We start from the raw sequence: 53,927 nt of genomic DNA, 5'->3' as shown, positions 1-53,927 counted from the left end.
ATCGGGGCCATGGCACAGGAGAAGTACGACGTAGTGGTGGCCGGCGGCGGTCACAACGGCCTCACCGCCGCGGCCTATCTCAGCCGGGAGGGCCTCTCGGTCCTGGTGCTCGAGCGGCTCGACCACGTCGGCGGCGCGGCGATCTCGGCCCAGGCGTTCGACGGCTTCCCGACCCGGCTGTCGCGCTACTCCTACCTGGTCTCGCTGCTGCCCGAGCAGATCCGCACCGATCTCGGGCTCGACATCGAGCTCGCGTCGCGGCAGACCGCGTCGTACTCCCCCTACCTCGACGGCTCGCGGGCCACCGGCCTGCTCGTGGAGACGCCCGAGGGCGACGCCACCGCGGCGAGCTTCCGCGCGGTGACCGGGTCGGACGAGGAGTACGCTGCGTGGCAGTCGTTCTACTCCGAGGTCAGCGAGCTCGCGCAGGTCGTCGCGCCGACCCTCACCTCTCCGCTTCCCACCGGTTCCGCAATCCGCTCGGAGGTGGGTGCGCCGATCTGGCGCGACATCGTCGAGCGGCCGCTCGGGGAGACGATCGAACGCCGCTTCGTCAACGACCTGGTACGCGGCGTGGTCGCCACCGACGCCCTGATCGGCACCTTCGCCGGCCTGGGCGAGGCGAGCCTGGTCCAGAACCGCTGCTTCCTCTACCACCTGATCGGCAACGGGACCGGGGAGTGGCGGGTCCCGATCGGCGGCATGGGCGCGGTCACCGGGGCGATCGCCAAGGCGGCGTACGCAGGTGGGGCGCAGGTCCTCACCGGCGCGACCGTCACCTCGATCCGCGGCGGCTCCGTCGGCGAGGGGGCCGAGGTCACCTGGACCGACGCCTCCGGCTCCCACACCGTGGCGGCCGACTACGTACTCTCCGGTCTGGCTCCGTACGTCCTCGACGGCCTCCTCGGCCGCACCCCTGCCGCCGCGGACAAGCCGGTGGGTGCCCAGCTCAAGATCAACATGCTCCTCGAGCGCCTCCCCCGGCTGCGCTCCGGCGCGGACCCGAAGGTCGCCTTCGCCGGCACGCTCCACCTCGGCGAGTCCTACTCCGAGCTCGAGAAGGCGTACGCCGAGGCCGCCTCCGGCTCGGTGCCGACCGAGATGCCGGGCGAGGTCTACTGCCACTCGCTGACCGACCCCTCCATCCTCGGCGACGTACCGCCCGGCACCCAGACCCTCACCTACTTCGGCCTGCACGCTCCCGCGACCCTCTTCGAGGACCCGGCCACGCGCTCGGAGCGCAAGGAGCAGGCCGTCGAGCGCGCCATCGCCTCCCTCGACCGTCACCTGCTCGACCCGATCTCCTCCGTCGTCGCGCGGACCGCGGACGGCGAGCCGTGCATCGAGGCCAAGATCCCCCAGGAGATCGAGGCCGACCTGGCCATGCCCGGCGGCCACATCTTCCACGGCGACCTCGCCTGGCCCTGGGCCCCCGACGACGCCGACCTGACCACCCCCGCCGCCCGCTGGGGCGTCGCCACCGACATCGGCAGCATCCTGCTCTGCGGCTCCGGCGCCCGCCGCGGCGGCGCCGTCTCCGGCCTCGGCGGCCACAACGCCGCACAAGCGGTCCTGGAGCTCCGCTGACGACGTCCTCGATTTGGGGCGCATCCGAGCCCGCTGCTACTGTTCTTCTCGTCGCCGAGCGCGCCTGACGGGCTCCAAGACATGCGCCATTAGCTCAATTGGTAGAGCAGCTGACTCTTAATCAGCGGGTTGTAGGTTCAAGTCCTACATGGCGTACATCAGAACCGGCCCTCACCTGGTCTTTCGGGTGAGAGCCGGTTCTTTGCTGTCTAACCCGGGCACACAATTGGGCACACAAAGCCCCGGGTTGGCATGTCCTCGGACAACGCTAGGCATCGTGCATCAACACGCGTCTCAGCTGTGCGAACCTCGTACGACAGCACCCGCCGCCCAACGCGTGGATGTGGGCGGAGACCATGTTGGCCTTCACGTCGCGCCAGCTCACGAACAGGTGAGGTGGACCGGACGTCCGGGAACGGAACTGACGCGGCGCGTGACGTGATTCAGCGAACAGTCGCTTCTGTTCCCCGCCTCGACGCCGGCCGCTCTAGCACCGAGGAAGGCCGAGCCGGCGGTCTGCGCACTGCAGCAGTTCTCAGCAAGAGCCTGCGGTAAACCCACTCCTGGAGGCTTACTTTGAACTGCTCAGAACAATCAGGACAGGCCGCACAGTCACGATGGAGGCGTCGCAGCGTCCGCGGGTTCGATTCCTGTCTTAAAGCTACCCTTCTCCAGCGGTGACGTCTGGGTTCGCTGATAGAGGCCAAGCGTCGCGGTGAGCAAAGCGATCGCCGTCGCGGTCTGCTCCTGTGTCAGGTTGAGCCCGAACGCCACACCCAGGGCTAGACCCGCTTTGACAAGCGAGACAACGGCACTCAGAAGTGTGTCATGGGTGACGTACGCGGTGTAGACCCCGACGGCCATGGTGATCACGGCAGTGACAGCTCCGACCTGCTCTGGAGACCAATCCAAGATCGTGACTGCCACTAGAAACGGAACAAGCGCTTCAAGGAACGCACCTATTACTGCGGGTTCACGTCTAAAGACATTCATCTGGCCACGTCCGTTCTCGATGTTGGATCCCTGGCTGCCCAGCCCACTACTCAACCCGAGCGAAAATTGCGGGCAGTCCTCGCGGTGCTGACCAAGACCGGGTGCCTGGGAAATGTTCTCGACGTCACACATTCGGACCATCCCGCTAAGGGCACCCGACTGTCTTCGCCAAGATGAGTGAACTCAACATTCGGGGCAGCCACGCAGGAGCCCGGCGACTAGTTTGGATCGGTGTCATCACATAGCCCTAGCGCGACCCAGACGCGGTCGCTGCCAGCCGTTTGGGGCTGGGTCGTGGGGTCGGTCGGCGTGTTCGGCGGAGTGGCGCTGTACATCGGATGGCAGCGTGCCCGCATCCAAGCCGCAGCGTTCGGTCTGAGTCCCAGCGCCCTGGGAATCACTGATCGCGACCTCGCCGTCAGCGGTGTTCGATCTGCGACCGTGTTTCTGTTCATTCTCGGCGCCGCACTCTTGGGCGCGTGGGCCGGGCATAAGCTGACGCTCTTCCTTGCAATCGCGGGCCACCGGATCGCTGCCCTCGCGTTGATCGCCGCTGCCGCTCTGCTCGTCCTTCTCCAAGCCGTCGTTGCCACAACTTCTGCCGGCGCGGACTCGCCAGAGGGCGACCTGATGCAGGCCTATGGCGCCGCCTGTTGGCTGGCGTTCTGGTTCGGCTTGGCGTACCTATGTTGGGCCGCCCTACTCACGCACCCCAGGCGTCTACCCCCACCCGTTTTGTCCTTCCTCAAGTGGCGCCACTGGGGCATGGTCGGCGCAGTCGGGCTGCTGGCAGTGGTCTTCTCGCTGCTTGAGTCGTTCGCTACCTACACCGGACGCTTCTACATCGGCGCCATCGAGGCTGAAACCTCAGAACTGACGGAGGTTCGGCTATACGCTGCGTCGGACTTGGCCCTAACCGGCGCGACGATCAACAGGTCACGGCTCCCCCGAACTGAAAACTCGGCCTACATGTTCATATACAGAAACCTATTCCTGGTCGGCGAAAATGACTCCGCCGTAGTCCTGATCGCCGATGGCTGGCATGTCGACGATCCAGTATTCGTCGTCCCAAAGAGCCCCGCGATACGGATGGAGCTCGTTGGCGGATACCCAATCCGGTCTGAGTAATTGACATGAAGGAGACGCCCAGCATTCAGAAACGGCAGGAGCCTCTGACCTTGGCTTCTGCCATGGTCAGAGGCTCCTGCCGTCACCGTCCGTGACTCCGAACCACGTCCTCTCCGATTAGCTCACTTTCTGGTCAGTGTTGTCGTCCTCCCCACCCGCCTTTCGCCGCTTCGGGATCAACCTGTCCAGGTGGTCCACAGCGACGCTTGTGACCTTCCGTCCCATGTAGACGTCTTGGGTCATCGATGGCCGCGCGTGGCCGAGTTGGTCGGCGATCTGGCGGGCCGTCATGCCGCGCTCGTCCAGCACGGTTGCCACCGTCTTGCGTGCCGTGTGCGAGGTCAGCCAGCCGAAGACCTTCCCCCGCACCTTTCGGATATCGCGTCCAACGTTGCTCCGGTCGCGCCAGCCACCAACGGAGTTCGGGAACACGGGTGCCAAAGGGTCCTGCCCGACGTACCGTTCGGCCAGCATCGCCCGACACCACTCGGGCACTTGGAGGATGCGGTCGGAGGTCACCGACTTGGTTGTCTTGCGGACGAGGCCAGCACCCTTGACGTAAACGATCGTGCCGTCGAAGACGATTACACCGGTTGCAAGGTTGACGTCGCACCAGCGGAGCGCGAGCGCCTCACCGATTCGGACGCCGGTCGCGAACAGCAGCCGGAGGAGGTCGGGCAGATCCTTCCGCTTGGCGTAGTCGCTGTCGTCGAGCATGTCTAGGAAGGTGTGGACCTCCTCCTCACTCAGAGCGCGCGCGGCCTTCTTTCGGCCCTGCTCGATCCGGCCAACGTCGCGAACCGGGTTCACCCGGAGGACGTCTCGACGCATGAGCAGCCCGCAGGTGCCCGAGAGCACCGTTCGGCAGGTCTTCGCTGTCGAGTAGCCCTTGGTCCGGTGCACCTTGGTCAGGAACGCGTCAAGCCGTCCGGTCGTCAGCTCGGAGAGGCGCAGATCGCCGATGGCAGGAATGACGTGCCTGTCAGCGTGGGTCACGTAAGCGTCGTATGTCGTGGGCGACCGCGAACCACGCTCGACCAGGGCTCTGACTTCTTCGAGGTAATCAGTCACCGCGATCTCGAAACGAGTGCTCGGCTTGTACACCCCGCCACCGACGGCGAGCGCCTTATCGACGTTGGCCCGCGCGGCCTTCTTCGCGGCCGTTTCGGTCTTGCGGGTCGCCTTTCCTCGCCGGGGAGCGCCTGAGTGGTCCCGGTAGTACTGGATCGCCAGCCAGCGCCCGTCTGCCTGCTGAGTGGCCGAGACCTCGGCCCGCTCCCCCGGCTCGAGTCGTTCGTATCTACTCAAGACGCCACTCCGATCGGCAGGGCCTCCACCCACGCCCGGACCTCGGCCGGCACGTAGCGCACGTACTTTCCGACTCGCCGGCTCGCAGGGCCTCGTCCTGCCGAGCGCCAGGCGTAGAGCGTGGCGACAGGTACGCCGAGGTACTCGCTGACGTCGGTGATCGTCCAAAGCCTGTCGAGCTTCTCAACAGCCTTCTTGTCACTCATCGGGTTGAGCTCCTTCCGGGTCGAGCGAGTTGGGAGATTGGGGCCGGATTCAACGTTCTTCGCGATCCGAGACATCGGGATCAGTTCTCCTGCGGTTGGTGGTTGGACGGTGTTGGGGTGAATTGCTGGACCAATGGGGCGGGAAGTGATGCCGCAAACCCCGCAAATACCGCAAATGAGGTCTGACCTGCGGAAACAGGTGCGGTGTTTAGAATCTGCGGATTGTTCTAAACCCCGCAAACTCCGCAGATCTGCGGGGTTTGCGGAATTTGCGGGTCCTCGCCCGGATCTAAATGCCGCATGCTGTTTTCCCTGGTCAGGCCGCTGTTCTGCGGTGTTTGCGGTATTTGCGGGTTTGATTCGAGGTTCGGGAACAGCCCGACGTTGACTGGAGCCGTCACCCCTCTGGTCCAGCCGGTTTCGAGGCGGCGGGCTGGGTCTTCTCGGGGCGGCGTTCGACGTAGTAGGCGCGGGCCTTGGTATGGCTGTCGGTCTCGGCGCGCAGCACGACGGTGCCGCGCCAGCGGCCGATCTGTCCGGTGAGGATGCGGCCGAGACTCTTCGGTGAGAGCAGGCGACCGTTGGTAGTGGTGGGGAAGGTGCCTTCCCAGCGGTCGGGCATGCCGGGGTCGGGTTCAGCGCTGGAGCGCAGCTCGGCGGCGGTGAGGCGGCGGTTGCCGGTGAGGTGGTGCCAGCGCAGCAGGAAGGCGCGCCATTCGGCGTAGTCGTCGTCCAGGTCGCGGGACTCGGCGTGGTTGGCCAGGAACGCGGGCACTTGGTGATGTTCGAGGAGCCCCCCGAGGTAGCGCGCCCAGCGGGAGAACTGCCGCATCTGCGGCACGGTCTTCGACATCGGCGCCCCGGCGCGGGTCCAGTCCAAGATGAGCACCAGCAGGTGGCGCAGCACGACGGCTTGGTTGGTGGGGTCAAGGATCCAGGTGTCGAGGTTCGGGATCCCGAACCCGGTACGCTCCTCCGGGTGGGGACAGTCCGGGTCGAGCCGCACCCACACCGCTCGCGAGGCCATGTCACCGCCGGTTCGCAGGTTGTTGCCGGTGGCTAGCCAGAGCCGGTCGTTGGCGAACGAGGAGGCGGCGTTGGTGCCAAGGCGGCGGTCGGTCCAGGTCCGTTCGGTGACCAGCCGGGCCAGGACGGCGGAGTCAATGACGCAGCCCTCGATGAGGTTGTCGAACACGATCACGCCGGCCTGATCGGCCAGCACCGTGGTGATGGACTTGCGCAGCTCTTCCTCGGAGTCGGTCCAGGTCAGCACCCGCTGCCCGACCAGCAGCCCGACACAGCTGGTGAGGATGGTCTTGCCGGAGCCGGGCATGGTGGCGTCCACGACCCCGAATGGATTTATTGCCCGGGTGAAGGGGTGCAGGATCGGCGTGGCCAGCAGCGCCAGGTAGTTGGCCTTGTCGGCGGGCGTACGCCACGGGAAGTCCCGCAGGAACGTCCCGAGCAGGAATTCCCGGGCCTCGGCGACCTGGGCGGGTGTCGGGTTCTCGGGGATCGGGTCGGTGGTGATCCGGCCGGCGAGGTAGTAGCCGGTCGCCTCGTCATAGCCTGAGGTCTGGAGCAGGGTCCCATCGGGGCGCAGGACCGGCGTGGTGATGACCTTGTGGAGCACCGGCAGACCAGGCCAAGACGAGCGGGACAGCACCGACTCGAGGACGTGGCGGGGCGGGGTGATCTCCTCGTCGTAGGTCGCTCCCCCGTTGGAGCGTTGACGGGTGCGGTAGACCTCGGCCTGCTCAGCCAGCAGCCGCGCCAGCAGCGCCGGCCGAAGTTCGGTCGAGCGCAACGGCGGCGGGGCATCCTCGTCACCGGCGACCAGCTCGGCGGCTCCGGAGACCTCTTCGAGCACAACGGGTGATCCGTCGCGGACGTACGTGTCGGAGAGTAGCCGTTGGTCCAGTGCCTCAGACAGGGCCTTGATCGCGGCCGGGTCGGAGCCGACCTTGACGCGGGGGCGGCCGTCCTCGGAGAGCGACCGTAGGGCTGGGCGGCGCTCGTGGTGCTCGGGTGTGTGCTCAGTCATCGGGTGACCTTTCGATCTGTCGATCTCGCGTCGTGGTGGTGGTCGTGGTCAGGCGGCGATCTGGCCGGGTCGGCGGGTGGTGCCCCAGCCGAGGGCGTCACCGGCGCGGCGGCCGAGCCAGGCGGCGACGTTGACCGCGACGGCGTTGCCGGCCTGCATCTGCTGCTCGCCCTGGTTGCCGGTGATGACGTAGCGGCGGGGGAAGCGCTGAGCGTTGGCGGCCTCGCGGGGTTTGAGCATCCGGAAGTAGCAGTCCTCAACCTCGATCGCGGCCTGGAGCAGCGCATGCTGCTCACGGGTGGCCAGGGCGGAGAGCGCGTTCGCCGTGGCCGGATAGGGCTTGGCTCCCTTCCTGTAGGGGATCACCAAGCTCTTGTTGAGCTGGGCGGTCTGGGTCCGTAGCGGCTCGGTGACCGACTTGTTCATCGACGGATCTGCGGTGGCGTACCCGCCGTGGTGGGCCGAGACGAACGCACCAGGCGGGATCGTCAGGCCGTGGTGAAATCCACCGGCGCTGAACGTCGGGACGGGGCCGCTGGTGACGGGGTGGTTGCGGCCGTGGTTGCGCAGCATCGAGACGAACGGCTCGGTCATCACCAGGCCCTCGCCCCGCTTGATGGTGTTGGTCGGCATCGGCCGGGTCTCCGGGTCGAACCAGCGACCGCCGGAGCCGTCGACGGGACCGCCGTGGTTGAGGTTGAAGACGAACTTGCGCATCTCCTCGCTCATCGCGATCCCGTTCTGGATCGCGGTGACCTGCGCCGGGGTCGGGGACTCCAGCAGCGGCCAGGCCCGCAGGTAGGAGTTCTGCGCACCACTGGCGGCGTCCCAGGTGTTGCCGCCGGCACCGATGAGGACGGGATCGGCGATCGTCTGGAGGCCGAGGCGGATGCGGGCCATGGTCTTGGGGCCGAGGTCGCGCAGCCCGTGCTCGGCGCGGTCGCCGATGCGGACGCCGAGGTCGGTCCAGTCGATCACCGAGGCGGCAGGGGCGACGTAGGGCTCGACCTGGCCGTGGTCGCCTTCGGGGCACACGTAGATGTATTGCGGCCCGTACTTGCCCACCGGCATCCCGTTGATCCGCTTGGCGCGAGGTTTCCACCACTGCCGGGCCTCGACGTCGTGGCCGCACTTCTCACACCACGCCGCCGGGCGGGGTTCCAAGTCGAGCAGCGGCACGTCCTTGCGGGTGATCCCGAAGTAGATCCGGTCACGCCACTGCGCGGCCGGGTCGTTGTCCACGCCCCCGACGTGGGCCGCCGAGACGCACACGAGCTGGACGTCGTACCCGAGGCTGGTCCAACCGTGCAGCCAGGTTCCGATCAGGTGCCAGTCGGCGGCCTCGACCACGTTCTCGACCAAGACCACGGCGGGGTCGTGAACCTCGGCGTAGCGCAGCACCTCCCAGAACGTCACCCGCGTCCGCTCGAACGCCTCCGCGGGCACGTGGCCGTGCTCCTCCCACAGGCCGGGCTGGCCGGGGTCACGGGGCTTCCTGCGGCCGCCGGCCTGCGAGAGCTCGGTGCAGATCGGGGACGCCCACAGCAGGTCAGCCTTGGGCAGATAGCGGACGTCGACCTGCTGGATGTCAGCGCACAAGTGCTCGGTGCCGGGGTGATTCGCGGAGTGGGTCTCGATCGCGCGCACCCAGTGATTGGCGGCGACCTGGACCTCGAACCCGGCCTCGACCAGCCCCGAGGAGGAGCCGCCCATGCCACAGAAGTAGTCAACAGCGGTCAGGGTCATCAGGCTGCCTTCCTCGAGTTGCTCCGGGGGTTGTCGCGGGCGGGATTGGGGGTGCGGGGGTTGGCGGCTCCGGCGTGGAAGCCGGAGCGGATCGTGTTGTCGATCTCGCGGGGATTGCACTCACAGCCGGCACCCATCAGCGCCTGAGCGGCGCTGGCGAGGGCGTCGTAAGCGGTGTGCTCGTCGAGCACGCCACCGGCGATGAGCTGACCGAGCGATTTCGCCGAGACGAACAGGCGTGCGTTGTGCTGTTTGGCCGGGGCGCTGGCGACGTTGGCGGCTTCCTGGGTGACCGCGGTTTTGACGTAGGCGGGCAGCCGGTCGGTGGCGGCCGGGATCGGTCGTGGGCGGGGCGGCCCGGCCGGGGTGGGGCGGTGCTGGCGGCCGAGGAGGTCGAGCAGGAACAGCGGCAGCGGGGCCGGTGGCCGGTCCTCGACAACGGCGTAGCAGCTCGTGCCGGCGCTGGTCGAGAGGATCGTCGGCGGGGCGACGACGTAGCCTCCGTGGGCGCGGGTGTCGATCAGCCACCCGATCGTCCCGGCGGTGTTCCCGAACCGGACACCCTCAGGAGCGGTGTAGTAGAGGTGGGTGCCACCAGAGGGTGTACGCACCGTGAAGGTCGGTGTGATCGTGCCGCCGCGGGCTCCGGCGATGTGGTCGAGGACCTCGACCCCGGTGGTGATCCCGAACCGGTTCCACGGCTCGGGGATCTGGGTGTCGGGTTTGGCGGTGTCCAGGTCGACCACGACCAGGCCGGAGGGACCGCATGCGATCCCGAGTCCGTAGGTCGGGGCGTCGTCGGCCCAGGCACGCCGGATCCGGTCGGTGTCGACGGTGGCGCGGGCGTCCCAGCCGGTGTGCCCGTTCCGGCAGCGGGGGTCGGTGCCGGTGCAGCCGGCGGCGCGGTGGTCGGGGCGTGCGGGGCGCTTGGTGTTCGGCAGGAGCGGGAACACGTGCCAGCCACGGGCAGCGGCGGCCAGGGCGCCGGTGAGCATCGGGCGGGTCTGGGGTGCGGCGTACATCAGGCGGCCCTCCTCGGGCTCGTGCGGGTGCGACGGGCCGCGGAGGCGGCCTTGGTGGCACGGCGGGCCTTCTGCCGGCACAGGTCGCCGCAGTAAATGGCGTGCGGTGTCGGACGCGTGAACTCCTCCTCGCAGCCCGGGCAGACACGGCGGGCAGGCGCCGGGGTCCGGGCAGGGCGCTTGAGGTTCGTCCGTTCGCGCTCGGTCAGGCCGCCCCACACACCCATGACGGGGCCGAGGGACAGCGCCAGGGCGAGGCAGTCGGGTCGGACGTCACAGGCGGCGCAGACGTTCTTGGCGGCCGCGGGGCTGCCGCCGGGTTCAGGGAAGAAGACCTCGGGGTCGGTCTGCGGGCACAGTGCGCCCGGGAGGGCGCCGGGGTGCAGGTCAGGCGACCTCATCGCGGTTCGCCTCCTTGGTCCAGCGGTAGACGGTCCGCTCGGTGACACCGAGTAGCTCGGCGACCTCGGGAACGCTCATGACACGGCGCAGCTCGACGGCGGCACAGGCGGGGTGCACGTGGTTGCCGTCTTCCTCACCCAGGTCGGTGTCGCAGATGGCGCATCGCCCGGCGTCGGCGTCGTCCTCGACGTCGTGGGGGTCAGGGATGACGGTCAGGGCCGGTACGGCACTGACATCCGGGGTGACACCAGGGGCGACAGCGTCGATCGGGGCAGTGATCGCGTCGGGCTCGGTGTCAGGGTCGATGTCACCCTCGATGTCAGCCCGGTTGTCAGGGTCGGAGGCGGACTGGCGGCCGAGGAGCTCGCGGTAGGCCACCGCGCCGGCGGCGTGCTTCTCAGCGGAGGTGGTGAGGCGCTTGGCGGCCTTGTTCTCGGCGCGCTCGACAGTCACCTTGATCTCCGCGAGCGCGTGGGTGCGGGCGGCGAGGCGGGCGGACTCGCGGTAGCCGGTGATGGTCTCCATGTGGGCCTCGTGGCGGGCCTCGATCACCGCGAGGGCCCGCTGGTCGCGGATCTCTGCGGTTCGGGCCCGGATGACCGCGGCCGTCTCCGGAGAGACGGTCACCTGGTCACGGATCCCGTCAGCGACCAGGAGCAGCGCGGCGAGTGCCGGAATCGCGCTCCACGGGCCCATGTGACCGACAGCGGCCAGCAGGACCGTGGAGACGGCCACAGCGACGGCGGTGGCGGCTCCGAAGCCGTAGGCGGCGGCCCGCTGACCGGACTTGTAGGTGTGGATCGTGGTGTGTCCCAGGGCGGCCCACACGACGTCGGCGGCCAGGGCGACGGCCACACCCACAGCGGGCGCGGCGCCACCGGCGGCGGGGATCATCGCGGCGACCTGCGGGGCGATGGTCACGGCGACCTGGACGAATCCAACGGCGGTCATGCCGTAGCCGACAGCGGCGAGGCCAGACGGACGGCTAGAGGGGCGGTCAGAGGCGGTATTGCTGTGGCCGTGGGGGCGGCCCTCGGTGTAGGTGGTGTGCGCGTTCATGACGGTGAGTGCTCCTGTTTCAGGCATGGGTGAGGTAGGGACTTGGGCCAGCGATCGCGTTCCGGAGGCTTTCTCCGCTGCCTCGGTGAGGTGGGTAGCGGTAGCAGGGTGCGGGAGGGGGCGGATCGGCCCAGATCCAGGTTCGAACAGGCGTGCGAGCAGGGGTTCTACGGTGCTACGCCGCAGGTCAGGTAGCAGTTTCGGTAGTAGCAGGGGTGCTACGGGTAGCAGCCGCTACGGCTACCGAAACCGGGGTTCAGACCGGCTTCAGACGGGTGCCAGGACACCTCCGGTCGGGCCGTCGCCCGGGTCGTCCGAGTCGGTGTGGCCGAGGGTGTCGGTCAGGTCGCGCCGGACCAGGCCGCGCTTGTTGACCTGCTCGCCGTCGACCATCTTCTTGACCTGGACGGTGCGGATCCCGTGGGGCTTGACCGCGGCGGTGACCTGGGCACCGGTCCAACCGGCGTAGAGCGAGCCGTTGTGCTCGGCGAGCCGGTTGGCCAGCTCGTCGCACCAGACCTTCCCGGTCGACCACTCCGGGTCGTGCTCGGGCCACACCGCGAGGAGGTGGTCGAGGATGGAGCCGGTCTCGTCGTCGGGCAGCACGTCGCCGGCAGCCATCCCGGTCAGCCGACCAGCAGCGATACGTGCGGCCCGGGCACGGGCACAGATGACCTCGGCGGTGGGCGAGTCGACGTAGCTCGAGCGGACGATGAGCGGGTCATCACCCTCACCCACGAGGTAGGCGATACCGAGGTCTTTACGACCGAAGGTGGTGGCGCGGATGCCGGACTTGTACATCGACGTACCGAGCACCATGTCGTTCTCGACCTGCCCCATCACCTTCAGACACAGCCGCAGGACTGCGTTGGCGGAGATGCCGGTGGGGATGGACTTGGCATCAGGACGCTGGGTGGCGCACCAAACCATGATCCCGACCGCGGGGCCGCGCTTGACCAGGTCGGTGACGATCTCGGCGATCTCGGCACCGTAGGTGGGGTGCTCGAACATCACCTGGGTCTCATCGAAAGCCCAGAAGACCGGGTGCAGCTTGAACGACTTGTCCGAGGCGAGAGCGTCGGTGACCTTCGACTCGGGGCACACCTCACGCGGCAAGGTCTTGATGACCTTGTAGCGGCGGCGCATCTCGATCGCACCGGCGCGCAAGTCGCGGATCAGGTAGTCCATGTCCTCGGGGTCGTCACCAGCCCGGTTGGCGTGAGCCACGGCGTCGAGGGGTCCGAGGTCGGAGCCGCCCTTGAGGTTGTAGGTGTGCAGCTCGACCCGCGGATCGAGTGCGGCGGCGAGGCAGAGCAGCCGGAGGGTGAAGGTCTTACCCATTCGCGGGAGTGCGCCGATCAGGCCGGCGGCGAACATCAGCGTGACAGTGACGGGGCGGCCGCGCTGGTCGACGCCGATCGGGATCGGCTCGAAGACGTTGACCTTCCCGGTCTTGGCCAGCGGCCAGGGTGCGGGCTTGGACTGGGCCAGGGACTTGTCGGCGACGTAGAGCACCAGGCGGCCGACGTGGACCTCCGGGTCGGTCTCGGGCCACACCTTCCCCAGCGACCGCCGCAGACCACTCGCGAGGCGGTCACGCTGCTCGATGACCTCCGAGGCGGTCACGCCGGGCGGGAGGTCAAGCTCGGCGCGGAACCCGGCGCCGTCGCGCATGATCGGGGAGACGAACGCGATCGCCTTAGAGCCCTCCTTGGCGATCGCCTGGTTCAGTCGAGCCAGGCCGAGCGCACCGAGGGCGTTGAGGATCAGATCCGAGGTCAGGCGGGGCTCCTTCGCAGTGTCCACCGCGCGGCCGGTGATCGGCTTGTCCGGGTTGCGGCCGAGCACGCCGAGACCCGCCAGAGCGGCCAGGCCGAGGCCGAGCTGGACCATGATCGAGTTGATCCCGTAGACCACGAACGCGGCGATGCCGGCCAGTGTCAGCAGCGCGAGGAACGCCAGGAACAGACGCGCCTTGATCTGGCGGCGGTGGTCCTCCCGAAGCCGCAGATACGAGGCGGCGTCGGTGGTGTTGCCGCGTACGGCCAGCCGGTTGTCGCGGTCCGCGGTGTCGAAGATCCAGCCCCAGAACGCGGCCAGGACACGACCCAGGCCGAGCGGCGAGCGGGCGGCCAGCTTGGCGTAGTACGTCGGCAGGCGCACCCCGTGATAGGTCGTGGTGTGGCCGTAGTGCTTCACCGCCCACGCCGCGGCCGACTTCGCCGACTCCCGATCCTTCGCCCACGCCGGCAGGATCTCCCGACGCGGCGCGGCCGACTTGGAGCGCTCCTCACGAACGGCGAGCACCTGCCCGTCAACGATCTGCGGCGCGGCGTCCGTGTCGTCCTCGGTGTCGACGGTATCAACTGCGGCCGGGTCGGTCTCGTGAGCGTCCGGAGAACGCTCAGAGACGGCCTGAGCTGCGACACCAGCGGCATCGGCCGCGGCGGTGCTCTCAGCGGCCTCAGGAGCCGAGACGCGGGCGCGGCGGGCTGCGTCGAGGTCGTAGACCCCGATGTCCTGGGTCTCGTGATTCGGTGTGGTGCTCATGATCAGGCTCCCTTCTCGGCAAGGCGGGCGGCCTTGGTCAGGTTCTTGGCCAGGACCCGGGCGGCGGCCGGGGTGATGGCGTGGACGCCGACCTGGACGTACGGAGTCCTCGCGGACGGGTCGATGACGATGTCGGGGGTGTTGTGCCCCGACCGGATGACGGTGACCTTGGGGCGCTTGGCCATCACCCCCACCTCCCCACAGGGTTGGTGCGCTTGACCGGCTTCTTCTTCCGGTACGGATCCGACGCCTTGCCGACCCTGGCCTTCTTGCCCGAGTGCGGGGCCTTGGAGCCGGGCAGCTTCTTCGCGACCTTCGCGCCCTGGGTCCGGGCGACGTGTCGCGCGGTGTCCTTGACGGTGCCGTGGCCGAACAGGCCGGTGTACTCGACAGCCATGGCTCAGGCCACCGCCTCGGACCAGACCCGCTGGGTCGTGGTGATCTCGACCCACACATCGACCTCGGAGGAGGCGGAGACCTCCCAGCCCGCCCAGGTGTGGCGGACCAGCAGCCCGAGGCCGTCCTCGGTGTCGGCGGTCATGTGCTCGGTCAGGTGCAGGAACTCGGCGAGCTTGGCGGCGGCCTCGTAGCCGGCCGGGCGGATCGCTAGCCGCACCACCGGGCGCCGGCCCGAGCTGCCGATGACCTTGGCGACGGCCAGGTTCGGCTCGACGTCGACGGAGAACCCGTGGAGCTCGACGTTGGGGAGGCCCTCGAGCAGGGTCGCGACCCAGGTCAGGTCCCAGGACTGGGCGGCGCTCATCGGATACCACCAATGGCGTTGGTGAAGGTCACGATCGCCGAGTTCGAGGCGGACTCGATTCCGGACAGGATCGGGCCGCCGATCGCGGTGGTTGCGCCCAGCGCAAGACCGGTGAGCGCCCCGAGGACGATCGCGGCGGGAGACGTTCCCACCCACTTGATCGCAACAAAGACGGCGATCAGAAAGATGACGAGCAAAGGTGCAGCAACCATGACTGGTTTCCTTCCGAGAATCAGGCAGCCTCGGCCGGGTCGGCCGGGCTCGGGTTGAAGAGCATGTAGACAGGCGCGGCCTTGATTGCCGCGTCGTGGTTGGCCTGCTGAACCAGCAAGAGCAGGAGCGCGCTCAACGCCCGGCGGTGCGCCCGCTTGGCAAGCACGTCGCCAGGGTCGGTGAGCAGGCGGCACTCGGCATCGACCAGATCGACCTCGGCGGCGATCTGCGGCCACTCGGCCTCAATGGCAGCCAGGTCGGCTTGCGTCGGCTCCTCGACGGCAGATCGCGTGACCCGTGACCCGGTACTGCGGTTCATGTTGACCTCCTCGCGCCACCTATCTAGTTAGGTGGATAGGTGGACCGTAGCACGCTCGTTGCCAACCTGACTAGATATGTGTGAGAAAGTTTCAGAGTGGCCATTGATCAGTCAGACCCGAAGTCACCCGCGCAGCAGATCGCGGACCAACTGCGCGCAGTGATCCGTTCCGGCGACCTCGCTCCGGGAGACCGTGTGCCGTCTACGTCGCAGCTCATGGAGACGTACGGCGTCGCCTACCAGACCGCGAGGAACGCAATCGACGCCCTGAAAGGAGAGGGCCTCGTAGAGACCCGCAAGGGTGCTGGCGCGTTCGTGCGGCGGCTTCCGCCGATGATCCGTCTCGGGTCAGATCGCTACTCCCGCGCAGTCCGGGACGGCGGCAAGGCTCCGTTCCAGGCTGAGGCGGAAACGGCTGGCCTGACCTGGAGTCAGGAGATCCTCGCGCTCGAAACCGTGCCTGCGCCAGCCTGGGTCGCCGAGTGGTTCGACATCCCCGTCGGCACCGAAGTTTTCGCGCGGCGGCGTCGGACGTCACTGGAGGGGGTACCCACCCAGCTCGGGGACAGTTACTACCGCCTGGAGGTGGTAGAGGGCACCGCAATCATGCAGGAAGACACCGGCCCGGGAGGGGGATACGCGCGGCTAGAGGAGCGCGGCCACAAGCTGACGAAGTTCCGTGAGGAACTCGCCTCGCGGCAGCCGACGCCGGAGGAGGTAAGCGCGCTCCGCCTGTCGAGGGGCACAACAGTCGTGGAACTGCACCGCATTGCCTTCACCGAGGCCGGACCCGTCGAGGTCTTCCGGTCCGTCCTGGCGGGAGACCGTCACACCTTCGCTTACGAATTCGAGGCTCCAGAGTGACCAACACCGATACCAGCCCAGATGCGTTCGGACTCGACGCACGGTCGTACTCCGAGGCATCTCCAGACCATCCGGTCAACGAAGACTTCGTCCTGGTCGGCCAGAACTTCGCAGTGGTGCTTGACGGTGCGTCACCTGTGAGAGGCCTCGACACAGGATGCATCCACGACGTGCCGTGGCTGGTCCGCACTCTCGCCGGACAACTGCTCGCCCTGCTCACGAGGTCGAACGACAGCCTCGGCGACATCCTCGCGCACGCAATCGAGGGCGTGAACGGTGCCCACGCCGGCACCTGCGACCTGTCCAACCCGAACAGCCCGTCGAGCACCGTTGCAATCCTTCGCAGGCGGCGGCAGGAGATCGACTACCTGGTCTTGGCGGACTCGCCAATCGTGGTCCAGCGACACGACGGCACGATTACCGCGATTACCGACGACAGGATTGACCACCTCCCGGACTACTCCGTCGCCGGAATCAGCAAGCTGAGGAACTCCCCTGACGGATTCTGGGTCGCCAGCACGCGACCGGAGGCCGGAGGCATGGCCGTCACGGGCACGCTAAGCCTCAACGGCAGCGGCCCGGCCGAAGAGATCCGCGCCGCAGCTCTCCTCAGTGATGGTGCAGCCACGCTAGTAGAGCGTCACGGCGGCGAATGGGCCGAGACGATGCGCCTCCTCGAGCAAGGGCCTCGGGTCCTGATCGGGCACGTTCGTTCTGCCGACGAGGTGAGCACCGGGAAGTTTCGCGGAAAGCGCCACGATGACGCGACAGCCGTTCTCTGTACGTTCCCGACAAGCGCTAACCGCGCCATCGAGGCCGGCTAGGCACTTGGCGACCGCGGATCGCGGTCATACGCTGGGGCACCTAAGGGGTCGATCCACCGGTCTGGAGGCGACCCCTTTGCCATACCCACAGCAGCCACGGCGCCGAGAGCGCGAGTACCCGCCGACGCCGTACGCGCCGCACTCGGAAGCGACTCGGGCCTACCGCAGTTCCTACGATCTCGGCGTACGCCACTTCGGCACGATGAGCTGGGACATCGTCTCCCGCTACGAGGCTGGTCTGAAGCCTGGTTCACCAGACCAGCGCGGGTACCGCGACGGGGTCAACGCTGCCTGGCGTCGCGCACAGAAGGCAAAGGCGGTCGACCCCGAAATCATCCGTCGCGAACGCGCAGAGAGTGCCGAGCAGCGCCGCAGAGTGGCCGAGAACGACCGCCCATATTGACCCCGGCTGCCCCACTGGCCCAACTGGTTGCCCTAGAGCCGGTACTCCAAGTCCCTCCGTCTTCGGGTCCTACGCATCAGGTACTTGTTCGGCCCCGGAATTGGGGCTATGACTCGCCGCCCAGGTCTTCCGAAGGCTTACCTTCAGGTGCCCGGTCCACGACACCGAAGTGCGGTATTGGAGTCTGGATGGCTATATCCAAGTGACAGCCGACGGTACTTGCGACCAAGCGCCGTGCGGCCGCTGCGGCGGTGTCGTACAAGATGTTCGAGGCCCATGCGCCGAGAACCTTGGTTGCCTCGTTTAGTTCATCGTCCGACTCTGGGGCGTCGTCAGGATCTCGAAACGTCAGATAGCACACCGAAGTTGCGCCCACGAACCATCCATCAGCGTGGTGGATGAGGTCACCCATCATGCAGAGCCGCGGAGGAACAGCGCCAGGAACTGGCAGCGATGCAATGTGCCAATGGACGCGCTCCTCGTCGCCAGAGCGCGAGACGATGGTGGCGCGAGACAGATCGATCCCGGTGACGGCGATCGCAGGAGCACCCTCCGGCATCAGGTCCTTCTCCGTCCACGTCGCCGATGGACGATCCTTCTGCGGGGTGGCTTGTTCGCTCATGCCTGCATGGCTGCCGAGTCGGCAACTGACTCGATCGCGAAACCGGCCTCCGGCCACGCCCAGTCGGCATACAGGGAGACCTTCCGCGCCGTCGCGGCCGCTGTTTCATGGATCTCGATCTCGCGGTCGCTCACGTGGCTCAGGAAATGGGACTCTCCGTTGTCGACTGCATGTTCGCCGACGTGATGGCGGATCATGACGCCCACAGCGCGGGCGTACCGTCGCACGGTCGATAGGTGTGGGTCGTTGCCAAGGCGCTCGAACGCGCTAATGGTTGCCTGCGAGAGTCCGAGCCGCTCGGCGACTTGCTCCTGGGACAAGCCTGAGGCTCTTCTAGCTTCGATCAGCTTCGCAAGGAGTACCTGATCCTCGCGAGCGAGATCCAACGCGAGGCGCTCCTCGGGGGAAGCGAACTCTTCCGGCAGGAGTTCGTCAAGGTGTGCCATAGATTTGATTCTATGGACATCGATGCCGATCGCACCAGAGTATGGCGCAAGTCACAGTCCCCAAAATTGGGGTCGACCATCGTCCCAGCGCGTGCTAGCAACGAGGATCTCCTTGTCCTGCGCGGCCCGGATGTCTTCGGGCGACCCGCTGATGACTTTGCGGTGCGCATGCAGGGCCACAATGTGCGCTGGCAGTTCTGCGATCTCAGTCTCGTAGATCCGGAGGCACAGGCCATGCGTCCGGATGTCCAGCCTCATCTCCCAGATGCAGTGGTGTTGCGCGATGGGTTTCACGTCGTCAGGGTCAACGGCCCGGCACTGCTCGACGCGCTCTAGGAGCGCCGCGACGTCGGCCTTTGCCTCGGGCTGTGCGGCCAGCGGGACTGTCTCCTTGACGGCAGAGATCAAATCGCGCATCACGGCCTTTGAGTCGCCTCCGACCGGCGCCCAATGGATCGTCTGGGGTGCATTCTGGGAATAAAGGCACCGTGAGTCGCGGGGCCCGTACGTGACTACCACCGTGCGCGAACTGCTTCCCTCAGATCCACAGGGTGAAGTTACCAGCGGCGGCTGCCAGCGCGGGTGGAAACCGTGTATTCGCAGAGCGCACGATCGCGGCTTCAGGGTTGTCAGACGCTCAACGCAAGGACCTGATGTACGCCCTCGTTCAGGCAATGGCAACGGGGGGCGATGGGCGAAGCACGAGGGCCCCAGACGCCGGCCACAGACCCGGGCGAGGCCAACTGAGCTGTCGAGGCGGGCATGTTCAACCGGCGCATTCGCGCCAGGTCAGATCGCAGACGCGACTCAGGCAAGACGACGGTTTGCCTCGTAGAGGTAATAGAAATCGCTCGCCTTCGCGGACGCCTGGCCCTCCCGACGTGCACGAATCGCCTCCAACGCGACCGTTGCCGCACCTCCGCTAGCGGTCGCAATCAGCCCTGTCGTCAGGGCGTCGAGGGCAGTGGCACTCGCAACGGTGACGTAGGTGCCTGCGGTCCAGCTTCCGAAATCGCGTATCCGCTCCACACTCAATGTGCGCGCAAGTTCCCGCACCAGACCGTGGTCTGCCATCTCGTCCTCAAGACCCAGAAGAGCGGGCCTCACCGTCTCGATCCACAGCTGCTGAACCTCGAAGTCGAGGTTTTCCCCAACCACCTGCGGCATCTCCTTGGAGAAGCGAACAACTGCGCCGCGGTAACGGGCCAGCGGTAGCGCCAACTCCTTCCGCAGATCGAGCAGTTCATCCATCTTCGCCATAGGAAAGGACGGAAGTCGTTCTGTGAAGCCTGCCCCGATTGCTGCCTGGGCAGCGAGGCGCAGGCCTTGCGGATTGGATGGGATCATCCCATCTTCCAGCATCAGCTGGATGAGGTTTCCCGCTTGCTTGTCGAACAACAGACGCGTCTTCTTGTCAGTCAGGCGCATGACCAGTGCATCGATCCAGGTCCACAGCTGGGCATCGATGCCACCGCCATTCGGACCGAGCTCGACCGGTCTCAGCGTCGAAGAAGGCACAGCCCCGAGTTCCGCGACTTTGATCGCCCCGCTCTTGATGGCCGTCACCAGTTCAGCTGCGCCCTGCTCTTCAAGCAGGCCGGTCATGGCCTCTTGCATCTCGCGTCCATGCGCAGCGGCTGCCTCGCGCAGTTCCCGTAATTGATCGGCACCCTCGATACCCAAGGCCTCGACTGCTTCGGGCGATATGGACAGAGCAACTTCAAGCGTCTCACGCCAGTCCGGAGGCAGTGTGTTCGCGGAACCGCTGCGGGTCGCTAGGTAATTGATCGTGTCGTCGTCCATGGATGCGAGCAATCCAAATCCGGCCTGTTCTCCTGCATCAGTGACCTGCCTCAACTCGTCGAACATCGACACGCCCAGGCTCACCAACTCGACCTCGTCCGCGTAGAGAAGCGCCGCCTTCGTCAACTCAGTGTCTTGGTCCAGGGCGCGCCGACCTTCTGCGCCACTCTGCGGCGTTGTCGCAATTGCAACCTTGATCGGCGCCTCGCTGAGGGTCTCCTTCGTGCGCCTACTCTCTCTCCGCGGCTGGTGACGCTTGCGGCTCCCCTGACGCTTGCTGCTCCCCATGCGATCCAGTCTGACGGGGCGAAGGTCAGATACCGAGCTGACACACCACGGCATGCGGGCGCCTTCTAGGAGAAGGCGCCCGCATGTGTCGAAGCGACGCTCTATCGTTCAAGCCGCAGGCGGAGCGTCGGCAGCGGACCACCTGGGAAGTGCAGCAGCGGGCCGCCGATGGCGAGCGGGCCGAGGTTGATCGGTGCCCAACCTGCCTTCGCGGCAAGCGCTGCGACCGTGCGGTTGGCAATGTCGTCGTCGCCAGAGACGAAGACGACGCGGCGGCCCGCTGTGGTCGGGTCGGCGGCGAGATCGGCGGGCGTCAGTGTCCCGAGGGCCTTGACGACTCTTGCGCCGGGGACGAGCCTCTCGACGAGTTGGGTGCTCGATACCGCGCCGCCGAGATCGGCCGGTCGGAAGTCCGGCGCACTGAGCGGATTGGTCGGGTCGATAACGATCTTGTCGGACCAGTCGTCGATACCGCTGTTCGCGACCGCGGCCTCGAGCCGGTTCCACGGAACCGCGAGGACGACAATGTCGGCTTTGGCGGCCTCGGTTGCGTCGACTGCGGTCACGCGATCGTCTGGGACGCGGACCGTGTGAGCTCCGCGGCTGTTCGCGAGCAGGACCTCTGATCCGGTGGTGGCGAGTCGTCGAGCGATCGCTGAGCCGATTCCGCCGGCGCCAATGATGCCGATGCCAGTCATGTTGATCTCCTGATGGTGTGTTGGGTTCTGTGCTGATGGGTGGGTTGTGTTCAGACCGCGAAGCCGCCGTCGACGTCCCAGCTGGTGCCGGTGACGAATCGGGCCTCGGGGCGGACGAGGTATGCGACGGCGCTGGCGATGTCGCTGGGCTGTGCGTAGTGGCCCAGCGCCATCAAGGCCTTCATCGCCTCGGCGAACTCGCCTTCATCGGGGTTCATCTCGGTCGCGGTCGGACCGGGCTGCACGGTGTTGACGGTGATACCTCGGGGGCCCAGTTCGCGAGCGAGGCCTCGGGTCAGGCCGGCTACCGCGGCCTTGGTCAGCGAGTAGACCGCGATTCCGGGGACCGGAACACGGTCGGCGTTGATCGAGCCGATGGTCACGATCCGTCCGCCGCGAGGCAGGTGCGGCACCGCGGCCTGGATGGTGTTGAAGACGCCGCGTACGTTGACGGCGACCAAGCGGTCGAACTCCTCGACCGGGAACTCCTCGATCGGTGCCACGTGGGCGACACCCGCGTTGTTGACCAGGATGTCCAGGCGGCCGTGGACCGCGATCGACTCGGCGATCGTCTCCCGTACCGCGACGGCATCAACACTGTCGGTTTCAACCGCGCGGACCACTCCGCCGGCAGCGCTGGCGCGCTCGACGACGTCCTTGGCGCCGTCCCTATCGGCCACGTACGTGAAGGTCACTGCTGCGCCGTCCGCGGCCAGGCGCTCGACGATCGAGGCTCCGATACCGCGCGAGCCGCCGGTGACCAGTGCGGCTTTGCCTGCGAGGGGCTGGTGGGACATGTCTCACTCCTTTAATTAGTAACCGATCGGTTCGGTTACTATTGACTCGAACCCCACCCTGCGGTCCCGTATTCCGCTCTCGCTCTAGGAGTTGTCCGATGCCTGCTGGTCGCCCCCGGTCCTTCGATGCCGATGAGGCACTCGACGTCGCCATGCGTCTGTTCTGGCGCGATGGGTATGAGGGGGTGTCGATGAGCGATCTGACCGAGGCGATGGGGATCAACCGCCGCAGCCTGTACGCGGCCTACGGCAACAAGGAGTCCCTGTTCGGTCTCGCGACGCAGCGCTACCTCGAGGGGCCGGGGTCCTTCGTGGCCGATACGTTGGACGAGGCAACGGCGTACGGGGTTGCCGCCAGGTTCCTGCACGGCTGCGCGGACGCTTACACCTCCCCGGGGTCGCCGCGGGGATGTCTCTTGGTGCAGTCAGCTCTTGCATGCAGCCCCGAGGACGATGGTGTTCGCCGTCTGCTGGCCGGTCACCGCGAGGCCGGCGTTGCAGCTTTGGAGACGCGTTTGCTGCGCGCTCGCGAAGAGGGCGATCTGGGCGAGAACACAGATCCCCGTGCGCTCGCGAGGATGCTGACCGCCATTGGTCAGGGCATCTCGGTCCAGGCCACCAGCGGTGTCTCCCGCGCGGAGCTGCACGATCTGGCGGACCAGGCTCTCAGGACGTGGCCGTCCGCCTGAAGCGGCTACAGCCACCGAGTGTGGATGCCAGCGCGCCGGGTCGGCACGAAGTTTGACGGTCCGTTTTGACTGTGCGCGCACGGGGGTTCGCGTCGCACTGTCGGTCGTCCTCCGGCGATCTTAGGGTCGCGTTGTCCCCGATGGATTGGAGCCAGTGATGCGAGGACTGAAGAGGCGTCTTGGAGGACGCCGGGCCCTGATGTCGATGGTGGTGGCTGCGGGCCTGATCACTGCCTCCATCGGGGGCAGCACGGCAGCGCCGTCGCCGGTAGCGACGGGCGCCCTGGAGGGCACGACCCGGCCGACGATCGTGTTGGTGCACGGAGCGTGGGCGGACGGCAGTGGCTGGTCCGGCGTGATCCATCAGCTGGTCGACCGCGGGTACCGGGTGGTCTCTCCGGCCAATCCGCTGCGTGGGTTGGCAAGCGACGCCGACTATCTTCGGACCTACCTGGAGACCTCCGTACCGGGTCCTGTGGTCCTGGTCGGTCACTCCTACGGGGGCGCGGTGATGTCGATGGCCGCCGAAGGCGACCCCGACGTGAGAGCGCTGGTCTACGTCGACGCCTTCGCCCCGGCCGAGGGCGAGAGCATCCTGCACATCCTCGACCCGCAGGGTCAGCTCGATCCGAGCACGCTCTTCGACTTCGTGCCGCTATCCGCAGAGGAGGGTGACGTCGACCTGTACCTCAAGCGCGAGGTCTTCCCGGTCGCGTTTGCCAACGGCATCGGTCCAAGCAAGCAAACCGTGCTCGAAGCAACACAGCGCCCGATCCGGCTCCATGCCCTGGCCGAGCCCGCAGGTGCACCGGCCTGGGACGACGTGGACAGCTACTACGTGCTCGGCACCGAAGACCACATTATCCCCGAAGCGCTGCAGCGGCAGATGGCAGTGCGAGCAGGCTCGGACATCGTCCGCGTCAAGGCAGGCCATCTGTCGATGATCAGCGACCCCACAGTCGTGGCGACGACCATCCACCGCGCGATCAAGGAGACTCGCCCCGGGGCCGGCGGATGAGTGACACTGAGGCGCCCGGGATCATGGTCGCCGACAACCGCGACCTGAACCATTTCGAGATCGAGGACTTCGGTCGAGCCCGACGTCCGTGATCAGCGTTGACGGGCGCCGCCCTCGTGGCGAGATGGGAGACCGTGACTGGCCTCATTGGCCGTTGCGGAGTGGCGCCACTCGCGCGGGGTCATGTCGTAGGCGTCTCGGAAGGCGCGGCTGAAGTGCGCGCCGCTGACGAAGCCGGTCGTGTGAGCCACATCGGTGATCGTCAGCCGTCCCTCAGCCAACAGCCGTCGGCTCCAGCGCAGACGGGCATCTTGGATGGTTCGGGCGGCGGTGAGCTCCTCAGCAGCGAAGAGCTGATGCAGGTACCGAACAGAGATCCGGTGCTGAGCGGCGATGGCCGACGGCGTCAGCTCGTTGGAGCCGAGGTTGGCCGCCATGAATGCCCGGATCCGAATCATCAACGCTCGCCGGGCCGCGTCAGGCTGAGTGACGGTGTTGATCGCCTCACCCAGCAACGACCCGAGCACGGTCGTCACATCCTCGGCCAGACGCGCCCGGGGATCGGGCGCCAGCACCGGAGGCGGAGCAGACAGCTGCGCCATGAGACGGGGCAGCACGGCGGTGAGCGGGTGATGCCGCAAGATCGGCTCACCCAAGAGGCCGGCCAGATCCCTCTCGGCGAGTCCGAGGTCAGCCTTGTTGAACTGGAAGTGCCGGACCCCGAACGGATCGGGCAGCTCCAGATCGTAGGGACGGGTCGCATCGAGCAGAGTCAGCTCGCCAGCAGTCGCGACGTGGTCGCGACCCGCCTGCTGGAACCGCGCCCGGCCACGGGTGAGCACCGTGACGATCAGCGTGTCCCGGGGGTCGGCCGCGACGTGACGCCACGTCCGGGTCGCCTGGAAGGGCGGACCGAGAGGGTCGACCGCAACAAACACGCTCCCGACATGGTGGAAACGCGCCGGCTTCGTGCGCGGCATCTCACTCGTAGATCGCCGGTCGGACTGGACGAACGGCGCCGCGCGGGGACCATCCGCACCCATCAGCGCTCACCTCGGCTGGCAACTGTCAGTAGAGACCGATCGTAGAGCCGCCAGCGCCACGATCGCTGGGGAATGGGCAGCAGATTCCCGGTGCACGCAGAGACAAATGCGACCCCGCATGCCGACCTAGCATTCGAGAATCCACTGAGTCACAAAAGGAGCTGGTGATGACCAACATCGTTTTCCTGCACGGGCTATGGATCTCCAAGGAAGCCTGGGGACCATGGATCGACTACTTCGCCGAGCACGGGTACGCCGCCACGGCACCCGCATGGCCCGGAGAAGCCGACACGATCGAGCAGACCCGCGCGAACCCCGACGCGCAAGCTGGATACGGCATCGATGACCTGACCGACCACTTCACCACCCAACTGCGAGCCATGCCAGAACGACCAGTGGTCATCGGGCACTCCTTCGGCGGACTCATCGCCGAGAAGCTGCTCGGGCGCGACTGCATCGCAGGTGCCGTGGCCATCGACCCAGCACCGATCAAGGGAGTCAAGCCGCTGCCGTTCAGCCAGCTCAAGTCGGCCTTCCCGGTCCTGGGCAATCCCGCCAACAAGGGCAAGGCCAAAGCGCTCACCGTCGACCAGTTCCGCTACGGCTTCGGCAACGCCCTCGACCCCGCCGAGTCCGACGCCCTGTGGGAGAAGTGGAACATCCCCTCGCCAGGCAAGCCGCTCTTCGAAGCCGGGTTCGCAAACTTCTCCCCGAACTCACCGGCCAAGGTCGACACCGACAATGAGACCCGAGGACCACTGCTCATCCTGTCCGGCACCGCCGACCACACCGTGCCCGACGTCTCTACACGCGGCACCTTCAAGCAGTACAGCAAGTCCACAGCCGACACCGAGCTAGCCCAGATCGAGGGCCGCGGGCACTCCTTGACGATCGACCACGGCTGGAAGGAAGTCGCCGACATGGTCCTCAAGTGGCTCGCGGAGAAGGACTTCGCACCCACCCCCAAGGCCAGCTGATGAGCATCGGCTTTCTCGGGACCGGCGCCATCGGCGGCGCCGTCGCCGGACTCCTTGCGCGCAGCGGCGCCACCGACATCGTCGTCAGTAACAGCCGCGGCGCCGCCAGCATCAAACCCCTCGCCGACCAGCTCGGGCCATCGGTAACCGCCGGCGACGCCTCACAGGCGGCCGCCTGCGACATCGTCTTCCTGTCCGTCCCCTGGAGCAGAGTGCCCTCGGCCCTCGCGAACGGCACCGACTGGGCAGGCAAGATCCTGGTCGACACCACCAACCCACTCGAGGCACCCACCTTCCGCAAGGCCGACTTGGGCGGAAAGACCTCCAGCGAGGTCGTCTCCTCCCACGCACCCGGCGCCGCAGTCGTCAAAGCGTTCAACCACCTCCAACCCACCGCATACGACACCGGACCCACCGTTGCCGGCGGCCGGCGCCTGCTGTTCGTCTCCGGCGACGACACCTCCGCCAAGCAGACGCTCCTCGACCTGATCGCCAAGACCGGGTTCATCGGTATCAACCTCGGCCCGCTCGCCACCGGCGGCGCGCTCCACGAGTTCCCCGGAGGGGTTCTCCCCGCCCGGAACTTCATCGAGATCTAGCAGCAGACCAATCGAGAGACGGAGACGTTATGGCCATCGACGACGACGCCACGTCCACCGCGAACAACGCGATCCGGGAGTACGCCGGCCTCGGCGTGGTGGTCACCTGGGAACAGGGACGCTGCGAACACGCTACCGAGTGTGTACGCGGCCTCCCCCTGGTGTTCAAACCCAAGCAGCGCCCATGGATCGAGGCATTCAACGCAACCGCCGACGAACTCGTTGTGACCATCGACCGGTGCCCGAGCTACGCCTTGGGCTACCGAACCTCCGACGGTCGCACACGTGAAGTGCCAACTCTTGGGGACGAGAGTTCGTCCTCCCAGCAACGGGCGTAGTGTCTCCGCGTGCTTCCCGATCAGGCGGCGGTCGATGTCAACGCGCTCATGACGGCGCTTGCCCAGGCCTCAGCGGCCTTGATTGCCATCGTCGGCGGACTCTTGGTGTCGAGGTACGTCACTCTCCACGCCGAGCAGCAGGGAGCCCAGCGCCGGCTGGATGACATAGACCGAAGACTCACAGCGAGCAAGGAAGACCGCATTCAGGCTATCCGGGACTTGGACGTTCACCTGGTCGACGACCTTCTTGAAGATGAGCGAGCCTACGAGGAGATTCTCCGCCACAGCACCGAGGCGACCGTCCAGGACGTTTTGGACGCCCTGGACCACGACGGCAGCAAGCTCAACCAAGACGTTCTCGGCGAGCGGCTCACGGCGCTGCAACACGAGATCAGGCGAGCTAGCACAAGCATGTTTGGCCTCGTCCCGCAGGCAACGCAACACGACAGCTGGTCGAAGTTTCGACGCAAGCACGAGATCGAGGTGGGCCACAAGGGCGCCTGGGAATGGGTCTATGACCGAATCTGCGCGGAGAAGACCGAGGCCGCCCACGAGGAGGCTGTGCGAGCAGCTCTTCCTGCACACGGGCGTCAATCGCGCCAGCGGATCCTGCGGCAGATCTCCGCTGCCGCACAGGTTCAGATACCCCAGTATCGGTTCCCTAGCACCTACGACAGGACGCGCAAAGAGAGACTGCTCGCACGGAGAAATGAAGCGGACGCCGAGGTACGAGCCCTCAGCCACGAGCGGGAACTTGTTCAGGAGACCTACGACGCGACGAAGCAGCCGGAAGGATTCAACCTCGCACTCCAAGTCCTTAGCCTGCTCGCAGTTCTCGGCATGGGACTCCCGGTTGCTGTGATGGCGATTCCCTTAACGGGCCTGCCAACGTGGTCCCGGGCTCTTGTGGTGCTCGGCGTCGCCCTCGGCGTCGGCATGCTGCTGAGGTACCTGTTCGTTTACGCGGCGTACCTCAAGGAGGGTGGTCAGTCAGCCCTTCCGAAGAACCTGCTTGGCCTGATCCCTTGGCCATGGCGGCCGCGACGAGGCGACAGAGAGAGCGGGAACCCGGCGCCGCAGCGGCGGGCCGCAGGCCCCGGCGGGCACACAATCGGGCACACAAATGACCACAAGGACTGATAGGTACCAGACGACGTTCACAGCGATGCGGGCGGGAGTTTGGGCACCTCTCGCTGAGCGGTTTGCTCTCAGCGGGTTGTAGGTTCAAGTCCTACATGGCGTACCAAACAAGGCTCCTGACCCGCACAAACGGTCGGGAGTTTCTTGCATCTCGGTGCCTTGGGGACCGGCGCGTAAGGAATTGCGTAAGGAATGCGGTTCACGAGCCCGTCTCCTTTCCTCGTCAATCTGGCCGTTTTCAGGGGCTCTCAGAGGTCGAGTCAGTCAGGGTTGACCGCCTCCAGAGCGCACGTCCCCGGCGTTGACCGCCCCACGGCCCGGGTCCTTGTCCTGCGTCACAAGTACCCGGGACCGAGGCATCGCGGAGCCCCTTGCGGAAGACTTGGGGCTATGGCTGCAGGTGTCGTCCTCGAGGTGCAGGAGATCTACTACTACCCGTTGTACTCGGAACCGAAGCCGCCGCTTGGGTCGGACGACTTCGCCATGAGGGCGCAGGCGTTGATCGGAGAGGCCGGCGACGACCTCACCGACTCCTTCGACTTCTTCGTCTGTTCCCCGAACCGCCTTGCCCAGCTGTACGACCTCGACCATTGGGACGAAGACGAGGTGCTCCCCGGCGGAAACATCATGCCCATCACGGGACTCTGGCTCATGCGGTCATGGTCACCAGACGAGCTCGAGGCGGCCGTGCGGCGAGTCGTGGCTTCCTACAGCCCCGGTCCCGACTTCCAGACAGTCGCGAGCCGCATCGGTCGGCTGATGCCGTGGGAGTACGACTACCGCCACGACTCCCAGGCGAACCAGGCGGCCGGGATCCCGAAGCCTGTCGGACACCTCTGGCACGATCCAGAGTCAGACGACCGTCACTAGACACGCTGTGCCGCTGTCGCAGATCAGTTGACCGCGTCGGCGTACACCGTGAGAACTTTCTCTACGGACTCAAGGCAGCCCCCGGGGGCGTGCGGCCCGGCGGCCGGTCCCCCTACGTGGCGCGCAAATGAAGAAGAGCACCCAATCCGTAGACCAAGCGCTCAACTCAGCTCGAGGCGCAGCATCTCGAAACCCTCAACCGCGACCAGCCCTCATGCCGATACCCTGCCGCCCGTGGCAACCGCCGTCGACCAGATCGCCAGCTTCCTCCCAATCGCCCTCCCCATCGCCGCCCTCGTCGGGCTCGTCTTGGTCGGCTGGCTCATCTGGCACCTCTGGCACGAGGTCGAGGCCATGGACCGCGCTCGAATGGTGTGGCTCGTTGCCGGCGTCATCTTCCTCATCCTCTACTTGGGACTCGACGCACTCGACAAGTTCGGTATCTCCCTTCCACCACCTCCGTGACCCAGTTCTTTGGCTGAGGACGAGGTCGGGGGCAGCCGTGGCGGCGCACGCTCTCCAGCCCTCGCCGAGTCGAGCAGGCGTAGGCATTCGAACGTCAGGGGCAAGCCCCGAACCCCCGCCGATGGGGCCCAATCTCGGGAAGACTTAGCGCTTACTCCTGCCAACTCGCTACCAACCCGCTTGAGAGCTAGCAGGCCGAGGATGAGGCCGGGAGCCGCCCGGGACCAGGGCATCAGAGGCGTAAGGAATCGCGTAAGGAATGCCGCTCGACACCCCGCACCAACCACAAAGAACCGAACCATGCAGGACCACTCCCCACGCTCAACATGTCGCCGTACACGGTGGCTCGGATTTATCAGCGGGTTGTAGGTTCAAGTCCTACATGGCGTACCAAACAAGGCTCCTGACCAGCGGTTTCGGTCGGGAGTTTCTTGCATTTCAGGCTCTCGACGCCCGACGCGTAAGGAATGCGGTTCAGGATCATTCGCCGCTCGAAAATATGACCGCGACCCCGGAGCAGCCCCGAGGCCACGGCACCGGCGGCACGCATCGTGGTGTCACTGCCTGCGACCGGCCCTGAACCTCACAGCCCTGAGAAAGCCACGGACGAAGTCACCCAGACGGCTCCGTCGGCACCCAGCACGGTAACCATCTACATGCCCGCCAATGCGTCCGACCGGGCCCGCCTTCTGCCCGATCTCGACCACTCCGGATCCTGGGCGTGGCGACTTCCTCCCGACGACCCATCATGTCAAAATGAGAATGATTCCTGATTCTAGGCGCGGATGAGTTCGTGGAGCGCCGAGGTGGCCGTCGGCCAGCCTGATCAGGCTTCTCGGACCTCGACCTTTCCACTGGACAAGGACATGCCCTGATGGCCTCGCCACTGAGCGATATCCTCCGGCCCGTACGCGGCCGCCTTCTCGCCTGTATTGCTCTGACCGTGGTGTCCACGGTCGCCGGGCTGGTGCCGATGATCGGCATCGTCGAACTGGCCCGGATCCTGTTACCGGCCACCAGCGGCGGCAGCGTCGACGCCGACCGCGCCTGGCTGGTCGTCCAGGTGAGCCTGGCCGCGCTCGGCGTACGGCTGGCGACGATCCTGACCGCCTCCTGGCTCTCCCACGCCGCGGACCTGGACCTCTCGGTGCTGCTTCGGCGCAGCCTGGTCGCCCGCCTCGGGAGGGTGCCGTTGGCCTGGTTCACCGAGCGCTCCTCGGGGCAGGTGAAGAAGGCGGTCCAGGACGACGTGGCCGCGCTGCACCACCTGGTCGCGCACTCGGCGATGGAGCTGACCGCCGCCATCACGCTCCCGCTCACCGTGGCGGCGTACTTGCTCTCGGTCGATGTCACGATGGCGCTGGTCACCTGCGTCCCGCTCGTCGCCGGCATCATCGGCCTGCGGATCTCGATGCGCGGCGCGAGCGAGCTCTACCAGACGTACGACCGCGGGCTGGCCGAGCTCGGCTCGGCCGCCGTGGAGCTGGTCAACGGGATCACGGTGGTCAAGACCTTCGGCCGGGAGGGCCGTACGCACCGCCGGTTCACCGAGGTCGCGGGCCGCTTCGGCGGGTTCAACCGCGACTGGATGCGGCACTCCGCGCTCGGGATGCTGGTGATGGAGCTCGCCCTGACCCCGGTGCTCGCCCTCGCGCTCGTCGCCGTCGTCGGCTCGCTGCTGGTGCGCGGCGGCGACCTCGCCGCGATCGACCTGGTCCCGTTCCTGGTGCTGGGGCTGACGATGACAGCACCGGTGACCGTGGCCGGGTACGCCGGTCGCGAGCTGCGCGAGGCGACCGGTGCCGCGCGGCGGATCCAGGAGCTGTTGGACACCCCGGAGCTGGCAGCCCCGACGACCGTCGCGAGCCCGGAGGGCGGCCGCGTCGAGCTGCGTGGGGTCGGCTTCGCCTACACGCCGGGCGGCAGGCTCGTGCTCGACGGGATCTCGCTGACCCTCGAACCCGGCACGGTGACCGCGCTCGTCGGCCCGTCGGGGTCGGGCAAGTCGACCCTGGCGAGGCTCCTCCCCCGCTTCGCGGACCCCACTCTCGGGTCGATCACCCTCGGCGGCTGCGACCTGCGCACCCTGACCAGCGAGCAGCTCTACGAGCGGGTCTCGTTCGTCTTCCAGGAAACCTCACTGCTGCGTACCAGCGTCCGCGACAACATCCGGCTGGCCCGCCCCGACGCCTCCGACCAGGACGTACGTCATGCCGCGTCCGCGGCGCAGATCCTGGACCGTCTCGACGCCCTGCCGCGCGGACTGGACTCGGTGGTCGGCGAAGACGCGCTGCTGTCGGGAGGCGAGCGGCAGCGGGTCGCGATCGCCCGGGCGATCCTGGCCGACACCCCGGTTCTGGTCCTCGACGAGGCCACCGCGGCGGCCGACCCGGAGTCCGAGGCGCAGGTGCAGCAGGCGCTCTCCCGGCTGGTCTCCGGGCGTACCCTGCTCGTCATCGCCCACCGGCTCTCCACGATCACCGGCGCCGACCGGATCGTCGTCCTCGACTCCGGCCTGGTCGCCGAGTCCGGCACCCATGCCGAGCTGCTCGCCGCCGACGGCCTCTACGCGCGGCTGTGGCAGGCCGACCAGCGTGCCCACCTGGAACCCGTCCACACCCAGACCACCGAGGTGGCCCGATGATCTCCGTCGTACGCATGCTCAGCACCCTCCTCGACCACGACGGCCGCCGCCGGCTGCTGCGAGTGGTCGCCACCTTCGTCGCCACCGGGATCCTCCAGGGGCTCGCCTTCGCCGCACTGGTGCCGCTGCTGGTCGCGCTCTTCGCTCAGGACTGGGACGGGGTGACCGTGTGGGCGGCGGTGCTCCTGGGGCTGCTGGTCGCCCACCACGTCCTGCTCGCCCTCGCCGACCTGGCCGGCTACGACCTGGCCTGCGACCTCCTCGACCGCACCCTGGCCCGGCTCGGGGAGCACGTCGCCCGGCTGCCGCTGGGGTGGTACGACGCCGACCGCACCGGGATGGTCGGCCGGATGGCGTCCAAGGGCGCGGCCGACATCTCCTCGATCCCCGGCCACCTGCTCCGGCCGATGACCTCGGCCGTGATCAGCCCGGTCACCGTGGTCGCCGCACTGCTGGTCATGGAGTGGCGGCTCGGGGTGGCGCTGCTGGCCGGCGTGGTCCTGGTCTTCGCCGCGACCCGCCTGCTGAGCGTGATCATCGGGCGTTCCGAGGCCGGCTACGACGCCGCGATGGCCAACGGCTCGGCGCGGGTGGTGGAGTTCGCGCTCAACCAGCAGGCCTTGCGGGTCTTCGGCCGCACCGTCCATGGCAACGAGCTGGTCGAGGATGCCTTCGCCGCCCAGCGGGCGGCCAGCCAGCGGATGCTGGTGACCGGCTTCGGTGGTCGCGGACTACAGCTCCTCGCCGTCCAGGCGCTGCTCACCGTGGTGGTCGCCCTCTCGGTCCAGCTCGTCCTCGGCGGCACCCTCGCCGCCGCGACCGCGATCGGTCTGCTGGTGCTCAGCGTGCGGTTCGTGGAGTCGATGGTCGACCTCGGCGAGCTCTCCAGCGCGCTGCGGATCGCCCAGGGGTCCCTGCGCCGGATCCTGGACCTGCTCGAGACCGCCCCGCTCCCCGAGCCGTCCGTCCCCGGCACCCCGCGTGACGGCGCCGTGGAGATGACCGACGTCTCCTTCTCCTACGACGGCTCCACCCCGGTGCTGGACGGGGTGTCCTTCACCGCCCCGGCCCGCTCGCTCACCGCGATCGTCGGGCCCTCCGGATCCGGGAAGTCGACCCTGCTCCGGCTGGCCGCCCGGTTCCACGACGTCACCTCCGGGTCGGTGCGGGTCGGTGGTGTCGACGTACGCGATCTGGGGACCGAGGCGCTGATGGCCGAGGTGTCCATCGTCTTCCAGGACGTCTACCTCTTCGAGGGCACCCTGCGGGACAACGTCCTGCTCGCCGCCCCTGACGCCGACCCGGCCAGACTGGACGAGGCCGCGCGGCTGGCCCGCGTCGACGACATCGTCGCCCGCCTTCCGCACGGCTGGGACACCCGCGTCGGTGAGGCCGGCTCCACGTTGTCCGGCGGCGAGCGCCAGCGGGTCGCGATCTGCCGGGCGCTCCTCAAGGACGCCTCCGTGGTCCTCCTCGACGAGGCCACCGCGGCTCTCGACGCCGAGAACGAGGCGGCGGTGCAGGAGGCGCTGACCGCCCTGGCGGCCGACCGCACCGTCATCGTCATCGCCCACCGGCTCCAGACGGTGACGGCGGCCGACCAGATCCTCGTCCTCGACGGCGGCCGGATCGCCGAGCGCGGCAGTCACGCCGACCTGCTCGCGGCCGGAGGCCGCTACCGGGACTTCTGGCAGCGGCGTACGTCTGCGGCGGGCTGGCAGCTGGTCGGCGAACCGATCAGGTGAGTCACGGAGCGGCGACGGGAACCGCCACGTCCGTGCCTCCCTCCTTCGTGAATCGCGCACCCATCCGGAAGAACGACGGCGTTGCCACGAAGCGTCCGGCGAAGAGCGCCTCGCCCTGCTGGAAGAACGGCGCGGTACGCAGCATGGCCGAGGGCGCGAAGCCGAAGAGGTGAGCAACGGCGGCGACGTCACCGGGCGAGTTCATCCGCATGAGCACGAGGTTGTCGCACTGCGATACGACCTGCTGATGAATCTTGTCGGGTCGCTGGGTCGAGAGCACCAGCCACAGCCCGTACTTCCGACCCTCGGCCGCGATCTGCACGATGCGGTCCACCAGCGCCTGTTGCAACGCGCCTGAAGCGTCCACCGGGCACAGGTTGTGGGCCTCGTCGATCACGATCAAGGTGGGAACCCGGCTGGTGCGTTCCGCCCACAAGCGCTCGACGAGGTCGAGGCTGACCGCCATCGGCTCGTGCGGATCCTCGAAACCACTCAGGTCGAGCACCGTCGCTCGGCTCCCCGACGACACGATCTCGGCAGCGGACCGCAGCTCGCCGGCCCAGACCTCCCAGCGGTCGAGGCCCAGGTTCTCGATCCGCTGACCGAGTGCGCGCTCGTCCGGGGCACCCACCAAGAGCTTGCGGATCACCTGCTGCAGGTCGGACGAGGCCATCTCGTCCATGCGGTGGATCAAGAGGTTGTACTCCTCGCGATCGCGCATCGGATCGAGCTCGAGCAACGCCGCCTGGGCTCGGCGCGACATCGTGGAGAAACGCAGCCTGAGCGGCTCGTAGTCGGTCGTGTCTGCACCCAGAACCCGCACCGCCGTCGCGGACAGGCGATCGGCAACTTCCGTCGGCGCGTCAGCACGCGGTTCGCCGAGGCTGACGAAGTCGGCGTTCGGGTCGAGCACGACGACCCGGAGCTCGGTGTTCAAGATCAACCGCTCCAGCATCGCCCCGAGCGCATAGGTCTTGCCGGAGCCGCTCTGGCCGCACAGAAAGGTGTGCCGGTTGAAGGCGCCAGCCCTCAGCCGACCGGGGACCTCGTGTCCGGCGGACCGCCACGTGCCGACCTCCAGCGTGGCCCCGGAGACCTGCTGCAGTCGCTCGAGGTGCCGTGCGCTGGGCGCGGAGAGCCGGGCGTTGCGAAACGGCTGACGGCGCTCCGGACGTGGTACGCCGGTCTCGTCGAGCGGACCGAGCAGGATGCCGGACCCACCGTCATCCAGCACGGCCGGGTCGTTGCAGTCCAGAACCTGACCGAGCACCTCGCTGTCCTCGGTGGTCAGAACCACGATGTCGCCCGGAACGACGGCAAAGGTCTCCTGCCCGACGTACACGAAGGTGCGGCCATCTGATGAATGAGCGAGCAAGGCCTCAGAAGTGTTCACGTCTCCCCCGCAATCCCTGACGTTTCGCCGGCGGACGACCATCCGTGGCGTACTTCAACCTGTGGATCGTATCCCGCTGGCTACCGCGCCACCGCGACATCCGATCACGCTCGTACGCTCAGGAGATGCGCTCGGTGAGCGCTCGACGAGTGTCGATCAGCCAGTCCTTGTAGTCGAGGTGCGCCTTGCGCAGCGCGGCACCCGGCCAGTCCGCGGGTAGCAGCTCGTCGGGCAGGACGGGATCCGCGAGCAGGTGGCGTACGGAGGTGGCGCAGGCGGTGAACCGCAGCACCGGGTCGTCGGTGTCGGTGGCCGCCAGCAGCTCGCGCGCGCGGTCGGCCCAGCCGGCCAGGTCCCACAGCCGGCCGGCAAGCTCCGCGGGGTCGGTCGTGGGCCGCATCGTCAGCCGCTCGCACAGACCGGCGAGCTCATCGGACCACTCGAGGTCGAGGTTCGCGGGGCGTACCCACACGCCCTCACGCAGCTCGGCCAGACGGAGGTCGGTGAGCGTCGCCCGGAGGCTCGCCCTGTCGGCGGCGGAGCGGCCGGTGGCGGTCACCACGACCATGTCCCAGTCACCGTCCCAGGCGCCGGTCTGCACATGGATCGCCGCCTCCTGCCGGCGCTGGCGGTGGCTCAGCCTCTCGGAGAGCCGGTACCGCCCCTCCGCAGTTCGGACCAGGTCGTCGGCGGCGACCATGCGGGAGAGCGCGACCCGGACCGTCGTCTCCGAGAAGCCGACCAGACGGCCTCCTGCGACGAGCTCGCGGGCGGACAACGTCGGCACCTCGGCGCTCATGAGCAGACCCAGGAGCGCCGAACGGGCGGACACAGGGCGAAGGGCGTTCGCATCGGCATGGGTCGGTGACATCGCTGCGGATCTTACATGAATCCCGCATCCGCAGACGATGTGTTATTTACATCATTGCCACAGCCGCAGAGGATCTGTAACGTCCCCGGGCATGAGCCTTTCTGGACGCACCATCATCATGTCGGGCGGCAGCCGCGGCATCGGCCTGGCCGTGGGCATCGCCGCAGCCAGGCTGGGAGCCAACGTCACGCTGCTGGCGAAGACGGACACACCCGACCCACGCCTCCCCGGCACCGTTCACACGGCCGCTGCGGAGATCGAGGAAGCGGGCGGGCAGGCGCTGGCAGTGGTCGGCGACGTCCGTGACGAGGCCTCGGTGGAGAACGCCGTCGCACAGACCGTCGAGCGGTTCGGCGGCATCGACATCGTGCTCAACAACGCCTCCGCGATCGCGCTCGACGGCACCGAGGACCTGCCGATGAAGCGCTTCGACCTGATGACGCAGATCCAGCTGCGCGGGACGTACCTGCTCACCAGCAAGTCGCTTCCCCACCTGCGCGCATCGGCCAACCCGCACATCCTGTCGCTCTCGCCGCCGATCAACCTCGCGCCGCAGTGGCTCGGCGCACACCCGGCGTACACCCTGGCGAAGTATGGCATGAGTCTGCTGACGCTCAGCTGGGCGGCGGAGTACGCCGAGCACGGCATCGCCGCCAACTGCCTGTGGCCCGAGACCCTCATCGCCACGGCCGCGGTGCAGAACCTCCTCGGCGGAGACGCAGCGGTGGAGAGGTCGCGTACGCCCGAGATCGTCGCCGACGCCGCGGTGGAGATCCTGGGGCGTCCCTCGCGCGAGTGCACCGGCAACTCGTTCCTCGACGTCGACGTGCTCCGGGACGCTGGAGTCACGGACTTCTCAAAGTACGGCGGGACCGGCGACCTGGAGTACGACATCTTCGTGGACAGGCCATGACCAGCCTCGTGCGGGAGCGGCGCGGAGACGTCGAGATCCTCCGGCTCAACCGTCCCGAGAAGAGAAACGCCCTCGACACCCCGACGCTCCGCCTGTTCAACGACGCCTTGAGAGAACTCTCCGATGACGGCGAGGTTCGCGCAGTGGTGCTCTCGACGACATCCGCCGACGCCTTCTGTGCAGGCGCGGACGTCACCGAATCCCTGGACGCGGCAGGCGGAGTCGCCCGGATGGAGGCATTCGCGGAGCTCTACCGGCTCGTCGAGCAGGTGCCCGTGCCGACGATCGCCGTCTGCGTCGGCAACTGCGTGGGCGCCGGCGCCGAGATCATCGCCGGCTGCGACCTGCGCGTGGCCGGGGACAACCTGAAGCTCGCCTGGGCCGGCGCCCGGCTGGGCGTTCCGGTCGGCCCGGCCCGCCTGACCCAGCTCGTCGGCCTCTCCCGCGCGAAGGAGCTGATCTACACCGGGCGCCCGGTCGGGGCGGACGAGGCCGTCGCGACGGGCCTGGCCCTGCGTACGGCCCCTGCCAACCAAGCCGAGGCGGTCGCTCTCGAGCTGGCAGAGCTCATCGTGCGCCAGTCGCCCGACGGGATCCGCACCCTGAAGGCGATGTTCCGCGAGCTCGAGGGCACTGAAGACCGCATCACCTACGAGAACGAACGGCTGATCGACTTCCAGAGGAACAGCGTCGGCCTGCCGCAGGGCTAGCCGACCTACCTGCGCGCGCGACTCACAGGGCGCCGACGGCGCGGAGGACGAACTCCTCGATCCGCTCAGCCGGAAGGTTGCGGGTGCCCAGGACGGCGTGGACGAGGGCGAGGGTGGCGTCGATGTCGGAGACGGCGAAGACGCCCTCCTCGGCACCCTGCTCGAGGATCTCGGCGAGGACCTGCTCGACGGCGACGACGTGCTCACGGATCTCCTGGCGAGCCTCCTCGGGGAGCCCGCCGTAGACCTGGGGGCCGAAGCCCATGTGGAACTTCTCGCCGAGGGTGAGGTGGTTGCGTACGTAGATCCGCAGCCGTTCGGCAGGCTGATCGCTCGCGGCGAGCTGAGCCTGGAGGGACGCGACGTACTCCGAGGTCTCGTGGGTCGCGAACGCGACCATCACCGCGTCGCGGTCCTTGAAGTGGTGGTAGATCGCGGTGCGTCCGATCTCCGCGCGCTGTGCCAGCTTCGACATGCTGACGGCGTCGTAGCTGCCCTCGGCCATCAGCTCCGCGAACGCCGCGAAGATCCGTTCGCGCACCAGTCTGCGGTGCTCGGGGACGTTCTCGGCGGCGATACGGGGCACGAGAGCGAACCCTAGTTCACCTGCGATAAGTGTCGAGGCGAGCGCCGAGCTCCTCGAAGAGGGCCTGGTTGAGACCGAAGGCGACCTGGACCTCCTCGACGATGCGGATCTTCTCCGCGGGGCCGAGGGGCAGCGCATCGAGGCGGGCGCGGTAGCCGTCCTTGTAGGGCTTCGGCTTGGGGATCTCGGCGAACTCGTAGAACGCCACCCCCTCGCCGTCGAGCTCGAAGAACCGGTCGAGCAGCCGGCCGATCGCCTGGCCACCGGAGAGATCACCGAGGTAGCGCGTGTAGTGGTGGGCGGCGTAGAGACCGCCCCAGGCGCGAGTGGCCTCGATCCGAGCGACGTACGCATCGACGGCCGCCGACTCCACGGCGTCACCGTCGACACCGGGCGCCCACACGGCCAGGTCGGCATCGATCGAGGCTAGGCGCTCCAGGGCGACGTCATGGACGGCTTCGGCGACGGCGTCCGTGGCGGCCAGGTCGCGGCCGACCGTCTCGAGCGCGACGTAGACCTTGCGCAGGCGCAGCAGATAGTCGGCGTACCCCTGCTCGTTGACCCGGCCGGCCAGCAGCTCCTCCATGAAGGAGGAGCTCTCGGCGGCCGTGTGCTGGATCCGAGAGCCCTCGCGCATCAGCGCGGAGAGTGGAGCGTCGTGCATCTCGTCGGCGAGCAGGGCGGACATGTGTCCTCCAGTCAGGGTCGGGCGGCAGCGATCGGCGGTCCGGCAAAGATCCTGACACACTGTCAGAAAGTCGGCAAGGTTTTGGTTAGGTAACCCTAACAAACTGGCGCCAGATCGGGTTGTGGAGATGCCTACAGTGCATTGTTCCCGAACCGGAGAGCACAACGTGACGACCACAACTTGCCCAGGCGTCTCAGACGTTCGGGTAGCGATCATGAGGAAGATCAACAAGGGGTCCGACCAGGTGCTCGAAGACGACGTGTTGCCGGGGAAGTTACGGCCGATTTCACGGCCATCCGGGCCGTCTCGTACGCCTATGCACCCGCGATCCGACGTGGCTAAACTCCCCGCTTCGTCACGGCGAGTCACAGCAACCGGGGGGCTGCAGAGGCTGACTTCTACTCGTCGTGCCCTGTCATCGACAGTTATCAACACCATTGGAGAAGTCACTTGCGCTCCCCACTCTCGGTCCGCGGAGCCGCCCTTGCTGCGGCGACCGCGATGATCGGTCTTTCCGTGACCGCGGCCCCGGCGACTGCGGCGGAGAAGCCCCAGGCCAAGGCCTCGTCGGTCGCTCTGACCGTCAACGTGTCTGACAAGGTCAAGGTCGACACCGGTCGCTACACCGCCACGTACAACGGCAAGAAGACCGTCAACTCGGGCACCAACAAGCCCGCTCTTCCGCTCCTCGCGGGCGAGCAGCAGCTGCTCTCGGTCGGCGTCTTCGCCCAGGACGCGGCCGCCGCCCTCCAGAACGGCACCGTCTACTCCGGCGCCTGCTCGGCCCTGGCCGGCAAGGGCGCGACCCTCGTCGCCATCGGCGACGGCTCCAGCTGCGTGAAGCCGGGCGAGGCCGTCACGGTGAACCTCGCCGAGCTCGACCTCCAGAAGCTGGGTGCCACCACCGACTACCTGCTCAACGACGAGAGCAAGGACGTCCACGTCAAGCTCGGCCCGGTCAACGACCTGGTCCAGACCGTCGTCTCCGGCGTGCTCGCCAAGGTCGGCGGCCTTTCGGTCGGTGTCGACCTCGACGCCGCGGAGAGCACCTGCATGGCGCAGGGCTCCACGTTCAAGGGCAAGACCCAGCTCAAGAACGCCGCCGTCACCGTCAACGTCCCCGGCAAGGGCGACATCAAGGTCGCCGACCTTCCGGCGAACCCGAAGAAGAACACCACGGTCGTTCCCGACCTCTCCCCGGTGACCGACGCCGTCCTCGGCCGCGTCGACACGCTGCTCCAGTCGGGCCTGAAGACCAGGGACGGGCTCGCCGGCCTGGACGTCTCGATCCGCGTCGACCTGATCGAGCACATCAAGGAGCAGCTCGCCGTGCTGCTCAAGGGCCTCGAGACCGACCTGGTCAAGCTCACCCTGAACAAGCAGGACAAGACCGCCAAGTCGCTCGAGGTGTCCGCTCTGGACATCAACGTCCTCGACGCCGTGAAGAAGGTCGGCGCCCCGACCGCTGCCAAGGTCGCCATCGGCACCAGCACCTGCGGCACCAACGGCCTCACCGCCGCCGAGGAGAAGGCTGCGGCCAGCGGTGACAAGAAGAACGTCGACGTCGTCGTCTCCGGCGACAAGTCCGACCCGGACACGAGCGTCCAGGCCAAGCCCGACAACGCCCCGGCCAACGCCGAGCTCAACCTGCTCTCGTCCCCGGCCGCCAAGGGCGGGTTCGCCGCAGGCGCGCTCGTGCTGCTCGTCGCCGCTGCTGCCGCCACCCGGTGGTTCCTGCTGCGCCGGTCGCACGCCTGATCCGCTGATCAGGACTCCCCGGTAGGACCGTCGTAGAACCTGCGACACCCGCGTCCCGGGCCAAGGCTCCAGCCTCGGCCCGGGACGCGCTCGTTTTGCTGGAAAGGGTGCAGGTTCTGGGCGGCGCGCCTGCGTGCCGCCCGCCGTGGGATCCGACAGGGTTGGGCCGCCCCCCGATGCTCCCCAGAGCTCTTCCCCCATATCTCTGGAGTCACCCCATGCTGCGCCCGCTGGCGACCCTGCTCGCCGTCGTACTCCTCTGCTCCGGCTGCGCCGAGGTCTCCCAGCCGGACACCGCCGTCCAAGCCGGATACGGCGCCGACAGCGGCGAGGAGGTCAGCCTTCCGCTGACCGAGGCCATCGCGAAGCTCCCCGTCGCCAAGGAGGTCGCCTCTGGCTACGAGAGGGAGAAGTTCAATCACTGGGTCGACGCCGACGGCGACTGCCAGGACGCCCGCACCGAGGTGCTCCTCGAGGAGTCGAAGAAGAAGGCCCGCGGCAGGTGCGACGTCTCCAGGGGCGTATGGCTCTCCACGTACGACGGGGTCACCGTCAAGCGCCCCGGCGGCCTCGACATCGACCACATGGTCGCGCTCAAGGAGGGCTGGGAGTCCGGCGCCAACGCGTGGACGGACGAGCAGCGGGAGGCGTACGCGAACGACCTCGGTGACCCGCGCGCCCTCATCGCCGTCACCGCCGCGACCAACCGCAGCAAGGGCGACCAGGACCCGGCCGACTGGATGCCCGACGCCACGAGCTACCACTGCACGTACGTCGCCGACTGGGTCGCCGTGAAGATCCGCTGGAGCCTCTTCGTCGACCGTGCGGAGAAGGCCGCGATCGAGGACATCGCCGCCGGCTGCGACAACCCCGAGATCACCGTGCGCCTGGCCGGGCCGGCCCAGAGCGACCCGGCCCAGAGCGACCCTGCCCCGAGCGACCCCGCCCCGGACTCGGGTGAGGATCCCCGCTTCGACACCTGCGCCAAGGCGACCGCGGAGGGCTACGGGCCCTACCGGAAGGGCCGCGACGCCGAGTACGCCTGGTACCGCGACGGCGACAAGGACGGCACGGTCTGCGACAGCTGACGCGACACCCGGATTCCGCAGGTCAGAAGCGATACCCCAGCCCGTAACGTACGAGGCTCCTCCTCCGTTGAGTGTGACGAACGTCAAAGGGAGGGATATTCACGTGCGCACAACACTCATCGCGCGGGGGGCCGCGGTGGCGGCTGCAGCCGCCATGGTTGCCTTGTCAGCCGCACCTGCGAGCGCCGCCACGGTGTCGCAGGCGTCCGCAACCGCGCTGAGCCTCGAGCTGGCCGGCACCGGAGCGACCGACTCGGGCACCTATGCCGTCACCAACGACGGCTCCAGCGAGTCGGCCAAGGGCACCAACGAGCCGATCGTCACCGCGCTCGGTGGCCAGGACGCCATCCACGTCGGCACGCTGGCCCAGGACGCGGTCGCCAAGCGCAACGCCACCTCGGCCGCCTGCGCCGGCATCGCCGGCGACGGTGCGACGCTGGTCGCGGCCGGGTCCGGCGACTGCCTCAGCGGCGGCGACAACATCAAGCTCGACGCAGCCAGCCTCGACTTCGGCGACCTGCAGGTGATCCAGTCCGACCTGTTCCAGGGTATGGATGCCAAGGTCCAGGAGGCCCTGAAGCCGTTCCAGAGCCAGATCGTCAGCGCGCTCGACCAGCTCCTCGCCCCCGCGGTCGACGGGTTGGACGGTGCCGGCATCTACGTGGACCTCGGCGCCGTGCAGAGCCACTGCACCGCCAACGACGACACCGCACGTGGCGACAGCACGATCGCCAACTCGTCCGCCTACGTGGTCCTGCCCGGCGGCAAGCGGGAGACCCTCGTCGACCTGCCCGTCGACCCCGCGGTGAACCAGAAGGTCGTCACCGATCTCTCCGGCGTGGTCGATGTCGTTATCAAGGGTCTGCGGACCCAGCTGACCAACGGTCTCGGTGGTGCGCTCCAGCCGATCGATCCCGTCGTCGTCGAACTGCAGAAGCAGGTGCTCAACACACTGCTGACCTCGATCGAGGAGCAGCTCGCGCCGCTGGAGGACAACGTCCTCGACATCACTCTCAATGCCCAGGACAAGTCCCCCGGCGCGATCACGGTGACCGCGCTCGACGCCAAGATCCTCCCGGCCGCCGAGGCGTTCGTCGGCAGCAGCCTGGCGCACCTGACCATCGGCACCAGCCACTGTGGCCCGAACAGCCCGGTCACGAAGACGGTCGTCAACAACCCGCCGAAGGCGGCCAACCCGCCGGCTTCGGTCCCGACCGTCGTGACGGCCGGTGTGGAGAGCTACGACGACGGTAGCGCCGGACGCATCGCTCTGGTCACCCTGCTGCTCCTTGCGGCCGCGGGCGCCGGTGTGGCGACGTACGTCCGCATGTTGCGGCGTGGCTGACACCTCTGTTGACTCGCCGCCGCGGCTCGCCGCGGCGGCGGGTGGCCTCTGGACCGCGCTGGTCGTGCTCGCTGTCGCGATGGTGCTGGCCGGGCTCTTGTGGCCCAGCGGCAGCGCCACGGTGGAGGTGCCGCCCGGCGCCCCGCAGCGCCTCGAGCTGCCCGGCCTGAACACGAAGGCGAGGGTCGTCCCGATCCGCCTCAAGGGCGAGGTGCTCGACCCGCCGCGCAACCCGCGCGAGATCGGCTGGTGGGTCGGCAGCGCCAAGCCAGGCTCAGCGCAGGGTCAGACGGTCGTCACCGGCCACACCATGCACACCGGTGGCGGCAGCCTCAACAAGCTCGACCACATCGAGGAGGGGCAGGAGGTCGACATCGTCACCAAGGACGGGACCTTCCAGCACCAGGTCGACTCCGTCGAGGTGCTCAGCCGCAAGGAGCTGGCCGAGCAGGCCCAGCGCCTCTTCGGGCAGGACCACGGCGACGGCCGGCTGGTGATCATCACCTGCACCGACTGGAACGGCTCGAGCTACGACAGCAACATCGTCGTGATGGCGCATCGCTTTAACGCACTACCGAAAAGATAATGCCGAGTCGGCGCATCCGACCCCTCTCGCTCGCTTCGCTTCGCGAGACACGGGGTCAGATCCGCCGACTCGGCAGGGTTACAGGTACAAGCCGGTCGACTCGTCAGCGATCCGCTCAGCCGCGACCGCGTGCACGTCGCGCTCCCGCATCAGGACGTACACCTCTCCGGCGACCTCGACCTCCGGCTTGTCATCGGCGTCGAAGAGCACCCGGTCACCGATCTCGACGGCCCGTGCGTGCGGACCGACGGCGACCACCCGTGACCAGGTGAGCCGCCGGGCAGCGCCCATGGCGGCCGTCGCCGGGATGACGATGCCGCCCGAGGAGCGACGCTCACCGGCGTCGGACGCGACCTCGACCAGCACCCGGTCGTGGAGCATCTTGATGGGGGTCTTGTCGGTCACGTCCGTGTTGCCTTGCCGGTGGGGAGTGGTCAGTTGGCCTTGGTGATCTTACGCAGCGTGGCCATGAGCACGACGGTGCCCACCACCCCGCTGACGGTCTTCGCGATGTTGCCCATCTTCGGCTCACCGGAGACCGGGTCGACGTAGACCGCCTTGATGGCCGCCACCTGGCGCTGAACGATCGTCTTCGGGCTGCCCCGGTAGATCAGCTCGTCGATGGTGCCTGCGAGCCGCTCACGGATCTCTTCGATCTCGGACTCGAGCGAGGAAGTCTGGTCCTTGGACATGCGCAGACCTTAGCAACCGGCGTACGTCCACTGCGTGCTCCACCGCTGCGGTTCGCCTGGGAATGTTCGCTAGGTTGGCTCCATGACGCGTCTCGAGCCGGGCGATGTGGCCCCCGACTTCACTCTTCCCGACGACACCGGCGCGGAGGTCTCGCTCAGCAGCCTCCGCGGCCGCAAGGTGATCGTCTACTTCTACCCCGCCGCGATGACCCCCGGCTGCACCAAGCAGGCCTGCGACTTCACCGACTCGATCGACTCACTGAAGGCCGCCGGCTACGAGGTCGTCGGTGTATCCAAGGACAAGCCCGCCAAGCTCGCGAAGTTCCGCGAGCGTGACGGGCTCACCATCACCCTGGCCTCCGACGAGGACCTCTCGGTCCACAAGGCGTACGACGCCTACGGCGAGAAGAAGCTCTACGGCAAGGTCGTCGAGGGCGTGATCCGCTCGACGTTCGTGGTCGACGAGGAGGGCAAGATCGAGGTCGCGCAGTACAACGTCAAGGCGACCGGTCACGTCGCCAAGCTCCGCCGCGACCTCGGCCTCGCCTCGTAGCTCTACTGCTGGTCGTCGGGCTTCTTGAAGTCAGGCGGAGGAGGTACGTCCTCCCCCGGGATCTCCTTCGGCGGCTCGACGACCACGGGGCCGGCGCCGGCGCTCCACTTGGCACCGGTCTCCATCAGCCACTCGCCCGCCTGGGCGGCGACGTCGGTGGCGGCCGCGCCGACCTGGAGCAGACCCGACAGGGCCTGGTTGCGGGGCGTGTCCGCGTCGGGTGCGGACGCCATCGCAGCCCTCTTGGCCTCGATCTGAGCCTTGAACTCGCCGGCCTTCTCGACGGTCTTCTCGCCGCCGGTGACAAGGTGAGGTGCTGACTTCACCTTGGCGTCCGCAACAGCGGGCTTGGCGCCCTCGACGCCCTTCTGGACGCCATCGCGCCAGTTGGACGCGTTGTCCTTGAACGACATGACTTCATCCCTCTCCTGGATGGGGTGGTGTTCTTCCATCCTTGAGGGTCCGGTGACCAATGTCCATGGGGATCGACCCTGGGACGCCCCGGGTCGGACCCGGACTCTGTGTGCCGAAGGCGGGACTTGAACCCGCACGCCCTGGAGCACAGCATCCTAAGTGCTGCGTGTCTGCCAATTCCACCACTTCGGCCGAGCGGCGATCAGTCTAGAGACTGATCGCCGTTCGTGGTTAGCCGCCGGTCAGGCGACGTTGTACTTGTCGCCCTCGGCCTTCTCCGGGAGGGCCCAGAAGACGATCAGCACGATCCAGCCGATGCACGGCAGGAGCCAGAGCAACTGCCACCAGCCGGAGCGGCCGGTGTCGTGCAGGCGTCGGGCACCGACCGAGAGGGACGGGACCAGGATGGCGAGCGCGAAGATGCCGCCGATGATGGAACCGGCGGTCGAGTCGGCGCCGAGGAGCAGGTTGATCGCCATGTTGACGACCACAGCAGCGCCCCAGGGCCACCAGAACTCGGACCGGCTGGCGCGGCCCTCGAAGGAGGCGTACTTCTTGAAGAAGCGCACGATGGCGTCGCGGGGCGACGCACCGCGGAGCGGCTGGCTCAGCGAAACTTCGCCCACGGGGCCAGCACCGTACGGCTGCTGGGGCGGGGGCGGCGGGTAATCCGTCACTTCGGATTTCTCCTCATTGAGATGGGTTGGATGTGCGAAACCTAGTCGGGACGGACTCCGGGGTAAAGGACCACTACCCCTAGGGTTGAGCCATGACCACGCTGGTCCTTGCCTCCAAGTCCCCTGCCCGGCTACAGACGCTGCGCAGCGCAGGCGTCGAACCTGTGGTGATCGTCTCCGGTGTCGACGAGAGCAAGCTCGATGGACTACCGCCGACAGAGCTGGCGCTCGGGCTCGCCGAGCTCAAGCGGGACGCGGTCGCCGGCCGTCCCGAGGTGCCCGAAGGGGCGCTCGTGCTGGGGTGCGACAGCGTCCTCGAGCTGGACGGGAAACCCCTGGGGAAGCCGCACGACCCCGAGGAGGCGACCCAGCGCTGGCGGGAGATGCGGGGGCGCAGCGGCGTTCTCGTCTCCGGGCATGCCCTGGTCGACACCGCGACCGGCCGGCACGTGTCGCAGACGGCTGCCACGACGGTGCATTTCGCCGACGTGAGCGACGAGGAGATCGCTGCGTACGTCGCGACCGGCGAGCCGCTGCACGTCGCCGGGGCATTCACGATCGACGGGCTCGGCGGGGCCTTCATCACCGGGATCGAGGGCGACCACCACAACGTGGTCGGACTCAGCCTCCCGCTGCTACGCGACCTGCTCAGCCGGCTCGGTCATGCGTGGCCTGCTCTGTGGAACCGCTGACCGGCTCTCGGCGTTCCGGCGCCATCAGCACCGTCCCGCCTGCCGCGGCCTCCAGCGCCGCGGCCTCCTCCTCCACGCTGCCGTAGACCTGCGTGTAGCGGATGGGGCGGCCGAAGACGAACTTCCGGAAGAGGAAGAACCGGGCGATCTGACCCAGCAGCACGCCGACCACGTTGGCAGAGAGGTTGTCGGCGATCGCGCTGTCCCAGCCGATCACGCTACGGGTGACGTAGAGACACCCGACCGGCAGCAGCATCGTGACCGCGTTGATCACGACATAAGCCGTGAACCCGCCATCGGGATGGTCGGAGACGCGGTGACGGAACGTCCAACGGCGACTCAGGTCGTAGCTGATCAGCATGCCGACCGTGTTGGCGACGATGTAGGCCGGGATCGGCTGACCGTTCATCGGTCCCGACCCCATGAAGAAGCCGTGGACCAGTCCGTTGAACAGCACGAAAGCGACTGCTGTCGCGATTCCGCCGACCATCATGAAGCGGATCACCTCCCCGAGGAGGCGGGTGCGACGCAGCCCTCCCAGCAGCTGTCCCCCGAACACCATGTGGCCACAGTAAACGGTCAATGGTGAGATGGCTCTTGATTACTTCGCGGGTTTCGTTCAGCGTGCCGTAAGATTCGCGCCTACTCGACGGGGAGGCCGAGACCTCTGGCGAGCAGCATGCGCTGCACCTCGGAGGTGCCCTCGCCGATCTCCAGGATCTTCGCGTCGCGGTAGAAGCGGGCCACCGGGTACTCCTCCATGAACCCGTAGCCACCGAAGACCTGGGTGGCGATGCGGGTCGCGGTGACGGCCGACTCGGTGGCGTACAGCTTGGCGGCGGCAGCCGCCTGCTTGAACTCCTTCATCGTCACGGCGCCCGAGTCCAGCCCGGACTTCATGGCGGCTGCCTCGTACGTCAGCAGCCGCGAGGCCCGCAGCATGACCTCGAGGTCGGCGATCTGGAAGGCGACGCCCTGCTTGCGGCCGATCGGGCCACCGAAGGTCTGCCGCTCCCCCGCGTACTCGAGCGCCATGTCGAGGCAGGCCTGGATGCAGCCGACCGCGAGCGCGGCGATCGCGACGCGGCCGTCGTCGAGGGTGGCGAGGAACTGGGCGTAGCCGCGGCCACGCTCACCGAGGAGGTGGTCGGCCGGCACCCGGGCGCCGTCGAAGGAGAGCGGGTGGGTGTCGGAGGCGTGCCAGCCGAGCTTGTCGTACGCCTTCTCGGCGGTGAACCCGGGCGTGCCCGAGGGGATCATGATGGTGCTGATCTCGGGCTTGCCGTTGTCACGGGTCCCGGTGCGGGCGGTGACGGTGACGACCGAGGTGATCGAGGAGCCGGAGTTGGTGATGAACTGCTTGGCGCCGTCGACGACCCACTCCTCGCCGTCGAGGACGGCCTTCGTGGCGGTCGCGCCGGCGTCGGAGCCCGCACCCGGCTCGGTCAGCCCGAACCCGGCCAGCTTCTTGCCCGCGACGAGGTCGGGGAGCCAGCGCTCCTTCTGCTCGTCGGTGCCGTAGGTGAGGATCGGGTTGATCCCCAGACCGACGGCGGCCTCGAGCGTGATCCCGATCGACTGGTCGACACGGCCGAGCTCCTCGATCGCGACGCAGAGCGCGACGAGGTCACCCTCGCCTCCGCCGTACGCCTCGGGGGCGGTCAGGCCGAACAGGCCCAGCTCACCCATCTTGTGGACCACGTCGACGGGGAAGTGATGGTCGCGGTCCCACTGCGAGGCATGGGGCGCGATCTCCTTCTGGGCGAAGTCACGGACGACAGCACGCAGCTCTTCGTGCTCGGGCTGGAGAAAAGCGGTCACGCGCCCCAGGTTAGCGCTTATTAACCTGGGGCGCGAGATCCGCGTCACATCTGGGTCAGATCCGGGTCAGCGGAACGTGCCCGTCGAGACCGTCCCAGCGATTCTCCGCTGGAAGATCAGGTAGACGACCAGCACCGGAAGCACGGTCAGCACCACCCCGGCGAAGAGCGCGCCGAAGTCGACGTTGTAACCCGCCTGGGAGGAGAACGACGCCATGCCCTGGGTGAGCACGTAGTTGTTCCGGTCGGTGTTGAGCGCCACCGGCAGCAGGAACTGGTTCCACAGCCCGAGGAAGTTGAAGATCGCCACGCCGGCCATCCCGGGTGCGGCCATCGGCAGCATGATCTGGAAGAACGTGCGCCACTCGCCCGCACCGTCCATCATCGCGGCCTCGTAGACGTCGTCGGGCAGCGTCTTGAAGAAGGCGTAGAGGAAGAAGACGGTGAACGGCAGCGCGTAGGCGACGTACGTCAGGATCAGCCCGGGCAGCGTGTTGAGCAGCCCGAAACCCTGGAGCACGAAGAACAGCGGCACGATGACCAGGAAGACCGGGAAGGTCAGCCCAGCCAGCATCGTGTAGTAGATGACCCTGCGGCCGAAGAACTCGAACCGCGCCAGCACGTAGGCGCACATCGCCCCCAGCAGCATCACCAGCACCAAGGCGGTGCCGACGACGATGACGGTGTTGAAGAAGTACGTCCCGATGCCGGCCTTGGTCCAGGCGCTGACGTAGTTGTCGAAGTTCCACTCCGCAGGCAGGGAGAACGGCGAGGAGAGGATCTCCTTCGACGTCTTGAACGAGGAGAGCACCACCCAGCAGAAGGGCACGATGACGATGACCGACCAGATGATCAGCATCGTGTGCGAGGTGCCGGCGACCAGGGCGTCGCCGGGCGTACGTCGCCCGCCTTCGGAGCGGGTGGCGACTGGCTTGTCCAGAGTGACGGCACTCATCGGGCCACCTCCGTAGCGCAAGCGCCAGAATACGGACGCGGCCCGATGAAAGATCCAATGTTCGCTCGCTTGCGCTCGCTCATCGTCGTACCTCGGCTTTCTTGTCCCGGCCGCCGGCGAAGTGGAAGACGACGAAGACCAGGGCGGCGAAGAGCAGCGTGACCAGGGCGAGCACCACGCCCATCGAGGTGGCGTAGCCGAACTGGCTCTTCTTGAAGGCGGTGTTCATCAGGTGCTGGCTCATCGTGAGCGTGCTGTTGGCAGGGCCGCCGCCAGGGGCGAGCGCCGCCATGAAGACGTACGCATCGAGGGTGAGGATCCCCAGATAGATGTAGGCCGTCTGCACGTTGTCACGGATCGAGGGCAGCGTGATCGAGATGGCGGTGCGGAAGCGACCGGCACCATCGATGCGCGCAGCCTCGTAGATCTCCGCGGGTACGCCCTTGATGGCGGCCACGAAGAGCACGGTGTAGAAGCCGATGCTCGCCCAGATGATCACGAACATGGAGGCCGGCATCGCCGCACGCACCTCACCTAGCCAGGCGTAGTCCTTGAACCCGTCGAGGCCGACGCCGGTGAGCATGCCGTTGAGCAGGCCTGCGGCGGGGTCGTAGACCTGAGCCCAGAGCAGACCGATGACGACGGCCGGGACGGCGTAGGGGAAGAACGAGACGACCCGGTAGAAGCCGGACCCGTTCAGACCTCGGACCTGACCGGTGCTGGGACCCGCGGTGGTCACGACCACCGCGATCGCCAGCGCCGCGACCAGAGTCACGAACGGCACCACGATCGTCAGCAGTACGTTGTTGCGCAGCGCCTTGAGGAAGGTGTCGTCGTCGAGCAGCTTGGCGTAGTTGTCCAGGCCGACGAAGTTCATGACCGGGGAGAAACCGGTCCAGTCGGTGAGCGAGTAGAAGAGGGCCTGCCCGATCGGGACCACGACGAAGATGACGAAGACCGCGACCGGAAGGCCGAGGAAGACCGTCATGAACAGTGCCCGGTCGAGGGTGAGCTTGCGGCGGCGCCGGCCGGGGGCGGCCCCCCAAGGATTCTCCTCGGAGGGGCCGCCGGCCGTCTGGGCCATCGTGGTGGATGGGTCCGGCATGGTGTCAGGAAACCTTGAGCTTCTCGATCGATGAGTCGTCGGCGACCTTGTCGAAGATGCCCTGGACTGCCTTGGTCAGGCCCTTGACGTCGAGGTCGCCGGAGAGGAACGAGTTCCACACGACGAGCTCGTCGGCGTTGGTGCCGTAGTAGTCGTAGAACTGGAAGTTGAAGGTGTTCTCACCAGCGGCGTCGAGCATCGCGCTCTGCGACTTCAGCGCCGCGGAGCCGAACCCGTCGGCAGGGATGGTGTCCTTGACGATGGTCGGCGCGAGCTTCGTCTTGGCGAAGTTGGTCGCGGCCTCCTTCGACAGCATGGCGCGCAGGATCTCCTTGCCACCGGCCGGGTTCTTCGCCTTGCTCGGGACGATGAACGCCTCGCCGGCCGCGGCACGGACGGCCTCGTACGGCAGCGCGGGGCTGTCGCTGAGGACGAACTCCGGGATGCCGGTCATCTCGAACCCTTCCTTGGTGGCGTCCTTCATCTCGTTCTCGATCCAGCCGCCGCTCGGGTAGAGGAGCGCCTGCTGGTCGTTGGACCACTTGGCCTGCGCGGCGGTGAACTGGGTGCCGGCGCCGCCCGGGATGAACATGTCCTGGCTGACCATCTCGCCGAGCTTGCCGAGGATGTCCTGGATGACCTGGTGGGACCAGATGCCCTTCTCGAGGTTCTCGAGCCCGAGGCGCACCTCGTCGCCGCCCTCCTTGGCCGCCGAGTCGATCACCAGGGTGCGGTAGTAGGTCGCCGCCTCCTTGCCCCAGGTCCAGAGGTACTTCTTCTTGGCCTTGGCCTTGGCACCCAGGTCGAGCGCCTCGTCCCAGGTCTTCGGCGCGGTCCAGCCGTTCTCCTCGAAGAGCGAGGCGGAGTACCACACGCCGTAGAGGGTCATGACGTAGTTGATCGCCACGAACCGGTCGCTGTAGGTGCCGGGGACCTTGACGTTCGGGTAGAGGGTGTCCTCGATCTTGACGCCCTCGTAGCTGTCCGCCTCGAAGACGTCGTCGAGCTCCTCGAGCTGGGCGGCGATCGAGCTGAAGCCGATCAGGTCCGCACCCGAGTTGTCGATCAGGTCCGGAGGCGTACCGCCGACGAAGCGCGGCTGCAGTTCCGTGGCGATCTTGGTGGTGGCGCTGACCTTGAGGTCGGCGTCAGCGAACTCCTTGCCGACGATGCCGGCGGCGAACTCGACGTAGTCGTAGCCGTAGCCACCGTCGAAGATCACTGCGTCGACGGTGCCGTCCTTGGGCATGCCGAACGGGTTCGACGCGGACTTGGTGCCACCGCCGGAGTTGTCGGTGTCGCTACCGGGCGCGCCACACGCGGCGAGCGCTCCAGAGAACGACACGAGCGCCGCGCCGGCGAGGGTGCCGCGCAGAAGGGTCCGGCGGTCGAGCCGGTGAAGCTGCTGGGACATCGTGCTGCCTTCTTTCGGGTGGTTTCCTCGTTACTTCTTCATTACGGGTGTTCAGGCCATGCTTCCGATGCGTTCGCCGTAGCGAGCCTTCAACGCATCGTTGTGCTCATCGCCACCCGGGATATTGGCGGAGAGGTAGAGGGGCGGGGTCTCGCCTGTCTCCTCGATCCTCGCGGCGGTGGCGAGGGTCAGGAGCTGGGCGATGTAGGCCGCCGTGATGGACGAGACGGCACCGGCGAGCACGCCGCCGTCGCCGACCGGGACGGTGGCATCGCCGAACGGAGCCAGGTTGTCGATCACCACGTCGGCGATCTCGGCCAGGCGCTTGCCGCTGGGGTGCTTGGGGGTGACCGCGTTGGTGTGCTCGAGGCTGGTCACCGCGATCACCGTGTGGCCCTCCTCCTTCGCCCGCAGCGCGATGCCGACGATCGAGCCGTTGACACCGGAGTTGGACGCGATCAGGAAGACGTCCTCCGGGTGGAACTCGTGGAGCTCCCAGAGCTCGTTGGCGATGTTGGTGTCACGCTCGAGGAGGCCGCCCTTGAGATCGCTCGCCGGCCGGTCGCCCTTGAGGACCGTGTCACGCAGAGCGATGGCGTGGGTGGGGATCAGACCACCGGCCCGTCCGGCGATCTCCATCGCGAACGCCTGCGAGTGGCCGGTGCCGAACGCCTGCAGCACACCGCCGTTGCGGATGCTGCCGACCATCGCCTCGACCGCCTTGTCGAGGCCACCGGATTGCGCCATCGACTGCAGCTCGGACAGGCGTGTGCGAACCTGCTCATCGAAGGCTCCGAACACGTCTCTGGTCAATTAGTCCACCCACCTAGCAAACTCCGGCCGCGACCGTATGTCGAGGCCTGCGCTCGAAAACTATTTGGAGAGAGTACGCCTGGCAATGGTTTTCTGTTACGAAACGGTGTCAATGAATGACAACTACTTGGGACTCGACGCGGGAGGCACCAGCACTCGCGCCGTCGTGGTCACCTCAGACGGCCGATGCACAGGCATCGGCAAGGCCGGCAGCGGCAACCCGACCTCGGCCGGTGTCGACGCTGCCACGACGGCGATCCGGGCGGCGGTGACACAGGCTGTGACCTCCGCAAATGCCGGTCAGCTCGCCGGCGCGGCCCTGGCGGTGGCGGGGGCGGGCGACGCCGGCCACCGGGCCGCGATCGTGGCCGTTCTCTCCGACCTGGTCGCGGTGGAGCCGGTCTTCGACTTCGATGTGCTGGCTGCGTACTTCTCGGGGACGGCGGCGCCGGACGGTTATGTGCTGCTCTCTGGCACGGGGGCGTCGGCGGTACGGGTCGAGGACGGCCGGCTCGCGGGGATCTCGGACGGACTGGGCTGGCTGCTCGGGGACGTCGGCTCGGGCTTCTGGCTGGGCCGGGAGGTCGTACGTGCCGGGCTGGCGCCGCTCGACGGGCGCGGCGCCACCACGGCGCTGACCGGCCTGCTGCTCGACCGGCTCGGCACCGTCCGGGACGAACGGCCACAAGGCGGACGGACCGGGACCCTCGTCGCGGCGACGGCGGCGCTCTACGCGATGCCGCCGCTGCGGCTGGCCGACTTCGCCTCGCTCGTCTTCACCGCGGCGGATGCCGGTGACGAGGTTGCCGCGGGCATCCTCGACCGGGCGGCCGCGGGGCTGGCGGAGACGCTGGCGGCGGTGCGTACGCCTGAGGTCGAGGGGCCGTTGGTCGCGGCTGGGAGCGTCCTGGCCCGGCAGCCCGACTTCGCCGCGCGGGTCGCTCCCGGGGCGGTCGTGGCGACCGACGGCCTGGCCGGAGCGGCCGTGCTGGCCCTGCGGCATGCGGGCGTGCTCGTCGACGATGCCGTGTACCGTCGAGTAACCTCCTCGCTCGCTCAGCTCAGCGAGGTGTGACAATCGTTACGACGGAGTCCCAGCAGTCACGATCGAGGAGTTCTCGTTGAGCAAGCCATTGACCAAGGTGCTGATCGCCAACCGCGGTGAGATCGCGGTTCGAGTGATCCGTGCATGCAAGGACGCCGGGATCGGGTCGGTCGCGATCTATGCCGACCCGGACCGT

General features: G+C 67.6%; 60 protein-coding genes and 2 tRNA genes. 26 read left to right on the top strand and 36 right to left on the bottom strand.

All coding sequences use genetic code 11. From position 1 onward, the window contains the following. The first annotated feature begins 9 nt into the window (after positions 1-9). The gene (locus tag ABTX24_RS18835) at positions 10-1,587 is read left to right on the top strand and encodes a phytoene desaturase family protein (RefSeq protein WP_350841670.1); all 1,578 of its coding nucleotides are present in this window, start codon (positions 10-12) and stop codon (positions 1,585-1,587) included. Between the two features lie 83 nt (positions 1,588-1,670). Further along, positions 1,671-1,743: transfer RNA gene (locus ABTX24_RS18830), tRNA-Lys, on the top strand. 456 nt (positions 1,744-2,199) lie between these two features. Here ABTX24_RS18830 and ABTX24_RS18825 read toward each other — a convergent pair. Next, positions 2,200-2,712: a hypothetical protein gene (locus ABTX24_RS18825; RefSeq protein ID WP_350841668.1), complete on the bottom strand. Its 513-nt coding sequence runs from the start codon at positions 2,710-2,712 to the stop codon at positions 2,200-2,202. Positions 2,713-2,811: 99 nt separating this feature from the next. On the opposite strand from ABTX24_RS18825, the gene ABTX24_RS18820 reads away from it, so the two are divergent. Next, positions 2,812-3,708 carry a hypothetical protein gene (locus ABTX24_RS18820; protein ID WP_350841666.1) on the top strand — a complete coding sequence of 299 codons (897 nt, stop codon included), beginning with the start codon at positions 2,812-2,814 and terminating at the stop codon, positions 3,706-3,708. A gap of 117 nt (positions 3,709-3,825) precedes the next feature. On the opposite strand, the gene ABTX24_RS18815 is transcribed toward ABTX24_RS18820, so the two are convergent. The 13 genes from ABTX24_RS18815 to ABTX24_RS18755 form a co-directional block, all read right to left on the bottom strand. Then, entirely contained in the window at positions 3,826-5,016 is a 1,191-nt protein-coding gene (locus ABTX24_RS18815) for a site-specific integrase (protein WP_350841664.1), read from the bottom strand. Continuing rightward, positions 5,013-5,222 carry a helix-turn-helix transcriptional regulator gene (locus ABTX24_RS18810; RefSeq protein WP_350841662.1) on the bottom strand — a complete coding sequence of 70 codons (210 nt, stop codon included), beginning with the start codon at positions 5,220-5,222 and terminating at the stop codon, positions 5,013-5,015. Before ABTX24_RS18810 ends, ABTX24_RS18815 begins: the two co-directional genes overlap by 4 nt. Positions 5,223-5,619: 397 nt before the next feature. Then, positions 5,620-7,266 (bottom strand): hypothetical protein, encoded by a 1,647-nt coding sequence (locus ABTX24_RS18805; RefSeq protein WP_350841660.1) that lies wholly within the window; start codon positions 7,264-7,266, stop codon positions 5,620-5,622. Between the two features lie 48 nt (positions 7,267-7,314). Continuing rightward, positions 7,315-9,012, bottom strand: a complete 1,698-nt coding sequence (locus ABTX24_RS18800; protein WP_350841658.1) for a DNA cytosine methyltransferase — start codon at positions 9,010-9,012, stop codon at positions 7,315-7,317. Then, positions 9,012-10,034, bottom strand: a complete 1,023-nt coding sequence (locus ABTX24_RS18795; protein WP_350841656.1) for a bifunctional DNA primase/polymerase — start codon at positions 10,032-10,034, stop codon at positions 9,012-9,014. The genes ABTX24_RS18800 and ABTX24_RS18795 overlap by 1 nt, the downstream gene beginning before the upstream one ends. After that, positions 10,034-10,435, bottom strand: coding sequence for a WhiB family transcriptional regulator (locus ABTX24_RS29665; protein WP_502891096.1), 402 nt, complete (start codon positions 10,433-10,435; stop codon positions 10,034-10,036). Before ABTX24_RS29665 ends, ABTX24_RS18795 begins: the two co-directional genes overlap by 1 nt. After that, on the bottom strand, positions 10,422-11,495 hold the full coding sequence (locus ABTX24_RS18785; protein WP_350841654.1) for a helix-turn-helix domain-containing protein: 1,074 nt from the start codon (positions 11,493-11,495) through the stop codon (positions 10,422-10,424). The genes ABTX24_RS29665 and ABTX24_RS18785 overlap by 14 nt, the downstream gene beginning before the upstream one ends. A 267-nt stretch (positions 11,496-11,762) precedes the next feature. Continuing rightward, the gene (locus ABTX24_RS18780) at positions 11,763-14,045 is read right to left on the bottom strand and encodes a cell division protein FtsK (protein ID WP_350841652.1); all 2,283 of its coding nucleotides are present in this window, start codon (positions 14,043-14,045) and stop codon (positions 11,763-11,765) included. 2 nt (positions 14,046-14,047) lie between these two features. Next, entirely contained in the window at positions 14,048-14,230 is a 183-nt protein-coding gene (locus tag ABTX24_RS18775) for a hypothetical protein (protein ID WP_350841650.1), read from the bottom strand. Then, positions 14,230-14,442, bottom strand: coding sequence for a hypothetical protein (locus tag ABTX24_RS18770; RefSeq protein ID WP_350841648.1), 213 nt, complete (start codon positions 14,440-14,442; stop codon positions 14,230-14,232). Before ABTX24_RS18770 ends, ABTX24_RS18775 begins: the two co-directional genes overlap by 1 nt. A 3-nt stretch (positions 14,443-14,445) precedes the next feature. Then, a complete protein-coding gene (locus tag ABTX24_RS18765; RefSeq protein WP_350841647.1) occupies positions 14,446-14,808 on the bottom strand; it encodes a hypothetical protein in 363 nt (120 codons plus the stop codon). After that, positions 14,805-15,020, bottom strand: coding sequence for a hypothetical protein (locus ABTX24_RS18760; protein WP_350841645.1), 216 nt, complete (start codon positions 15,018-15,020; stop codon positions 14,805-14,807). Before ABTX24_RS18760 ends, ABTX24_RS18765 begins: the two co-directional genes overlap by 4 nt. 20 nt (positions 15,021-15,040) lie before the next feature. Further along, positions 15,041-15,340: a DUF6284 family protein gene (locus tag ABTX24_RS18755; protein WP_350841643.1), complete on the bottom strand. Its 300-nt coding sequence runs from the start codon at positions 15,338-15,340 to the stop codon at positions 15,041-15,043. Between the two features lie 96 nt (positions 15,341-15,436). Between ABTX24_RS18755 and ABTX24_RS18750 the strand changes: the two genes are divergently transcribed. From ABTX24_RS18750 to ABTX24_RS18740, 3 genes are all read left to right on the top strand, one after another. After that, a complete protein-coding gene (locus ABTX24_RS18750; RefSeq protein WP_350841641.1) occupies positions 15,437-16,204 on the top strand; it encodes a GntR family transcriptional regulator in 768 nt (255 codons plus the stop codon). Then, a complete protein-coding gene (locus tag ABTX24_RS18745; protein WP_350841639.1) occupies positions 16,201-17,028 on the top strand; it encodes a protein phosphatase 2C domain-containing protein in 828 nt (275 codons plus the stop codon). The genes ABTX24_RS18750 and ABTX24_RS18745 overlap by 4 nt, the downstream gene beginning before the upstream one ends. Positions 17,029-17,230: 202 nt before the next feature. Continuing rightward, a complete protein-coding gene (locus tag ABTX24_RS18740) occupies positions 17,231-17,431 on the top strand; it encodes a hypothetical protein (RefSeq protein ID WP_350841637.1) in 201 nt (66 codons plus the stop codon). Between the two features lie 106 nt (positions 17,432-17,537). Here the strand turns inward: ABTX24_RS18740 and ABTX24_RS18735 are convergent, their stop codons facing one another. The 6 genes from ABTX24_RS18735 to ABTX24_RS18710 all read right to left on the bottom strand — a co-directional run bounded on the left by ABTX24_RS18735 (position 17,538) and on the right by ABTX24_RS18710 (position 22,085). After that, positions 17,538-18,053: a hypothetical protein gene (locus ABTX24_RS18735; protein ID WP_350841635.1), complete on the bottom strand. Its 516-nt coding sequence runs from the start codon at positions 18,051-18,053 to the stop codon at positions 17,538-17,540. Beyond that, on the bottom strand, positions 18,050-18,499 hold the full coding sequence (locus ABTX24_RS18730; RefSeq protein ID WP_350841634.1) for a helix-turn-helix domain-containing protein: 450 nt from the start codon (positions 18,497-18,499) through the stop codon (positions 18,050-18,052). Before ABTX24_RS18730 ends, ABTX24_RS18735 begins: the two co-directional genes overlap by 4 nt. A 51-nt stretch (positions 18,500-18,550) precedes the next feature. After that, entirely contained in the window at positions 18,551-18,916 is a 366-nt protein-coding gene (locus ABTX24_RS18725; RefSeq protein ID WP_350841632.1) for a hypothetical protein, read from the bottom strand. 390 nt (positions 18,917-19,306) lie between these two features. Then, on the bottom strand, positions 19,307-20,590 hold the full coding sequence (locus ABTX24_RS18720) for a hypothetical protein (RefSeq protein WP_350841630.1): 1,284 nt from the start codon (positions 20,588-20,590) through the stop codon (positions 19,307-19,309). Positions 20,591-20,691: 101 nt separating this feature from the next. Continuing rightward, positions 20,692-21,342, bottom strand: coding sequence for an NADPH-dependent F420 reductase (locus ABTX24_RS18715; protein WP_350841771.1), 651 nt, complete (start codon positions 21,340-21,342; stop codon positions 20,692-20,694). Continuing rightward, positions 21,339-22,085, bottom strand: a complete 747-nt coding sequence (locus ABTX24_RS18710) for a 3-oxoacyl-ACP reductase family protein (protein ID WP_350841628.1) — start codon at positions 22,083-22,085, stop codon at positions 21,339-21,341. Before ABTX24_RS18710 ends, ABTX24_RS18715 begins: the two co-directional genes overlap by 4 nt. 98 nt (positions 22,086-22,183) lie before the next feature. Here ABTX24_RS18710 and ABTX24_RS18705 point away from each other — a divergent pair, with 98 nt between their 5' ends. Both ABTX24_RS18705 and ABTX24_RS18700 read left to right on the top strand, forming a co-directional pair. Then, on the top strand, positions 22,184-22,774 hold the full coding sequence (locus ABTX24_RS18705; RefSeq protein WP_350841626.1) for a TetR/AcrR family transcriptional regulator: 591 nt from the start codon (positions 22,184-22,186) through the stop codon (positions 22,772-22,774). Between the two features lie 157 nt (positions 22,775-22,931). Next, positions 22,932-23,792 (top strand): alpha/beta fold hydrolase, encoded by an 861-nt coding sequence (locus tag ABTX24_RS18700; RefSeq protein WP_350841625.1) that lies wholly within the window; start codon positions 22,932-22,934, stop codon positions 23,790-23,792. Positions 23,793-23,884: 92 nt separating this feature from the next. Here the strand turns inward: ABTX24_RS18700 and ABTX24_RS18695 are convergent, their stop codons facing one another. Next, positions 23,885-24,772, bottom strand: a complete 888-nt coding sequence (locus ABTX24_RS18695) for a helix-turn-helix domain-containing protein (RefSeq protein ID WP_350841623.1) — start codon at positions 24,770-24,772, stop codon at positions 23,885-23,887. Positions 24,773-25,002: 230 nt separating this feature from the next. Here ABTX24_RS18695 and ABTX24_RS18690 point away from each other — a divergent pair, with 230 nt between their 5' ends. The 8 genes from ABTX24_RS18690 to ABTX24_RS18655 all read left to right on the top strand — a co-directional run bounded on the left by ABTX24_RS18690 (position 25,003) and on the right by ABTX24_RS18655 (position 33,613). Further along, on the top strand, positions 25,003-25,812 hold the full coding sequence (locus ABTX24_RS18690; RefSeq protein ID WP_350841621.1) for an alpha/beta hydrolase: 810 nt from the start codon (positions 25,003-25,005) through the stop codon (positions 25,810-25,812). Continuing rightward, positions 25,812-26,411 carry an NADPH-dependent F420 reductase gene (locus tag ABTX24_RS18685; protein ID WP_350841619.1) on the top strand — a complete coding sequence of 200 codons (600 nt, stop codon included), beginning with the start codon at positions 25,812-25,814 and terminating at the stop codon, positions 26,409-26,411. Before ABTX24_RS18690 ends, ABTX24_RS18685 begins: the two co-directional genes overlap by 1 nt. Before the next feature lie 29 nt (positions 26,412-26,440). Beyond that, positions 26,441-26,749 carry a (4Fe-4S)-binding protein gene (locus tag ABTX24_RS18680; protein ID WP_350841617.1) on the top strand — a complete coding sequence of 103 codons (309 nt, stop codon included), beginning with the start codon at positions 26,441-26,443 and terminating at the stop codon, positions 26,747-26,749. A 9-nt stretch (positions 26,750-26,758) separates the two neighbouring features. Beyond that, complete coding sequence (locus ABTX24_RS18675; protein ID WP_350841615.1) at positions 26,759-27,889, top strand: hypothetical protein; 1,131 nt, start codon at positions 26,759-26,761, stop codon at positions 27,887-27,889. 390 nt (positions 27,890-28,279) lie between these two features. After that, positions 28,280-28,759 carry an Imm8 family immunity protein gene (locus tag ABTX24_RS18670; protein ID WP_350841613.1) on the top strand — a complete coding sequence of 160 codons (480 nt, stop codon included), beginning with the start codon at positions 28,280-28,282 and terminating at the stop codon, positions 28,757-28,759. A 234-nt stretch (positions 28,760-28,993) separates the two neighbouring features. Then, positions 28,994-29,224, top strand: a complete 231-nt coding sequence (locus ABTX24_RS18665) for a hypothetical protein (RefSeq protein ID WP_350841611.1) — start codon at positions 28,994-28,996, stop codon at positions 29,222-29,224. Positions 29,225-30,098: 874 nt separating this feature from the next. Then, the gene (locus ABTX24_RS18660) at positions 30,099-31,868 is read left to right on the top strand and encodes an ABC transporter ATP-binding protein (protein WP_350841609.1); all 1,770 of its coding nucleotides are present in this window, start codon (positions 30,099-30,101) and stop codon (positions 31,866-31,868) included. Beyond that, on the top strand, positions 31,865-33,613 hold the full coding sequence (locus tag ABTX24_RS18655) for an ABC transporter ATP-binding protein (protein WP_350841607.1): 1,749 nt from the start codon (positions 31,865-31,867) through the stop codon (positions 33,611-33,613). Before ABTX24_RS18660 ends, ABTX24_RS18655 begins: the two co-directional genes overlap by 4 nt. Position 33,614: 1 nt before the next feature. Here ABTX24_RS18655 and ABTX24_RS18650 read toward each other — a convergent pair whose 3' ends face one another. Together ABTX24_RS18650 and ABTX24_RS18645 are read right to left on the bottom strand one after the other, a co-directional pair. Further along, positions 33,615-35,006 (bottom strand): ATP-binding protein, encoded by a 1,392-nt coding sequence (locus tag ABTX24_RS18650; protein ID WP_350841605.1) that lies wholly within the window; start codon positions 35,004-35,006, stop codon positions 33,615-33,617. A 118-nt stretch (positions 35,007-35,124) separates the two neighbouring features. Continuing rightward, positions 35,125-35,877 (bottom strand): PaaX family transcriptional regulator C-terminal domain-containing protein, encoded by a 753-nt coding sequence (locus ABTX24_RS18645; protein ID WP_350841603.1) that lies wholly within the window; start codon positions 35,875-35,877, stop codon positions 35,125-35,127. 91 nt (positions 35,878-35,968) lie between these two features. Between ABTX24_RS18645 and ABTX24_RS18640 the strand changes: the two genes are divergently transcribed. Next, positions 35,969-36,790: an SDR family oxidoreductase gene (locus ABTX24_RS18640; RefSeq protein ID WP_160025181.1), complete on the top strand. Its 822-nt coding sequence runs from the start codon at positions 35,969-35,971 to the stop codon at positions 36,788-36,790. Continuing rightward, complete coding sequence (locus tag ABTX24_RS18635; RefSeq protein WP_350841601.1) at positions 36,787-37,500, top strand: enoyl-CoA hydratase/isomerase family protein; 714 nt, start codon at positions 36,787-36,789, stop codon at positions 37,498-37,500. Before ABTX24_RS18640 ends, ABTX24_RS18635 begins: the two co-directional genes overlap by 4 nt. Before the next feature lie 22 nt (positions 37,501-37,522). Here ABTX24_RS18635 and ABTX24_RS18630 read toward each other — a convergent pair whose 3' ends face one another. Both ABTX24_RS18630 and ABTX24_RS18625 read right to left on the bottom strand, forming a co-directional pair. After that, entirely contained in the window at positions 37,523-38,086 is a 564-nt protein-coding gene (locus ABTX24_RS18630) for a TetR/AcrR family transcriptional regulator (protein ID WP_350841599.1), read from the bottom strand. A gap of 16 nt (positions 38,087-38,102) precedes the next feature. Next, on the bottom strand, positions 38,103-38,774 hold the full coding sequence (locus ABTX24_RS18625; RefSeq protein WP_350841598.1) for a biliverdin-producing heme oxygenase: 672 nt from the start codon (positions 38,772-38,774) through the stop codon (positions 38,103-38,105). 450 nt (positions 38,775-39,224) lie between these two features. Between ABTX24_RS18625 and ABTX24_RS18620 the strand changes: the two genes are divergently transcribed. The 4 genes from ABTX24_RS18620 to ABTX24_RS18605 all read left to right on the top strand — a co-directional run bounded on the left by ABTX24_RS18620 (position 39,225) and on the right by ABTX24_RS18605 (position 43,551). Next, positions 39,225-40,532: a hypothetical protein gene (locus ABTX24_RS18620; protein WP_160025185.1), complete on the top strand. Its 1,308-nt coding sequence runs from the start codon at positions 39,225-39,227 to the stop codon at positions 40,530-40,532. A 218-nt stretch (positions 40,533-40,750) separates the two neighbouring features. Next, positions 40,751-41,620 (top strand): GmrSD restriction endonuclease domain-containing protein, encoded by an 870-nt coding sequence (locus ABTX24_RS18615; RefSeq protein ID WP_350841596.1) that lies wholly within the window; start codon positions 40,751-40,753, stop codon positions 41,618-41,620. A gap of 103 nt (positions 41,621-41,723) precedes the next feature. After that, entirely contained in the window at positions 41,724-42,965 is a 1,242-nt protein-coding gene (locus ABTX24_RS18610) for a hypothetical protein (protein ID WP_350841594.1), read from the top strand. Next, a complete protein-coding gene (locus tag ABTX24_RS18605; RefSeq protein WP_350841592.1) occupies positions 42,958-43,551 on the top strand; it encodes a class F sortase in 594 nt (197 codons plus the stop codon). The genes ABTX24_RS18610 and ABTX24_RS18605 overlap by 8 nt, the downstream gene beginning before the upstream one ends. 78 nt (positions 43,552-43,629) lie before the next feature. Here ABTX24_RS18605 and ABTX24_RS18600 read toward each other — a convergent pair whose 3' ends face one another. Then, the gene (locus ABTX24_RS18600; RefSeq protein WP_457165442.1) at positions 43,630-43,956 is read right to left on the bottom strand and encodes a GroES family chaperonin; all 327 of its coding nucleotides are present in this window, start codon (positions 43,954-43,956) and stop codon (positions 43,630-43,632) included. Between the two features lie 29 nt (positions 43,957-43,985). Continuing rightward, positions 43,986-44,243: a DUF3618 domain-containing protein gene (locus tag ABTX24_RS18595; RefSeq protein WP_350841590.1), complete on the bottom strand. Its 258-nt coding sequence runs from the start codon at positions 44,241-44,243 to the stop codon at positions 43,986-43,988. 82 nt (positions 44,244-44,325) lie between these two features. Between ABTX24_RS18595 and bcp the strand changes: the two genes are divergently transcribed. Next, positions 44,326-44,796 (top strand): thioredoxin-dependent thiol peroxidase, encoded by a 471-nt coding sequence (gene bcp / locus ABTX24_RS18590; protein ID WP_141806014.1) that lies wholly within the window; start codon positions 44,326-44,328, stop codon positions 44,794-44,796. A 2-nt stretch (positions 44,797-44,798) separates the two neighbouring features. On the opposite strand, the gene ABTX24_RS18585 is transcribed toward bcp, so the two are convergent. The 3 genes from ABTX24_RS18585 to ABTX24_RS18575 form a co-directional block, all read right to left on the bottom strand. After that, a complete protein-coding gene (locus ABTX24_RS18585; RefSeq protein ID WP_160025191.1) occupies positions 44,799-45,209 on the bottom strand; it encodes a hypothetical protein in 411 nt (136 codons plus the stop codon). Between the two features lie 111 nt (positions 45,210-45,320). Continuing rightward, positions 45,321-45,402 (bottom strand) — tRNA-Leu (locus tag ABTX24_RS18580). Between the two features lie 50 nt (positions 45,403-45,452). Continuing rightward, positions 45,453-45,836 carry a DUF805 domain-containing protein gene (locus ABTX24_RS18575; RefSeq protein ID WP_350841588.1) on the bottom strand — a complete coding sequence of 128 codons (384 nt, stop codon included), beginning with the start codon at positions 45,834-45,836 and terminating at the stop codon, positions 45,453-45,455. Between the two features lie 143 nt (positions 45,837-45,979). Here ABTX24_RS18575 and ABTX24_RS18570 point away from each other — a divergent pair, with 143 nt between their 5' ends. Next, positions 45,980-46,579 (top strand): Maf family protein, encoded by a 600-nt coding sequence (locus tag ABTX24_RS18570; protein WP_350841586.1) that lies wholly within the window; start codon positions 45,980-45,982, stop codon positions 46,577-46,579. Here the strand turns inward: ABTX24_RS18570 and ABTX24_RS18565 are convergent. From ABTX24_RS18565 to ABTX24_RS18540, 6 genes are all read right to left on the bottom strand, one after another. Beyond that, the gene (locus ABTX24_RS18565) at positions 46,536-47,141 is read right to left on the bottom strand and encodes a GtrA family protein (protein ID WP_350841584.1); all 606 of its coding nucleotides are present in this window, start codon (positions 47,139-47,141) and stop codon (positions 46,536-46,538) included. The two genes, ABTX24_RS18570 and ABTX24_RS18565, sit on opposite strands and share 44 nt — an antisense overlap. Before the next feature lie 80 nt (positions 47,142-47,221). Further along, positions 47,222-48,400: an acyl-CoA dehydrogenase family protein gene (locus tag ABTX24_RS18560; RefSeq protein WP_350841582.1), complete on the bottom strand. Its 1,179-nt coding sequence runs from the start codon at positions 48,398-48,400 to the stop codon at positions 47,222-47,224. A gap of 66 nt (positions 48,401-48,466) precedes the next feature. Then, positions 48,467-49,354, bottom strand: coding sequence for a carbohydrate ABC transporter permease (locus tag ABTX24_RS18555; protein WP_160025195.1), 888 nt, complete (start codon positions 49,352-49,354; stop codon positions 48,467-48,469). Positions 49,355-49,433: 79 nt separating this feature from the next. Next, on the bottom strand, positions 49,434-50,459 hold the full coding sequence (locus tag ABTX24_RS18550; protein WP_160025196.1) for a carbohydrate ABC transporter permease: 1,026 nt from the start codon (positions 50,457-50,459) through the stop codon (positions 49,434-49,436). A gap of 4 nt (positions 50,460-50,463) precedes the next feature. Then, the gene (gene ngcE / locus ABTX24_RS18545; RefSeq protein ID WP_160025197.1) at positions 50,464-51,873 is read right to left on the bottom strand and encodes an N-acetylglucosamine/diacetylchitobiose ABC transporter substrate-binding protein; all 1,410 of its coding nucleotides are present in this window, start codon (positions 51,871-51,873) and stop codon (positions 50,464-50,466) included. A gap of 51 nt (positions 51,874-51,924) precedes the next feature. Next, positions 51,925-52,674 carry a sugar isomerase domain-containing protein gene (locus ABTX24_RS18540; protein WP_350841769.1) on the bottom strand — a complete coding sequence of 250 codons (750 nt, stop codon included), beginning with the start codon at positions 52,672-52,674 and terminating at the stop codon, positions 51,925-51,927. A 124-nt stretch (positions 52,675-52,798) separates the two neighbouring features. On the opposite strand from ABTX24_RS18540, the gene ABTX24_RS18535 reads away from it, so the two are divergent. Continuing rightward, positions 52,799-53,761, top strand: a complete 963-nt coding sequence (locus ABTX24_RS18535; protein WP_350841580.1) for an N-acetylglucosamine kinase — start codon at positions 52,799-52,801, stop codon at positions 53,759-53,761. A gap of 31 nt (positions 53,762-53,792) precedes the next feature. Continuing rightward, a partial coding sequence (locus tag ABTX24_RS18530; RefSeq protein ID WP_502891098.1) for a biotin carboxylase N-terminal domain-containing protein occupies positions 53,793-53,927 on the top strand: 135 nt, incomplete at its 3' end.

This window comes from Nocardioides sp. NPDC127514 (genome assembly GCF_040302125.1).
Lineage (GTDB): Bacteria > Actinomycetota > Actinomycetes > Propionibacteriales > Nocardioidaceae > Nocardioides.
Note: the sequence above shows the minus strand (reverse complement) of the source record. Positions and strands in the feature narration are given on the sequence as shown.

Bases quoted from the DNA above. Each gene is read 5' to 3' on its own strand.
- ABTX24_RS18810 (WP_350841662.1), bottom strand. From the start codon at position 5,222: ATGAGTGACAAGAAGGCTGTTGAGAAGCTCGACAGGCTTTGGACGATC.
- ABTX24_RS18725 (WP_350841632.1), bottom strand. From the start codon at position 18,916: ATGCGCGATTTGATCTCTGCCGTCAAGGAGACAGTCCCGCTGGCCGCA.
- ABTX24_RS18805 (WP_350841660.1), bottom strand. From the start codon at position 7,266: ATGACTGAGCACACACCCGAGCACCACGAGCGCCGCCCAGCCCTACGG.
- ABTX24_RS18770 (WP_350841648.1), bottom strand. From the start codon at position 14,442: ATGGCTGTCGAGTACACCGGCCTGTTCGGCCACGGCACCGTCAAGGAC.
- ngcE (WP_160025197.1), bottom strand. From the start codon at position 51,873: ATGTCCCAGCAGCTTCACCGGCTCGACCGCCGGACCCTTCTGCGCGGC.
- ABTX24_RS18655 (WP_350841607.1), top strand. From the start codon at position 31,865: ATGATCTCCGTCGTACGCATGCTCAGCACCCTCCTCGACCACGACGGC.
- ABTX24_RS18635 (WP_350841601.1), top strand. From the start codon at position 36,787: ATGACCAGCCTCGTGCGGGAGCGGCGCGGAGACGTCGAGATCCTCCGG.
- ABTX24_RS18735 (WP_350841635.1), bottom strand. From the start codon at position 18,053: ATGAGCGAACAAGCCACCCCGCAGAAGGATCGTCCATCGGCGACGTGG.
- ABTX24_RS18555 (WP_160025195.1), bottom strand. From the start codon at position 49,354: ATGAGTGCCGTCACTCTGGACAAGCCAGTCGCCACCCGCTCCGAAGGC.
- ABTX24_RS18760 (WP_350841645.1), bottom strand. From the start codon at position 15,020: ATGGTTGCTGCACCTTTGCTCGTCATCTTTCTGATCGCCGTCTTTGTT.
- ABTX24_RS18825 (WP_350841668.1), bottom strand. From the start codon at position 2,712: ATGTGTGACGTCGAGAACATTTCCCAGGCACCCGGTCTTGGTCAGCAC.
- ABTX24_RS18645 (WP_350841603.1), bottom strand. From the start codon at position 35,877: ATGTCACCGACCCATGCCGATGCGAACGCCCTTCGCCCTGTGTCCGCC.
- ABTX24_RS18795 (WP_350841656.1), bottom strand. From the start codon at position 10,034: ATGTACGCCGCACCCCAGACCCGCCCGATGCTCACCGGCGCCCTGGCC.
- bcp (WP_141806014.1), top strand. From the start codon at position 44,326: ATGACGCGTCTCGAGCCGGGCGATGTGGCCCCCGACTTCACTCTTCCC.
- ABTX24_RS18625 (WP_350841598.1), bottom strand. From the start codon at position 38,774: ATGTCCGCCCTGCTCGCCGACGAGATGCACGACGCTCCACTCTCCGCG.
- ABTX24_RS18730 (WP_350841634.1), bottom strand. From the start codon at position 18,499: ATGGCACACCTTGACGAACTCCTGCCGGAAGAGTTCGCTTCCCCCGAG.
- ABTX24_RS18835 (WP_350841670.1), top strand. From the start codon at position 10: ATGGCACAGGAGAAGTACGACGTAGTGGTGGCCGGCGGCGGTCACAAC.
- ABTX24_RS18670 (WP_350841613.1), top strand. From the start codon at position 28,280: ATGGCTGCAGGTGTCGTCCTCGAGGTGCAGGAGATCTACTACTACCCG.
- ABTX24_RS18765 (WP_350841647.1), bottom strand. From the start codon at position 14,808: ATGAGCGCCGCCCAGTCCTGGGACCTGACCTGGGTCGCGACCCTGCTC.
- ABTX24_RS18550 (WP_160025196.1), bottom strand. From the start codon at position 50,459: ATGCCGGACCCATCCACCACGATGGCCCAGACGGCCGGCGGCCCCTCC.
- ABTX24_RS18660 (WP_350841609.1), top strand. From the start codon at position 30,099: ATGGCCTCGCCACTGAGCGATATCCTCCGGCCCGTACGCGGCCGCCTT.
- ABTX24_RS18710 (WP_350841628.1), bottom strand. From the start codon at position 22,085: ATGTCCCACCAGCCCCTCGCAGGCAAAGCCGCACTGGTCACCGGCGGC.
- ABTX24_RS18705 (WP_350841626.1), top strand. From the start codon at position 22,184: ATGCCTGCTGGTCGCCCCCGGTCCTTCGATGCCGATGAGGCACTCGAC.
- ABTX24_RS18720 (WP_350841630.1), bottom strand. From the start codon at position 20,590: ATGGGGAGCAGCAAGCGTCAGGGGAGCCGCAAGCGTCACCAGCCGCGG.
- ABTX24_RS18685 (WP_350841619.1), top strand. From the start codon at position 25,812: ATGAGCATCGGCTTTCTCGGGACCGGCGCCATCGGCGGCGCCGTCGCC.
- ABTX24_RS18775 (WP_350841650.1), bottom strand. From the start codon at position 14,230: ATGGCCAAGCGCCCCAAGGTCACCGTCATCCGGTCGGGGCACAACACC.
- ABTX24_RS18680 (WP_350841617.1), top strand. From the start codon at position 26,441: ATGGCCATCGACGACGACGCCACGTCCACCGCGAACAACGCGATCCGG.
- ABTX24_RS18615 (WP_350841596.1), top strand. From the start codon at position 40,751: ATGCTGCGCCCGCTGGCGACCCTGCTCGCCGTCGTACTCCTCTGCTCC.
- ABTX24_RS18740 (WP_350841637.1), top strand. From the start codon at position 17,231: ATGAGCTGGGACATCGTCTCCCGCTACGAGGCTGGTCTGAAGCCTGGT.
- ABTX24_RS18640 (WP_160025181.1), top strand. From the start codon at position 35,969: ATGAGCCTTTCTGGACGCACCATCATCATGTCGGGCGGCAGCCGCGGC.
- ABTX24_RS18535 (WP_350841580.1), top strand. From the start codon at position 52,799: ATGAATGACAACTACTTGGGACTCGACGCGGGAGGCACCAGCACTCGC.
- ABTX24_RS18800 (WP_350841658.1), bottom strand. From the start codon at position 9,012: ATGACCCTGACCGCTGTTGACTACTTCTGTGGCATGGGCGGCTCCTCC.
- ABTX24_RS18565 (WP_350841584.1), bottom strand. From the start codon at position 47,141: ATGGTGTTCGGGGGACAGCTGCTGGGAGGGCTGCGTCGCACCCGCCTC.
- ABTX24_RS18700 (WP_350841625.1), top strand. From the start codon at position 22,932: ATGCGAGGACTGAAGAGGCGTCTTGGAGGACGCCGGGCCCTGATGTCG.
- ABTX24_RS29665 (WP_502891096.1), bottom strand. From the start codon at position 10,435: ATGAGGTCGCCTGACCTGCACCCCGGCGCCCTCCCGGGCGCACTGTGC.
- ABTX24_RS18785 (WP_350841654.1), bottom strand. From the start codon at position 11,495: ATGAACGCGCACACCACCTACACCGAGGGCCGCCCCCACGGCCACAGC.
- ABTX24_RS18755 (WP_350841643.1), bottom strand. From the start codon at position 15,340: ATGAACCGCAGTACCGGGTCACGGGTCACGCGATCTGCCGTCGAGGAG.
- ABTX24_RS18585 (WP_160025191.1), bottom strand. From the start codon at position 45,209: ATGTCGTTCAAGGACAACGCGTCCAACTGGCGCGATGGCGTCCAGAAG.
- ABTX24_RS18595 (WP_350841590.1), bottom strand. From the start codon at position 44,243: ATGTCCAAGGACCAGACTTCCTCGCTCGAGTCCGAGATCGAAGAGATC.
- ABTX24_RS18780 (WP_350841652.1), bottom strand. From the start codon at position 14,045: ATGAGCACCACACCGAATCACGAGACCCAGGACATCGGGGTCTACGAC.
- ABTX24_RS18570 (WP_350841586.1), top strand. From the start codon at position 45,980: ATGACCACGCTGGTCCTTGCCTCCAAGTCCCCTGCCCGGCTACAGACG.
- ABTX24_RS18690 (WP_350841621.1), top strand. From the start codon at position 25,003: ATGACCAACATCGTTTTCCTGCACGGGCTATGGATCTCCAAGGAAGCC.
- ABTX24_RS18695 (WP_350841623.1), bottom strand. From the start codon at position 24,772: ATGCCGCGCACGAAGCCGGCGCGTTTCCACCATGTCGGGAGCGTGTTT.